At 72.5% G+C, this 56143-nt stretch carries 59 protein-coding genes, 1 tRNA gene and 1 pseudogene (1 of these 61 cut by a window edge); 34 read left to right on the top strand and 27 right to left on the bottom strand.

Going from position 1 to position 56143, the window contains the following annotated elements; genetic code table 11:
• On the bottom strand, positions 1 to 360 hold the beginning of the coding sequence (gene dnaA / locus VMN58_10720) for a chromosomal replication initiator protein DnaA (GenBank protein HUF33665.1). 1131 nt of this gene lie to the left of the window's left edge; only the first 360 of its 1491 coding nucleotides appear in the window; its start codon is at positions 358 to 360; its stop codon lies beyond the left edge, outside the window.
• A gap of 380 nt (positions 361 to 740) precedes the next feature.
• On the opposite strand from dnaA, the gene rpmH reads away from it, so the two are divergent.
• From rpmH to VMN58_10680, 8 genes are all read left to right on the top strand, one after another.
• Positions 741 to 875: a 50S ribosomal protein L34 gene (gene rpmH, locus VMN58_10715; protein ID HUF33664.1), complete on the top strand. Its 135-nt coding sequence runs from the start codon at positions 741 to 743 to the stop codon at positions 873 to 875.
• Between the two features lie 9 nt (positions 876 to 884).
• A complete protein-coding gene (gene rnpA / locus VMN58_10710; protein ID HUF33663.1) occupies positions 885 to 1253 on the top strand; it encodes a ribonuclease P protein component in 369 nt (122 codons plus the stop codon).
• A 5-nt stretch (positions 1254 to 1258) separates the two neighbouring features.
• Entirely contained in the window at positions 1259 to 1540 is a 282-nt protein-coding gene (yidD, locus tag VMN58_10705; protein ID HUF33662.1) for a membrane protein insertion efficiency factor YidD, read from the top strand.
• Positions 1540 to 2532, top strand: a complete 993-nt coding sequence (locus VMN58_10700; GenBank protein HUF33661.1) for a YidC/Oxa1 family membrane protein insertase — start codon at positions 1540 to 1542, stop codon at positions 2530 to 2532. The genes yidD and VMN58_10700 overlap by 1 nt, the downstream gene beginning before the upstream one ends.
• Positions 2533 to 2537: 5 nt before the next feature.
• On the top strand, positions 2538 to 3461 hold the full coding sequence (gene jag, locus VMN58_10695; GenBank protein HUF33660.1) for an RNA-binding cell elongation regulator Jag/EloR: 924 nt from the start codon (positions 2538 to 2540) through the stop codon (positions 3459 to 3461).
• A gap of 32 nt (positions 3462 to 3493) precedes the next feature.
• Entirely contained in the window at positions 3494 to 4129 is a 636-nt protein-coding gene (locus VMN58_10690; protein HUF33659.1) for an RsmG family class I SAM-dependent methyltransferase, read from the top strand.
• Between the two features lie 413 nt (positions 4130 to 4542).
• On the top strand, positions 4543 to 5553 hold the full coding sequence (locus tag VMN58_10685; protein ID HUF33658.1) for an AAA family ATPase: 1011 nt from the start codon (positions 4543 to 4545) through the stop codon (positions 5551 to 5553).
• A complete protein-coding gene (locus VMN58_10680) occupies positions 5528 to 6415 on the top strand; it encodes a ParB/RepB/Spo0J family partition protein (GenBank protein HUF33657.1) in 888 nt (295 codons plus the stop codon). The genes VMN58_10685 and VMN58_10680 overlap by 26 nt, the downstream gene beginning before the upstream one ends.
• 154 nt (positions 6416 to 6569) lie before the next feature.
• Here the strand turns inward: VMN58_10680 and trxA are convergent, their stop codons facing one another.
• The 3 genes from trxA to VMN58_10665 all read right to left on the bottom strand — a co-directional run bounded on the left by trxA (position 6570) and on the right by VMN58_10665 (position 8333).
• Positions 6570 to 6893, bottom strand: coding sequence for a thioredoxin (trxA, locus tag VMN58_10675; GenBank protein ID HUF33656.1), 324 nt, complete (start codon positions 6891 to 6893; stop codon positions 6570 to 6572).
• An 88-nt stretch (positions 6894 to 6981) separates the two neighbouring features.
• Positions 6982 to 7980, bottom strand: a complete 999-nt coding sequence (trxB, locus tag VMN58_10670) for a thioredoxin-disulfide reductase (protein HUF33655.1) — start codon at positions 7978 to 7980, stop codon at positions 6982 to 6984.
• A gap of 8 nt (positions 7981 to 7988) precedes the next feature.
• A complete protein-coding gene (locus VMN58_10665; GenBank protein ID HUF33654.1) occupies positions 7989 to 8333 on the bottom strand; it encodes a phage holin family protein in 345 nt (114 codons plus the stop codon).
• Positions 8334 to 8356: 23 nt separating this feature from the next.
• Between VMN58_10665 and VMN58_10660 the strand changes: the two genes are divergently transcribed.
• Positions 8357 to 8683 carry a hypothetical protein gene (locus VMN58_10660; GenBank protein HUF33653.1) on the top strand — a complete coding sequence of 109 codons (327 nt, stop codon included), beginning with the start codon at positions 8357 to 8359 and terminating at the stop codon, positions 8681 to 8683.
• Here VMN58_10660 and VMN58_10655 read toward each other — a convergent pair.
• The 7 genes from VMN58_10655 to VMN58_10625 form a co-directional block, all read right to left on the bottom strand.
• Positions 8670 to 9491: a hypothetical protein gene (locus VMN58_10655; protein ID HUF33652.1), complete on the bottom strand. Its 822-nt coding sequence runs from the start codon at positions 9489 to 9491 to the stop codon at positions 8670 to 8672. The two genes, VMN58_10660 and VMN58_10655, sit on opposite strands and share 14 nt — an antisense overlap.
• The gene (locus VMN58_10650; GenBank protein HUF33651.1) at positions 9488 to 10063 is read right to left on the bottom strand and encodes a sigma-70 family RNA polymerase sigma factor; all 576 of its coding nucleotides are present in this window, start codon (positions 10061 to 10063) and stop codon (positions 9488 to 9490) included. Before VMN58_10650 ends, VMN58_10655 begins: the two co-directional genes overlap by 4 nt.
• A gap of 69 nt (positions 10064 to 10132) precedes the next feature.
• Complete coding sequence (locus tag VMN58_10645) at positions 10133 to 11707, bottom strand: protein kinase (GenBank protein HUF33650.1); 1575 nt, start codon at positions 11705 to 11707, stop codon at positions 10133 to 10135.
• A gap of 97 nt (positions 11708 to 11804) precedes the next feature.
• Positions 11805 to 12653, bottom strand: coding sequence for a DegV family protein (locus VMN58_10640; protein HUF33649.1), 849 nt, complete (start codon positions 12651 to 12653; stop codon positions 11805 to 11807).
• Positions 12654 to 12724: 71 nt separating this feature from the next.
• Complete coding sequence (murJ, locus tag VMN58_10635) at positions 12725 to 14458, bottom strand: murein biosynthesis integral membrane protein MurJ (protein ID HUF33648.1); 1734 nt, start codon at positions 14456 to 14458, stop codon at positions 12725 to 12727.
• A complete protein-coding gene (locus tag VMN58_10630; protein ID HUF33647.1) occupies positions 14455 to 16404 on the bottom strand; it encodes a DUF6049 family protein in 1950 nt (649 codons plus the stop codon). Before VMN58_10630 ends, murJ begins: the two co-directional genes overlap by 4 nt.
• 53 nt (positions 16405 to 16457) lie before the next feature.
• Positions 16458 to 17186, bottom strand: coding sequence for a GNAT family N-acetyltransferase (locus tag VMN58_10625; GenBank protein ID HUF33646.1), 729 nt, complete (start codon positions 17184 to 17186; stop codon positions 16458 to 16460).
• Positions 17187 to 17261: 75 nt separating this feature from the next.
• Between VMN58_10625 and VMN58_10620 the strand changes: the two genes are divergently transcribed.
• From VMN58_10620 to VMN58_10610, 3 genes are read left to right on the top strand one after another with little or no spacing between them, the layout of a single operon-like run.
• The gene (locus tag VMN58_10620) at positions 17262 to 18266 is read left to right on the top strand and encodes a histone deacetylase (GenBank protein HUF33645.1); all 1005 of its coding nucleotides are present in this window, start codon (positions 17262 to 17264) and stop codon (positions 18264 to 18266) included.
• Between the two features lie 45 nt (positions 18267 to 18311).
• Positions 18312 to 19436, top strand: coding sequence for a PilT/PilU family type 4a pilus ATPase (locus tag VMN58_10615; GenBank protein ID HUF33644.1), 1125 nt, complete (start codon positions 18312 to 18314; stop codon positions 19434 to 19436).
• A 43-nt stretch (positions 19437 to 19479) separates the two neighbouring features.
• Positions 19480 to 20877, top strand: coding sequence for a CCA tRNA nucleotidyltransferase (locus VMN58_10610; GenBank protein ID HUF33643.1), 1398 nt, complete (start codon positions 19480 to 19482; stop codon positions 20875 to 20877).
• Positions 20878 to 20889: 12 nt separating this feature from the next.
• Here VMN58_10610 and VMN58_10605 read toward each other — a convergent pair whose 3' ends face one another.
• The 3 genes from VMN58_10605 to VMN58_10595 all read right to left on the bottom strand — a co-directional run bounded on the left by VMN58_10605 (position 20890) and on the right by VMN58_10595 (position 23482).
• The gene (locus VMN58_10605; protein ID HUF33642.1) at positions 20890 to 21627 is read right to left on the bottom strand and encodes a class I SAM-dependent methyltransferase; all 738 of its coding nucleotides are present in this window, start codon (positions 21625 to 21627) and stop codon (positions 20890 to 20892) included.
• Positions 21628 to 21722: 95 nt separating this feature from the next.
• The gene (locus VMN58_10600) at positions 21723 to 22805 is read right to left on the bottom strand and encodes an inositol-3-phosphate synthase (GenBank protein ID HUF33641.1); all 1083 of its coding nucleotides are present in this window, start codon (positions 22803 to 22805) and stop codon (positions 21723 to 21725) included.
• Positions 22802 to 23482 (bottom strand): PadR family transcriptional regulator, encoded by a 681-nt coding sequence (locus tag VMN58_10595; GenBank protein HUF33640.1) that lies wholly within the window; start codon positions 23480 to 23482, stop codon positions 22802 to 22804. Before VMN58_10595 ends, VMN58_10600 begins: the two co-directional genes overlap by 4 nt.
• A 98-nt stretch (positions 23483 to 23580) precedes the next feature.
• Between VMN58_10595 and VMN58_10590 the strand changes: the two genes are divergently transcribed.
• From VMN58_10590 to VMN58_10575, 4 genes are all read left to right on the top strand, one after another.
• Entirely contained in the window at positions 23581 to 24003 is a 423-nt protein-coding gene (locus VMN58_10590) for a DUF5318 family protein (protein HUF33639.1), read from the top strand.
• A 23-nt stretch (positions 24004 to 24026) separates the two neighbouring features.
• The gene (locus VMN58_10585; protein HUF33638.1) at positions 24027 to 24716 is read left to right on the top strand and encodes a hypothetical protein; all 690 of its coding nucleotides are present in this window, start codon (positions 24027 to 24029) and stop codon (positions 24714 to 24716) included.
• Positions 24713 to 26050: a hypothetical protein gene (locus VMN58_10580; protein HUF33637.1), complete on the top strand. Its 1338-nt coding sequence runs from the start codon at positions 24713 to 24715 to the stop codon at positions 26048 to 26050. The genes VMN58_10585 and VMN58_10580 overlap by 4 nt, the downstream gene beginning before the upstream one ends.
• A gap of 210 nt (positions 26051 to 26260) precedes the next feature.
• Positions 26261 to 28402, top strand: coding sequence for a transglycosylase domain-containing protein (locus tag VMN58_10575; protein ID HUF33636.1), 2142 nt, complete (start codon positions 26261 to 26263; stop codon positions 28400 to 28402).
• A gap of 49 nt (positions 28403 to 28451) precedes the next feature.
• Here VMN58_10575 and VMN58_10570 read toward each other — a convergent pair whose 3' ends face one another.
• The 5 genes from VMN58_10570 to VMN58_10550 form a co-directional block, all read right to left on the bottom strand.
• The gene (locus VMN58_10570) at positions 28452 to 29909 is read right to left on the bottom strand and encodes a hypothetical protein (GenBank protein ID HUF33635.1); all 1458 of its coding nucleotides are present in this window, start codon (positions 29907 to 29909) and stop codon (positions 28452 to 28454) included.
• A complete protein-coding gene (locus tag VMN58_10565; protein HUF33634.1) occupies positions 29906 to 30643 on the bottom strand; it encodes a cupin domain-containing protein in 738 nt (245 codons plus the stop codon). The genes VMN58_10570 and VMN58_10565 overlap by 4 nt, the downstream gene beginning before the upstream one ends.
• Positions 30636 to 31424: a PmoA family protein gene (locus tag VMN58_10560; GenBank protein HUF33633.1), complete on the bottom strand. Its 789-nt coding sequence runs from the start codon at positions 31422 to 31424 to the stop codon at positions 30636 to 30638. Before VMN58_10560 ends, VMN58_10565 begins: the two co-directional genes overlap by 8 nt.
• 80 nt (positions 31425 to 31504) lie before the next feature.
• Positions 31505 to 32551, bottom strand: coding sequence for a Gfo/Idh/MocA family oxidoreductase (locus tag VMN58_10555; GenBank protein ID HUF33632.1), 1047 nt, complete (start codon positions 32549 to 32551; stop codon positions 31505 to 31507).
• A 10-nt stretch (positions 32552 to 32561) separates the two neighbouring features.
• Positions 32562 to 32753, bottom strand: coding sequence for a hypothetical protein (locus VMN58_10550; protein HUF33631.1), 192 nt, complete (start codon positions 32751 to 32753; stop codon positions 32562 to 32564).
• 100 nt (positions 32754 to 32853) lie between these two features.
• Between VMN58_10550 and panB the strand changes: the two genes are divergently transcribed.
• From panB to VMN58_10500, 10 genes and pseudogenes are all read left to right on the top strand, one after another.
• A complete protein-coding gene (panB, locus tag VMN58_10545) occupies positions 32854 to 33762 on the top strand; it encodes a 3-methyl-2-oxobutanoate hydroxymethyltransferase (protein HUF33630.1) in 909 nt (302 codons plus the stop codon).
• Entirely contained in the window at positions 33759 to 33962 is a 204-nt protein-coding gene (locus VMN58_10540) for a hypothetical protein (GenBank protein HUF33629.1), read from the top strand. Before panB ends, VMN58_10540 begins: the two co-directional genes overlap by 4 nt.
• Positions 33959 to 34555, top strand: a complete 597-nt coding sequence (locus VMN58_10535) for a DUF192 domain-containing protein (protein ID HUF33628.1) — start codon at positions 33959 to 33961, stop codon at positions 34553 to 34555. The genes VMN58_10540 and VMN58_10535 overlap by 4 nt, the downstream gene beginning before the upstream one ends.
• A gap of 154 nt (positions 34556 to 34709) precedes the next feature.
• Positions 34710 to 35069, top strand: coding sequence for a 30S ribosomal protein S6 (gene rpsF / locus VMN58_10530; protein HUF33627.1), 360 nt, complete (start codon positions 34710 to 34712; stop codon positions 35067 to 35069).
• A 14-nt stretch (positions 35070 to 35083) separates the two neighbouring features.
• On the top strand, positions 35084 to 35539 hold the full coding sequence (gene ssb, locus VMN58_10525; protein HUF33626.1) for a single-stranded DNA-binding protein: 456 nt from the start codon (positions 35084 to 35086) through the stop codon (positions 35537 to 35539).
• A pseudogene (gene rpsR / locus VMN58_10520) lies at positions 35540 to 35806 on the top strand (30S ribosomal protein S18).
• A gap of 218 nt (positions 35807 to 36024) precedes the next feature.
• Complete coding sequence (gene rplI, locus VMN58_10515; protein ID HUF33625.1) at positions 36025 to 36477, top strand: 50S ribosomal protein L9; 453 nt, start codon at positions 36025 to 36027, stop codon at positions 36475 to 36477.
• Between the two features lie 181 nt (positions 36478 to 36658).
• On the top strand, positions 36659 to 38950 hold the full coding sequence (dnaB, locus tag VMN58_10510) for a replicative DNA helicase (protein ID HUF33624.1): 2292 nt from the start codon (positions 36659 to 36661) through the stop codon (positions 38948 to 38950).
• Positions 38951 to 38958: 8 nt separating this feature from the next.
• Positions 38959 to 40524 (top strand): gamma-glutamyltransferase, encoded by a 1566-nt coding sequence (locus VMN58_10505; GenBank protein ID HUF33623.1) that lies wholly within the window; start codon positions 38959 to 38961, stop codon positions 40522 to 40524.
• A gap of 49 nt (positions 40525 to 40573) precedes the next feature.
• Positions 40574 to 40786, top strand: coding sequence for a hypothetical protein (locus VMN58_10500; GenBank protein ID HUF33622.1), 213 nt, complete (start codon positions 40574 to 40576; stop codon positions 40784 to 40786).
• A gap of 7 nt (positions 40787 to 40793) precedes the next feature.
• Here the strand turns inward: VMN58_10500 and VMN58_10495 are convergent, their stop codons facing one another.
• Positions 40794 to 42056, bottom strand: a complete 1263-nt coding sequence (locus tag VMN58_10495; protein HUF33621.1) for a peptidoglycan DD-metalloendopeptidase family protein — start codon at positions 42054 to 42056, stop codon at positions 40794 to 40796.
• Positions 42057 to 42233: 177 nt separating this feature from the next.
• On the opposite strand from VMN58_10495, the gene VMN58_10490 reads away from it, so the two are divergent.
• Positions 42234 to 43826: an FAD-binding oxidoreductase gene (locus VMN58_10490; protein HUF33620.1), complete on the top strand. Its 1593-nt coding sequence runs from the start codon at positions 42234 to 42236 to the stop codon at positions 43824 to 43826.
• Here the strand turns inward: VMN58_10490 and VMN58_10485 are convergent.
• From VMN58_10485 to VMN58_10470, 4 genes are all read right to left on the bottom strand, one after another.
• Complete coding sequence (locus tag VMN58_10485; protein HUF33619.1) at positions 43813 to 45060, bottom strand: MFS transporter; 1248 nt, start codon at positions 45058 to 45060, stop codon at positions 43813 to 43815. The two genes, VMN58_10490 and VMN58_10485, sit on opposite strands and share 14 nt — an antisense overlap.
• A 43-nt stretch (positions 45061 to 45103) precedes the next feature.
• On the bottom strand, positions 45104 to 45721 hold the full coding sequence (locus VMN58_10480) for a cytidylate kinase-like family protein (GenBank protein ID HUF33618.1): 618 nt from the start codon (positions 45719 to 45721) through the stop codon (positions 45104 to 45106).
• 90 nt (positions 45722 to 45811) lie between these two features.
• On the bottom strand, positions 45812 to 47038 hold the full coding sequence (rocD, locus tag VMN58_10475; GenBank protein ID HUF33617.1) for an ornithine--oxo-acid transaminase: 1227 nt from the start codon (positions 47036 to 47038) through the stop codon (positions 45812 to 45814).
• A 6-nt stretch (positions 47039 to 47044) separates the two neighbouring features.
• Entirely contained in the window at positions 47045 to 47701 is a 657-nt protein-coding gene (locus VMN58_10470; GenBank protein HUF33616.1) for a 4a-hydroxytetrahydrobiopterin dehydratase, read from the bottom strand.
• A 204-nt stretch (positions 47702 to 47905) separates the two neighbouring features.
• Here VMN58_10470 and VMN58_10465 point away from each other — a divergent pair, with 204 nt between their 5' ends.
• The gene (locus tag VMN58_10465) at positions 47906 to 49075 is read left to right on the top strand and encodes a PP2C family protein-serine/threonine phosphatase (protein ID HUF33615.1); all 1170 of its coding nucleotides are present in this window, start codon (positions 47906 to 47908) and stop codon (positions 49073 to 49075) included.
• 291 nt (positions 49076 to 49366) lie between these two features.
• Here the strand turns inward: VMN58_10465 and VMN58_10460 are convergent, their stop codons facing one another.
• Positions 49367 to 49807, bottom strand: coding sequence for a GNAT family N-acetyltransferase (locus VMN58_10460; GenBank protein ID HUF33614.1), 441 nt, complete (start codon positions 49805 to 49807; stop codon positions 49367 to 49369).
• Between the two features lie 109 nt (positions 49808 to 49916).
• Here VMN58_10460 and VMN58_10455 point away from each other — a divergent pair, with 109 nt between their 5' ends.
• From VMN58_10455 to VMN58_10445, 3 genes are all read left to right on the top strand, one after another.
• On the top strand, positions 49917 to 50759 hold the full coding sequence (locus VMN58_10455) for a class I SAM-dependent methyltransferase (GenBank protein ID HUF33613.1): 843 nt from the start codon (positions 49917 to 49919) through the stop codon (positions 50757 to 50759).
• Positions 50760 to 51136: 377 nt separating this feature from the next.
• Positions 51137 to 51307, top strand: coding sequence for a hypothetical protein (locus tag VMN58_10450; protein ID HUF33612.1), 171 nt, complete (start codon positions 51137 to 51139; stop codon positions 51305 to 51307).
• A gap of 5 nt (positions 51308 to 51312) precedes the next feature.
• On the top strand, positions 51313 to 51585 hold the full coding sequence (locus VMN58_10445; GenBank protein ID HUF33611.1) for a hypothetical protein: 273 nt from the start codon (positions 51313 to 51315) through the stop codon (positions 51583 to 51585).
• Positions 51586 to 51707: 122 nt separating this feature from the next.
• Here the strand turns inward: VMN58_10445 and VMN58_10440 are convergent.
• Positions 51708 to 51781, bottom strand: a tRNA-Gly gene (locus VMN58_10440).
• A gap of 94 nt (positions 51782 to 51875) precedes the next feature.
• Here VMN58_10440 and VMN58_10435 point away from each other — a divergent pair.
• The 3 genes from VMN58_10435 (at position 51876) to dcd (ending at position 53787) form a co-directional block, all read left to right on the top strand.
• Entirely contained in the window at positions 51876 to 52364 is a 489-nt protein-coding gene (locus tag VMN58_10435; protein ID HUF33610.1) for a nucleoside 2-deoxyribosyltransferase, read from the top strand.
• 5 nt (positions 52365 to 52369) lie between these two features.
• The gene (locus VMN58_10430; protein ID HUF33609.1) at positions 52370 to 53101 is read left to right on the top strand and encodes a maleylpyruvate isomerase family mycothiol-dependent enzyme; all 732 of its coding nucleotides are present in this window, start codon (positions 52370 to 52372) and stop codon (positions 53099 to 53101) included.
• 113 nt (positions 53102 to 53214) lie between these two features.
• Positions 53215 to 53787, top strand: a complete 573-nt coding sequence (gene dcd / locus VMN58_10425) for a dCTP deaminase (protein ID HUF33608.1) — start codon at positions 53215 to 53217, stop codon at positions 53785 to 53787.
• Positions 53788 to 53800: 13 nt separating this feature from the next.
• Here dcd and VMN58_10420 read toward each other — a convergent pair whose 3' ends face one another.
• Complete coding sequence (locus VMN58_10420; GenBank protein ID HUF33607.1) at positions 53801 to 56122, bottom strand: heterodisulfide reductase-related iron-sulfur binding cluster; 2322 nt, start codon at positions 56120 to 56122, stop codon at positions 53801 to 53803.
• Positions 56123 to 56143 lie beyond the last annotated feature (21 nt).

The raw sequence follows: 56143 nt of genomic DNA, 5'->3' as shown, positions 1-56143 counted from the left end.
GTCGAACGCGGTGCTGATCGCTTCCGCGACGGGATCGGCGGTGCCCGCTCCCGGGAAGAGCTCCTCGGCGGCGGCGTCGGTGCGGACCTCGAGGGCCAGCCGCAGCTCGGGGGCACCGACCTCGGCGAGGGTCTGGTTCACGGCGTCGACCCAGCGGGCCTCGATGCGCTCCTTGACCAGGGTGGACGGCACGGCGACGGTGATCCGCTCGGCCGAGAGCCCCACCGGGGCCGACGAGGAGAAGCAGCTCTTCCACACCGCGTCGGGCACCCGGGTGCGCAAGGCATCGGTGCAGGCGCTCCACAACCGCTCCGCCTCGTCCACCAGCCTGAACGCCTCCCAGATGCTTCGACGGTCCACAACGTCATCCACAGCTGTGGATGGACGGATAGGTCGTCCGAACCCGGCGCCGCCACGCGGTCCGTTGGCTCTCCTGTGCCACCGCCGGAGTCGCTGCGCCGACGGCGGGCCGAACCCCTGTGGAGGACGACTGATGGGGGACGGTAGCACTGCCCCGTGGGGCCGGCGCAAGGGGCCTGTTCGGACGATCGCCGCGGCTGGCTTCGCTCCGGTGCCCGCGCGCGGTGTTGCCCGCCGGGGGGACCAGGTCGTAGCCTTCCCGACCAGGTGCGAGCACCGGGTCCGGCATCACGTCGCGCCCTGGGCCCCCACCGCCGTCCGCATGGACCCGGCCCACCCCTCGATCGCCCGGCGCCGAGGTCCATCCCGAGGAGGAACGCGTGAAGCGCACGTACCAGCCCAACGTCCGGAAGCGAGCGAAGAACCACGGGTTCCGCCACCGCATGTCCACCCGCGCAGGTCGGGCCATCGTCAAGGCCCGTCGCCGCAAGGGCCGCCACAAGCTCACGGCCTGAGACCGCCGGGTGACCCCTCGGGTGGCCACGACCTGGCGCGTCCGCGACCGGTCGGGCTTCGCCGATCTGCGCCGTCACGGCCGACGGTCTCGTGGGGGGCCGCTCACGGTAACGTGGGCACCCGGCCCGACCGGCGAGCCGCCCCGGGTGGCCTATGCCATCGGGAAACCGGTGGGGTCGGCCGTGACCAGGAACCGGGTCCGCCGGCGCCTTCGGGCGATCGTCAGCGAGCTGGCGACCGACCTGGAGCCGGGGACCTACCTGATCGCCGCTGCCCCTGCAGCAGCGGACCTGACCTTCGACGAGATGAGAGCGAGCGTGTCCACCGCCATCGCCGCCCTGCGGCCAGCGCCGACCGAGCCCCCGGGGGCACCGTGACCGCCGTGGCTGCCCTCCCCCGCCGACCGAGCATCGCAGCACGTGCCCTGGTGGCGGTGTTCCGGGTGTGGCAGCTGGTCCGTGCCGGCCGGCTCTCCCCCTGCCGCTTCCAGCCGACCTGCTCCGCCTACGGCATCGAGGCGGTCACCAGCCACGGCGCGCTGCGGGGCGGGGCCCTCACGCTCCGTCGTCTCGGTCGCTGCCACCCGTGGGGGCGCTACGGCTACGACCCCGTCCCCGTCCCCGAACCCCTCACCCCCGCCGACAAGTCGAAGGGCGCCCCCTAGTGTTCGAGTTCCTGGCCCAGATGCTGGCCTTCTTCTATGACCTGTGGCCTGGTTCCGGGTCCTACGGCGGGGCGATCGCCCTGTTCACGCTGGTGATCATGCTGGTGCTGACGCCGCTGTCGATCAAGACCACGAGGTCGATGATCGCCATGCAGCGGGTGGGCCCCGAGCTCAAGAAGCTCCAGGCCGAGTACAAGGACGATCGCGACGCGCTCAACCGCGAGATGATGGCGTTCTACAAGGAGAACAACATCAACCCGTTCGCCTCGTGCCTGCCGCTCCTGCTGCAGATGCCGGTGTTCTTCGTCCTCTACCAGGTGCTCATCGGCCTCACCCGCCGGGCCGCCGACGGCAACTTCAACCCGAAGTACCTCGAGGACGACACCGGTCCGCTGGCGATGGCCCTCCGCGGCACCGACCGGATGATGTCGATGGGCATGGACCTCTCGCAGAGCGCCTGGCGGGAGCTGACGGTCGAGGGCCTGCTCACGGCCCTGCCGTTCATCGTGCTGGTGGTGCTGGTGGTGCTGACCGCCTTCATCCAGCAGCGCCAGATCATGGGCCGCAACCCCGCGGCCGCCTCCAACCCGCAGCAGCAGATGATCGGCAAGATCATGCCCTTCATCTTCATCCCCATCTCGGTGACGCTCCCTGCTGGCGTGGTCGTCTACTTCTTCGTCTCCAACGCGGTCCGCATCGGCCAGCAGGCGCTGGTCACTCGCCTCGAGTACCGGGGCGACAAGGCGCCCGGCGCCACCGCCGCCAACGGCACGAACGGGGCCATCGACGCAGCGTCGACCGAAAAGGCCGACAAGGACAAGAAGGCGCAGCCCGACACCAAGGACGCCAAGGGGTCGAAAGACACGAAGGGTGCTGCTAGCCCCACGAAGGGTGCGGGCAAGGCCCGCGCCAACGGCAGCGGCCGGCCCGGCGGCACCTCCCGCACCGGCGGCGGGCATCCCCGCAGTCGCAAGAAGAAGAAGAGGAAGTAGCTCCCATGGAATGGGTCGAGACCACCGGACGCACGCTCGAGGAGGCCAAGGACGCCGCCCTCGACCAGCTCGGCGTCGACGAGGCCGAGGCCGAGTTCGACGTCGTCGAGGAGGCGAAGAGCGGCCTGTTCGGCCGTGTTCGCTCGGAGGCGCGCGTCCGAGCCCGGGTGCAGCCCACCACGCCCCGGCCGAAGGTCGAGCGGCGTGACCGGCGGCGGACGTCTTCGAAGGACGCCGCCCCGAAGACCGCCTCCCCAAAGGACGCAGCGACCACCGACGAGGCGCCGCCGCCGCCCGACGACGCCCCGGCGCCACGCGGGCGCGGCCGTGCAGCGGCGGGCCGCGCGCGCGGTGGGCGCGGTGGGCGTGGGGATGACAAGGTGGAGAAGGCCGAGACGCCGCGAGCCAGCAGGGCCGTGCGCGATGACGAAGGGACCGACGTGGACACCGACATCGACGAGGCGACGCTCGAGGAGCAGAGCGAGGCGCTCCGCACCTTCCTGGACGGCCTGGTGGAGGCCTTCGGCCTCGACGGGGCCACCGAGGTCGACGAGGTCGACGACGACACCCTCGAAGTCCGCGTGGTGGGCGACGATCTCGGCCTCCTCATCGGGCCGAAGGGTCAGACCCTCAATGCCGTCCAGGAGCTCGCCCGCACGATCGTCATGAAGGGGCCGGGCCGTGGTGCTCGCGTCCGGGTCGATGTGGGTGGCTACCGGGAGCGCCGCCGTGAGGCCCTGGAGCGCTTCACCCTCCAGGTCGCCGAGCAGGTCAAGGAGTCGGGCACGCCGACCTCGCTCGAGCCGATGAGCCCTCCCGACCGCAAGGTCGTGCACGACACCGTGAACACCATCGAGGGCGTCAGCACGATCTCCGAGGGCGAGGACGACCGTCGGCGGGTCGTGATCCTGCCTGACGACGAGGGCTGACCACGGCCCCCTCCCCCAGCGGGCCCGGCGAGGTGGTCGACCGCGAGCTCCTCGCGGTGCTCGAGGAGTCGCGGCGGCTGGGGTTCCTCGGGCCCGGCCCGGTGGAGGCTCATGTGGCCCACGCCGCGGCCTTCCTCCCCTTGTTGCCCGCTGAGGGGCGCCTCGTCGACCTGGGCAGCGGTGGCGGGTTGCCCGGCCTGGTCCTGGCCCGAGCCCGTCCGGCGCTCGAGGTGGTCCTCCTCGATGCCCACCAGCGGCGCACCGCCTTCCTGGTCGACGCCCTGGACCGGCTCGACCTGGCCACCCGCGCCGTCGTGGTCGCCGATCGTGCAGAGGTCGTAGGCCGATCGGTCGACCATCGCGGGGCAGCCGCGTGCGTGGTGGCACGAAGTTTCGGCCCCCCGCCGGTGACCGCCGAGTGCGCCGCTCCCCTGCTGGCGCTCGGCGGCCGCCTGATCGTCAGCGAACCTCCGGCGAGCGAGGTCGGCGACCGCTGGCCCCCCGACGGGCTGGCAGAGGTGGGGATGACCGTGGCCCAGGTGGTCGACGGACCGCCCCGCCTCGTGGTCCTGACCCAGGAGCAACCTTGCCCAGATCGCTTTCCCCGCCGCACCGGCATCCCCGCCAAACGGCCGCTCTGGACCACCGCTGCCGCATCGTCTGGTTGACCGGTTCGCGTCGCTGGTGACCGTTGCAGGGGTTCCACGTGAAACGCGCGTCTCGCGCATTCCCGCCGTGGTGTGCCACGTGAAACGCGCGACCCTGATGCTGGGGCCTTGGGGCCGATACGTTCCACGTGAAACCGGTCGGCGGGAGTGCACGCCCCTCTCCGCCATGTTTCACGTGAATCCGAGTGGCGACACGGCGGCATCTCCGCCCCGATCGCGGGACGGTCCTTGCGTTGCACGTCCCCAGCCACCAAGATCCCCCGGTGGACGAAAGCCCCAGAGACCAAGCGGAACGCGGGCGAGCCATCTTCGAGCGGCTTCGCGGTGACACCCATGCAGACCAGGCCGTGAGCGGCGAGCGAGGCGGAGCGGCGACGACAGGGGAGACCAACGGCGAGCACCCTGCCGCGCCAGTGTCGGACGACCAGCCCGGGGCCGAGGCGGCCGGAGCGTCAGAGGCCTCGCCGGATGGTGCCGGGCCCACGCGCGGCGACGAGCTGGCGGCGGCGATCGCCACCACCGGGGTCGCTGCCACCCCACCCCCGGCCACCCGCCCGCCGTCGGCTCGGATCCCCGGCGGGGTCGACCTGGATGCCGAGGACGCGACGGACCAGGCCGGCGCGCCGGCCACCGGCTTCGCCCGGCCGCTCCCCCGGATCATGGCCATCGCCAACCAGAAGGGCGGCGTGGGCAAGACCACCACGGCGGTGAACCTCGGCGCCTGCCTGGCGGAGCTGGGGTACCGCGTCCTGGTGTGTGACCTGGACCCCCAGGGCAACGCCTCGACCGGTCTCGGGCTCAACCCCCGCAACCTCGAGCGCTCGATGTACGACGTGATCCTCAACGATCTCCCCATCGAGGACTGCGTGGAGCCCTCGTCGGTGAAGAACCTCTTCGTTGCCCCTGCCAGCCTCGACCTGGCGGGCGCCGAGATCGAGCTGGTGCCGGCGTTCAGCCGAGAGCTGCGGCTCAAGCGGGCACTGGCCGCCGTAGCGGATGACTACGACTTCGTGCTCATCGACTGCCCGCCCTCGCTCGGGCTCCTCACCGTCAACGGCCTCGCCGCCGCCACCGAGGTGGTGGTCCCCATCCAGTGCGAGTACTACGCCCTCGAGGGCCTGGGTCAGCTGCTCCGCAACGTCAACCTGGTGCAGCGCAACCTCAACCCGAGCCTCGAGGTCAGCGCCATCATCTGCGTCATGTACGACGCCCGCACCAAGCTGTCGGACCAGGTGGTCTCCGAGGTGCGGCAGCACTTCGGGCCAAAGGTCTGTCGCAACGTCGTCCCGCGCACGGTCCGCCTCTCCGAGGCCCCGTCGTTCGGGCAGCCGATCATCGCGTTCGATCCGACCTCGCGCGGGGCCATCGCCTACCGCGAGCTGGCCAAGGAGGTGAGCGGTGGCACGCCGCAGCGGACTCGGTAAGGGCCTGGGGGCGCTCATCCCGCCCGAGGCCATCGACGGGGGAGCGGGGACCGAAGCGTCGAGCCTCCGTGAGGTGGCCGTCGCCAATGTACGGCCCAACCCCCACCAGCCCCGGAACCACTTCGACGAGGAGTCCCTGAGCGCCCTGGCCGCCTCGGTGCGGGAGCTGGGGGTCCTCCAGCCTCCGCTGGTGCGGGTCCTGGGCGACGGGGCCTATGAGCTCATCGCCGGTGAGCGGCGGTGGCGGGCGGCCAAGCGCGCTGGACTGACCACGATCCCGGTGCTGGTCAGGGAGGCGGACGACCTTTCGTCACTCGAGCAGGCGGTGGTCGAGAACCTCCACCGTCAGGACCTCAACCCGTTGGAGGAGGCAGCGGCCTACACCCAGCTCATCGAGGACTTCTCCCTGACCCACGACCAGCTGGCCACCCGGGTGGGCAAGAGCCGCGCCGCCATCACCAACACCCTCCGGCTGTTCCAGCTGCCCCCGTCGATCCAGCGCCTGGTGGCCGAAGGACAGCTCTCCGCTGGCCACGCCCGCTCGCTGCTGGGCACGCCCGACCGGGCCTTCCAGGAGAGCCTGGCCAAGCGCGTGGTCGCCGAGGGGCTCTCCGTGCGGGCCACCGAGGAGGCCGTGCGCGCCCGGACCGGCGCGCCCGGCGCCGGCGCGCGCCCCCCACGGACGGCGCCCGGACTCCGCCAGCCCGGCATGCACGAGCTCGAGGAGCTGCTCTCGGAGCACCTCGAGACGCGCGTGAGGGTCGAGGAGGGCGCCAAGAAGGGGCGAGTGGTGATCGAGTTCGCTGACCTCGACGACCTCGAGCGCATCTACCGGGCGATGACCGAGCCGGGCGGCGGCTGAGGCCGGTCAGGGGGTCCTCGGCGGCTCATCCCCGGGGGTCATCCACAGGCTAGACCCCAGGGTGAGGGTTGCTCGACGTCGAGCGGAGGTCGAGCATCCCCACCCTGTGCCCAAAGCTGTGGATAACGTTGGGAAAAGCCTCTGACCTGGGTGTTTACAGGAACTCGGCGAGCTCCTCGAGCAGCTGCGCCTTGCCCTTTGCGCCCACGAGGCGCTTTTTGGGCTCCCCGTCCTTGAACACGATCAAGGTGGGGATGCTCATGACCTCGAAGCGGCGAGCCACGTCGGGGTTGTCATCGACGTTGAGCTTCGCGACCTTCAGCTTGCCGGCCTGCTCGGACGCGATCTCGTCGAGGACCGGGGCGATCATCTTGCACGGCCCGCACCACTCGGCCCAGAAGTCGACGAGGACGGCTTCGGAGCTGCTCTTGACCTCCTCGTCGAAGGTTGCATCGGAGACGGTCACGGTGTCAGCCATGGAAATGCCTTTCGTTGGTCGGGGGGGTCGTTGGTCGGGGGGTCGATCGGGGGGTGGTGCGGTCGGGAAGGCGAGGGCACGGCGCCGGTCACCAGTTGGTCGCGGTCTCGGCGATGTTGTCGGGGGCGTCGCCCACCGCCTCGAGCCAGCGCTCGGCGTCGATGGCCGCCATGCAGCCCGAGCCGGCGGCGGTGATCGCCTGGCGGTAGGTGTGGTCCTGCACGTCGCCGCAGGCGAAGACGCCCTCGATGTTGGTCTCGGTGCCACCGGGGCGGGTGATCAGGTACCCGTTGTCCTCCATGTCGAGGATGCCCTTGAACAGGTCGGTGTTGGGGCGGTGGCCGATGGCCACGAAGAGCCCGCCGACCTCGAGCGTGTGGCGCTCGCCGGTCTGGGTGTGCTCCACCACGGCACCCTCGAGCCGGGTCTCGCCGAGGAGGTCGACCACGGTGTGGTTCCAGAGGAACTCGATCTTGTCGTTCTTGAAGGCGCGCTCCTGCATGATCTTGGAGGCGCGCAGCTCGTCGCGGCGGTGCACGAGGGTGACCTTGTCGGCAAACTTGGTGAGGAACAGCGCCTCCTCGAGGGCGGAGTCGCCGCCACCCACCACGGCGATGTCCTGGCCGCGGAAGAAGAACCCGTCACAGGTTGCGCAGGTGGAGAGGCCGTGGCCGAGCAGGCGGTCCTCGGCCTCGAGGTTGAGCATCAGGGACTGGGCGCCGGTGGAGACGATGATGCTGCGCGCCTGGTAGGTGGGCTCGGGGGCCTCGGGGTTGCCCACCCACACCGAGAACGGGCGCCGGGAGAAGTCGACCCGGGAGACCTTCTCGGTGACGTACTCGGCGCCGAAGCGGGCGGCCTGCGACCGGAAGTTGACCATGAGCTCGGGCCCCATGATCCCCTCGACGAAGCCCGGGTAGTTCTCGACCTCGGTGGTCAGCATCAGCTGCCCGCCGGGCTGGTCGCTGGTGGACGACGGCTCACCCTCGACGACCAGCGGCGCCAGGTTGGCCCGGGCAGCGTAGATCGCGGCGGTGAGGCCGGCGGGGCCGGAACCGATGATGATGACGTTGCGTACGTCGGGCACGGGGGGGCTCACTTCTTGTCGGTGGTGCGCTTCCCCCACAGGAACAGCCCGGCGAGCGTGAAGATTCCGCCCACGATTGCGTGGGCCGACCAGACGTCGCCGGGGATGGCGATGTCGAGGGCCCGCACGGCGGCGATCGAGAGGAGCACCGCCGCGGTGATGCCGAGGAAGGCAGCCACGATCCCGTAGACGACGATGCGGGAGATCCGTTCAACGGGCTCGGTGGTCTTGGAGCGGACGCCGGTGACGACGCGCTCGATGGTGTCGGCGGTCTGGGTCACCCAGTCGTCGCCGGCGTGGGCATCCGCCGGCGCCGGGTGGGCGCGAGTCGTCGTTGATCCCGTGGCTGCCATGGCGCGCAGCCTACCCTCGCGCCGTGCGTCGAACCCTTGCCGCCGTGGCCGCCGTGGCCGCCGCCGCCCTTGCCGCGCTCATCCTTGGTGAGTACGAGTACGTCGGGTACGTGCCGATCGTGGCCGGGCTGGTCGTCGGCCTGCTGGTCGCCGAGGTCCTGGTCTCGCTCGGCCGCTGGCGGGCCTGGCCGGCCGCGGCGCTGGCCGCTGCCCTCAGCGCCGGGGCCCTTGTCTGGGGCGGCTGGATCACGTCGGGGAAGGGCCTCGAGCCCTACCCGGCCTGGGCGTGGGCCGGGGCCGCTCTGGCTGCCCTCGCCGCCGCGGTGCGAGCCCGCCCTACCGAGGGCTGAACGACGAGACCAGCCGGACCTCGCAGCCGGCGGTCTCCAGGACGACCACGCGCAGGCTCATCCGCTCGTCGCCGTCGACGTCGAAGGCGTAGATCACCGCCGCGGCGCCGTCGAAGCGGGCTCGGGCCCGGTACCTGAGGGCCCCGAGGCCGTCGTCGAGCTGCCGCGCTTCCTCGAGGCAGGTGTCGCCAGGCTCGGCGGCGCTGCGCTGCGGGGTGGTGAGCTCCCGGGACTCGGCATCATCGGAGGTCATGGCGTTCATCCCGTCGTCCGCCAGGTCTCCATCCTCGCCGGCCGCCGCAGTCTCGCCGTCTCGCAGTGCCGACTGGACCGGGATGCGCAGGTCGCTGCGGGCGTGGAGGTCGCCGAGGTCGCCGCCGTCGACCACCGAGGGGCCCGCCGTCGGCGATGCCTCCATGGTGACGCTGTCGTCGTCGCCTCCGTCCATGCCGCGGACCAGGCCGACCCCGAGGATGAGCGCGGCCAGGCACGCTGCGGACACCAGCCACACCGGTGCCGGCCGGCGTCGTCGAGGCGCCAGTGTGACCACGCCGGTGCGGCGAGCCGGCTCGGCCGGGGCGGCGGCGATGGCGGCGGCGATGGCCCGCTCCCTCGTCTCGTCGTCGGGCGCGGGCGGCGGGTCGGCCACCGCCCGGGCGGCGTGGCGCAGCGCCTCGAGCCGGCCCTCGCAGGCATCGCACGCTCCGGCGTGATCACCCGTCTGGGGCATTGCCTCGCCGTCGATGAGCGCGCTGAGGGCCTCGTCGTCGAGGTGGGGCCCGGGAGGCTGGGGGACGGTGGAGGTCATGGCTGTGAAGTGGGACGTCGCTCGGACCCGTCGTGGTTCCCGGCGAGGCGGTCCGCCAGCTGGCCGCGGCCCCTGGCGATCCGGGATCTCACGGTGCCCGCGGGGATGTCGAGGACCTCGGCCATCTCGGCGTAGTCGAGGCCGCAGAGATCGCGGAGGACCACCGCGGTACGGAACTCCAGAGGGAGGGCGGCCAGGGCGGTGTCCACGTCGATCCCGGCTGCCACGGCGTCGGCGACATCCCGTGTGGCCCGGGCGGCCAGGTCGGGGCCCTCGGCCTCGAGCCCGCTGACCGGGCGGCGGGATCGGCGACGCAGCTCGTCGAGGCACGCGTTGGTGGTCACCCGGTATGCCCACGTGCTGAACGCGGCGCGGCCGTCGAAGCGGGACAGGCCTCGGACGATGGCGATCAGTGCCTCCTGGGTGGCGTCGGCCGCGTCGGCCGCGTTGCCGCACATGCGGTGGCACAGAGCGGCGATCCGGTCGTGGTGGCGGCGCAGGAGGGCGTCCAGGGCCTCCTGGTCGCCGTCGCGAGCTCGCTCCACGAGCTCGACGTCGGTCGCGTCACCCACCCCCGCAGCGATGGGGCGGAGCATAGGCACGCCGGCGGCGCTGCGGGGTGACCGGCCGGCGTGGTCGCCTCAGCCCCGGAGCGTCACGTCAGCGATGGCGGTGGAGAACCGGGGACCGACGGAGCCGTCCCCGAGGTCGGTGATCCAGATGAGGACCGCCGAGCCCTCAGCTCCTCCGAGATCGAAGCGGACGTCGCCGGCGATGTCACCCTGGTTGGTCACCGGCTCGCCCCATCCCGCTAGGTCGGTGGCGGTCCCGTCGCCCACGTAGACCTGGGCCGACCACCCCTGGGTGGGCGAGACGACATCGAGTCGCTTCAGCGCCCTCGGCCCTTCACCCTGCAGGATCATGCCCACACCGTCCTTGAGCCTGGCCACGTCGCGGTCGTTGTAGCGCTCGGTCCGCCACGAGGTGGTGGGGTCGCCGTCGGTGATCAGGCCGACGTCGTCGTCGTTCTCCCAGCCGTCGCCGGTGGGGTCGAAGGCAGCCGGCACCACGGGCAGGGCGGTTGCGCTGCGGGAGCTGCCGGGGTTGACCGAGGATCCCGCCCGCCCCACGGCGTCGAAGAGGTCGCGCCCGATCTCGGTCTGGCCCACGAGCGACCCGACGAGGCCGAGCGTGGCCGCGACCACCAGGATCAAGACGGCGGGGACCAGCCACGAGCGCTCGCTCTGGGCGAAGCCTGGCGCGGCGGCCGGGCCGGGTCCGGAGACGGCGCCGCCGGCGAGCGCTGTTTGGTCGCGGGCGACCGCCGCGGTGGCGTCGACCCCGTCGTCGTCGGCGCGGCTCAGGTCGGCGGCGGTGATGGCGGCGCCCATTGCAGCGGCATCGGGGTGGCGCAGCCCAGGGTCGCGGGACATGGCACGGAGCACGACCTCCTCGAGGTCGCGGGGGACGCCGGCCCGGATCTGGCGAGGACGGAGCGGTTCGGTCGTGAGCCGGGCGACCGCGGTGGCGGTGGCGTTCTCGCCGGCGAAGGGCGGCCGGCCGCACAACATCTCGTAGAGCACGATCCCGAGCGCGTAGACGTCGGAGCGGGCATCGACCGGCGTCCCCTCCACCTGCTCCGGGGAGAGGTACTTGGCCGTGCCCACCACCTGGCCGACCTCGGTGAGGTCGTGGCTGGCCTCGGCGGCCTTGGCGATTCCGAAGTCGGTGACGAGCACCCGACCGTCGGCCGAGAGCAGGATGTTCCCCGGCTTGACGTCACGGTGGACGAGGCCGCCCTGATGGGCGTGGTGCAGGGCGGTGGCCACCTGGGCGGCGATGTCGGCCGCCTGCCGTGCCTGCAGCGCCCCGTGCTCGTCGAGGACCTGGCGCAAGGTGGAGCCCCGCACCAGCTCCATCACGATGGCCTCGGTCCCGTCGTCGCTGCAGGTGTCGTAGATGGAGACGATGTGGGGGTCGGAGAGCCGGGCGGCGGAGATGGCCTCCTGGCGGAACCGGGTGACGAAGGCCTCGTCGGCCGCCAGGTGGGGGAGGAGCACCTTGACCGCGACCGGGCGTGCCAGCACCTCGTCGGTGGCTTCCCAGACCTCGGCCATGCCCCCGCGCGCCAGGCGCCGGTCGAGGCGGTAGCGGCGGGCGATGGTGGCACCGGGCTCCAGGTGCGTGCCGCTGGCGGGGGGAGGGGGGTGCTCCATGGTGATGCCACTCACGGTACCCCCGCGGCTGCACCGCGATCCGCGGCGCCGGGGTCCCCGCACGTTGCGGGATCGCCGGGGATCGCCGCCGGCCGGGTCAGGTGCCGGACGGGACCTGGAACGTGACGCCCATGACACGGGCGCCGCCGTGGACGCCGATGGTGGCGCCGATCTCCCCGACGTGGATCTGGTCGCGGGGGTGGTGCTCGGCGAGCATGTCGAGCACCTGGTCGAGCTCGTCGGGGGCGTTGCCGTGCATCAGGCCGAGGCGCTCCACGCCTTGGGGCTGCTCGGCCACCTTTTCGACGAGGGCCTTGAGCGCCTTCGAGCGGGTGCGGGGCTTGCCCGCCTCCTCCACCACGCCGGTGCTGATGTCGATGAGGGGCTTGATCGAGAGCAGCGACCCGATCATGGCCTGGGCTCCCCCGATGCGCCCGCCCTTGCGGAGGTTGTCGAGGGTGTCGAGCGCGCCGTAGACCCGCGTTCGGGGAACCATGCCCTCCACCAGGGCGACGATCTCGGCGGCGTCGCGACCGTCGCGGGCGGCCTCGGCCGCCGCCACGACCTGGCTACCGAGGCCCCAGGTGATCGAGCGCGAGTCGACGAGGCGGATGTCGTGGCCCTCGAGGGCGCGGGCGGCGTTCTGCGCCGACTGCATGGTGGCCGAGAGACCCGAGGAGATGTTGATGCACACCACGGCTTCGGCTCCGCCGTCGAGGGCGGAGCGGAAGGCGGCCTCGAACGCGCCCGGCGACGGGGCCGCCGTCTCGGGTAGCACGTCGGCGGCGGCGAGCTTGGCGTAGAACTCGGCCGGGCTGAGGTCCTTGCGGTCGACGTACTCGTCCGCGCCGAAGCGGATCGTCAGCGGCACCACCTCGACCCCGAGGGCCGCGGCCTCCTCGTCGGTCAGGTCGCAGGCGCTGTCGGTCACCACTCGCACGGCCATCGGTGCTCTCCCCGGGTTCGGTCCTCGTCAGGGCGACGTTACAACGGCGATCGTCGTCCGCCCCACGGCGCTCACCGGCTCAGGCGCCGCGTGACGCCCCCGACGAGGGCGCGCGCCTCGGGTACGCCGAGGGCGGTGGTGGCCGTGAGGTACATCAGCCCGCTCGGCCCACCGACGAGGGCGAGGGCGACGACGGGGTGGAGGTGGTCGACGAGCGGACGGCCGAACAGCGCTACCGCCCCCGCCCCTGCCGTCGCGAGGAGGATCCGCCCGAGGTGGCCCCCGCCGAGCCGGACCTGGCCGACCGAGGCGGTGAGCCGACGTCGCAGCAGGGCCAGCTCGACCCAGGCCGTCATCCCCGAGGCGAGCGCCAGGCCCACGGCACCGAGCCGGAGGATGACGCCCCCGGCGACCCTGACCCCTTCTGGCAGGGGAGCCAGCGGGGCCGGGAGCTCGTCGAAGCCTGCGAGGCCCACGAGGCCGGTGCCGTCGAGCACGATCCGGTCGAGCTGGAACATCAGCACCACGCCCAGGCCCGCGGCCAGGGCGACCCGGAGCGCGGCGACCCGTGCAGGGGTCCGGGTGTCGCCGAGGGCGTAGAGCGTGCTCTGCAGGAGCCGGCTCGAGGTGGTGGCGAGGAGGCCGATGGTGAAGGCCGCCAACACGTACCAGACCAGCACCGTCTCGGCGAGCCCGAAGCGACCCGTCCGGAGCAGCGCCCCCACCACCAGGTCGCCGAGCACGAGGTACACCATCGAGACGGGCACGACGAAGAAGGCGACCCGGGCCAGGCCGGACTCGACTCGCTCCTGCCAGGTGGCGAGCGCCTCCTCCGTGGGTGCGTCGAGGCGGCTGAGCTCGGGCAGCTCGGCGGCGGCGACGCTCATGCCGAAGAGGCTGATCGGGAGGAGGTAGAAGACCTGTGCGTAGCCGAGGGCCGACACCGCGCCGACCGCCAGGAGGCTCGCCAGGAGCAGGTCGAGGTAGGCAGACAGCTGGACGACGCCCCGCCCGAGCACCACCGGCACGAAGCGGCGCACGATCGTCCGCACGCCGGGGAGGTCGGTGCGCAGGCTGGGACGCAGGTGGCGAACGAGGCGGACGACGGTGGGCACCTGCACGAGCAGCTGCAGGACCCCTCCGGCGAAGGCGCCCCACGCCAGACCGATCGCCAGGCCCTCCTGGCTGAAGCCGCGCATGCCGAGCGCGACCAGCACGCCGATCTGGGCGGCGTTCCAGAGCACCGGCGCCACATAGGAGAGGAAGAACCTGCGGTGGCTGTTGAGCACCCCGAGGCACCATGCCGAGAGCACCAGGATCCCGATGCCGGGCGTGAGGATCCGGGTGAGGGTGACGGTCAGCTCGAGGCGCTCGGGGGTCCCGGCGAAGCCGGGAGCGAGCGCGAGGGTGATGGGCCGGGCGAACACCACGCCGATCAGCACCAGGAGGCCGGCCACGGCGGCGAGGAGGCCGGCGATGGCGCCGGCGACCTTCCCGGCCTCCTCCTCGCGGCCCTCCTCGAGCAGGCGGGCGTAGACCGGGATGAACGATGCCGACAGCACCCCTTCGCCCAGCAGGTTCTGCATCAGGTTGGGGATGCGCAGTGCGGCCCGGAAGGCGTCAACGGCCATGCCCACGCCGAGCTCGGAGGCGATCACCCGCTCGCGGACCAGGCCGGCGAGGCGGCTGAGCATGATCCCGGAGGCCACGAGGGCCGACGCCCGCCGGCCCGACGGTGCGGGTTCGGCCGGCTCCCGTGAGGTCTGGTCGGCGGGCGGGTCGGGAGCGGCGTCGCCGGCGTTCACGCCGTCTCGTCGGCCGTCGGGTCCACCAACCGCTGGTCGCGCCGGGCGGTCCGCCAGTGCCGGGCCCACCAGACGAGGAGGAAGAGGCCGGCACCGACGGACAGGACCACCCCCACGCCAGAGGCGACGGTGGAGCGGATGGTGACCCGGCTGCCACCCACGTCGAGGCCGCCGTCGACCGAGCGCAGCTCGATGCGCAGCGGGAAGTCACCGGAGGTGCGGGTACGGACCTGGAGCGAGACCGCGGTGTTCCCCGGCTCGAGGGTGAGCTCGCGGTGCAGGCGGGACCGGTTGTCGCCGAGCGCGTCTCCTTCGGTGAACTCGAGCTTGTCGCTCGCCAGTCCGAGGACCACGGTCACCGGGTACGGGTTGTGGTTGCGGAGCGTCAAGGGGATGGTGCCTTCCCGTGCGGTGAGGCGGTAGCTGCCGCGGTCGAGCACCTGGATCCGGTCGAGGACGTCGCCGAGGCGGCCACGGCTGGCGGTGACGTAGGCGTGCCGTCGGTCGGCGTCGAGCCGCTGAGACTCGGCGACGAGGAGGAGCTGGTCGAGGAGCTCCACGTCGGGGTTGGCCCTCCCGGTCATCGTCACGAGCGACTCGACCGACCGACGGAGACGGTCGAGCTCGTCGCGCCCCGTACCGGGCGACGGTGCGCCACCGGTCGTGAGCTGCCGGACCACCGCGTCGCCCCCATCCTCGAGCACGGTGACGTCGGCCAGCAGCTCGTCGACGGTGACGGGTGCGAGGGTCGGGATGGAAGAGATGCTCGTCAGGACGGTGGCGAGGAACGTCGGATCGGGCTCCCAGTCCCGCGGTGGGTGCACCACGACCCCACGGACCTGCCCTGGCCGGTCACCGAAGATCACTGCGAGGTCGGCGATGAGGTGGTGGGCGGCGAGGACTTGGTCGTCGCCGTCGGAGAAGTGGGCGGCGAGGCCGGACTCGGCAGCAGCGGCGACGACGCGGCGGCCTCGGCCGGCCTCGACGAGGAAGGGGCGGGCGAGGGTCAACCCGGCTGTCACCCGAGCCGGCAGCGGTTCCAGCTCGTCTTCGGCCACGACGAGCTGGTCGACGCCCGTGCGCCGGAGGCGGGTCACGTCGTCGTCATCCAGCGAGTCGAGGGTGACGAAGGTGCGGGGGTCGGGCCGCACGCCGAGAAGGTCGTCGACGATGTCGATCCCGTGGCTGCGCTGGGCGCCGACCATGTCGGCGAGGGCGGGGTCGAGCAGGGTCCCGAGGGAGAGGTCCACGTACGACCGGGCGATCACCTGGCCGCCCTGGTCGATCGTCGTCCGGAGGTCGTCGAGGGCTTCCTCGTCGCCGAGGGTGCGCAGCGCCTCGAGCGTCTCGGGGGTCGGGGCGAGGGTGACTGCTGCCCCGCTGACCCCGGCCAGGGCGCTCGCCACGTCAGCGAGTCGCCGCCGGTCCTCGCCGGGCAGGTCGGTGGTGCCGTCGGGCTGGAGCCCCGGTTGGGCCGAGAGGGGGAGCACCCAGGCGACCGAGAGCGGCGGGAGGTCGGTGGCGGAGGGGACCCGGACGAGGTGGGTCGTGAAGGAGTCGATCGCCGGTCCACCGCGCTCGTGGAGCGACACCGCCACCGGGTAGACGCCGTGGGCGAGGTCGGGGAGGGGCTCGGCGCCGACGTTGTCGGGCGCCCCGGGGAGCGAGAAGACCACGGGGACGGCGCCAGCGGCGTCGAAGCGGAGGGGCACCGTCGACCGAGCGACCCTCCTGCCGAGGAGCGACCCATGGACCGTGCGGGCGAACTGTGATCGGGACGTGACCGCGGCGTGGACGGTGGCGGTGAGCTGGAGGTCCTGGGGGGATCGGATGCGGTCGACGTCGACCCGCAGCACGAAGGTGTTGCCGTCGCCGATCCACGACCGCTGGGAGGCGAGGGCGATCCGGCCGGACGGCGAGCGCTGGGCTTCGGCGGGAGCGGCCACGAGCCCACCAAGGGTCAGTGCGAGGAGCGCGGCCGCTCCCGCCACCTGACGCCTCACCCGGTCAGCTCCCGGTCCGGGAGCCGCCGTGCGAGGACGGCGAGGCCGGATGGTTGCAGGTCGAACCCGAGACGCTCGTAGAGGTCGAGGGCTCGGCCGTTGCCCACCTGGGTGTTGACCACCGCCCGCCGGGCGCCACGTCGGCGCATCCAGTGCAGCCCGTCGAGCACCAGGGCTCGCCCATGGCCTCGGCCCCAGGCGGCGGGGTCGACGGCGACGCGCTGGAGGTAGCCCTGCCGTCCGGCGAGGCCCGACACCGCGTAGCCGGTGAGGGGGTTTCGGCCTGCGACCCGGAACCGGGAGACGGGCGTGGCGTGCAGGGCCTCCGTCAGCCCCGAGGTGTCGAGCTGCCAGAACGGGCTGAAGGCCAGCGCGTCGACCTCGAGCGCACGGCCGCGGTCGGTTCGCCACCCGCGCCGAAGCGGCACCACCGGCCGAGGGACGAGCGATGGGAGGTCGTCGAGGTCGTGGCTCAGGAGGTGGAGCTCCTCGCGGACCTCGAAGCCGGCCGCCACGAAGCCCTCCCGCTCCGGTGCGGCCAGGGCGCCGGTCACGACCTCGGCGTAGCCGCGCCGCGCGAGCAGGGAGCAGCACCACCGCACCATGTCGGCGGTGGGCGGGGGGGTCTCGGACACGGGCGCCAGGTAGGCGACCCGGGCGTCACCACGCCAGGGCCCCACCCGGAGCCGCTCCGGCCCCCGTCGCACGACGTCGAGCCCACGCACCGCTGCGAGCGTATCGATGCGCGGGCGCCCACCGGGCGGCGGTGCGTCAGCGGCGCCCCCGGTAGCCTCGAAGCCTTGCGACTGCTGCTCTCGACCTCCGAGCGCTTCGCCGACCACGACAACGGTCGAGGCCACCCCGAGCGGCCCGCTCGCCTCGACGCGGTCCTGGCGGGCATCGCCACCGCCGGCGTCGACGACGCCCTCATCCGGGTCGTGCCCCGCCCCGCCACCCGGTCCGAGCTCGAGCTCGCCCACCCGCCGGACTTCCTGGACGCCTTGGCCCGGTTCTGCGAGGCGGGTGGCGGCGCCATCGACGCCGACACCGTGGCGGTCCCGGCGTCGTGGGACGCCGCCGTGCTCGCCGCCGGCGCCGGCCCCGACGCCGTCGAGCGCCTCGACCGGGGCGAGGCCGACGCGGCCTTCTGCGTGGTGCGCCCCCCCGGCCACCACGCCATGCCCACCCGGGCGATGGGCTTCTGCCTGGTCAACAACATCGCCGTGACCGCCGGGGTCCTCGCCGAGCGGGGCGAGCGGGTGCTGGTGCTCGACTGGGACGCTCACCACGGCAATGGGACCCAGGCGGTGTTCTACGCCGACCCGCGCGTCCTCTACGTGTCGCTGCACGAGTTCCCGCTCTTCCCCTTCACCGGCCGGCTGGGCGACACCGGGGTCGGTGAGGGCGCGGGCACGACCCTCAACCTCCCGATGCCAGCGGGCCTCACCGGCGATGTCGCGCTGGCCGCCCTCGACGAGGTGGTGGCGCCGGTGGTGGAGGGCTTCGCCCCGACCTGGCTCCTGGTGTCGGCCGGCTTCGACGGCCACCGGGCCGACCCCCTCACCGGCCTCGGGCTCTCGAGTGGCGACTTCGCCGACCTGACCCGCCGCTCGCTCTCGTTCGCCCCGCCGGGCCGACGCATCGCCTTCCTCGAGGGCGGCTACGACCTCCAGGCGCTCGCCGACTCGGCAGGCGCCTTCGCGGCGGCGTTGACCGGGGCCGACCACCGCCCGGAGGCGGCAACGTCGGGGGGCCCGGGACGCCACGTGGTCGACGCCGCCGTCACCGCGCTGGCCGCCCGCTGAGGCCGGACCCTCATGTCTGGCAGCCACCCTGCCGATGAGGTCCGGGTGAGCACCACCGCGCCCGAGGTCGTCGAGTTCGACGACGACGCCGAGATCGACGTCCTGCTGGAGCACCTGTGCCGCCTCCAGGGCTCCGACCTGCACATCAAGGCCGGCTCGCCGCCCTACGTGCGCGTCGATGGTCGCCTGCAGCAGCTGCCCTACGCCAAGCTCAAGCCGCCTGACATCGAGCGGATGGCCTTCGCCATCCTCCCTCCGGCCCGCCGCGCCGAGTTCGACCTCACCAACGAGGCCGACTTCGCCCTCGGGGTCCACCGCCTGGGCCGCTTCCGCGTCAACGTCTACCGCCAGCGGGGCTCGGTGGCCATGGTGCTGCGCCGGGTGCTCATCGGCATCCCCAGCTTCGAGGCCCTGGGCCTGCCCCCGGCGGCTCGCACGCTCGCCGAAGAGCCCCGCGGCCTGGTCCTCGTCACCGGGCCCACCGGCTCCGGCAAGACGACCTCGATCGCCTCGATGATCGACCACATCAATGCCACCAGGATGGTCAACATCGTCACCATCGAGGACCCCATCGAGGTCATCCATCAGGACAAGAGCTCTTTGGTGAGCCAGCGGGAGATCGGCTCCGACACGGAGGGCTTCGCCCAGGCCATGCGCCGGGTGCTGCGCCAGGACCCCGATGTCATCTTCGTGGGCGAGATGCGCGACCCGGAGACCGTCAGCGCAGCCCTCTCCGCCGCCGAGACCGGCCACCTCGTCCTCTCGACCCTGCACACCTCGAGCACCGTCGAGACCATCAACCGCATCGTCGACTTCTTCCCGTCGCACCAGCACCGACAGATCCGCCAGACGGTCGCCACCTCGCTGCGGGGGGTCCTCAGCCAGCGCCTGCTCGAGCGCTCCGACGGCACGGGGCGAATCCCGGCGGTGGAGGTCCTCGTCAACACCGGCCGGGTCTTCGACCGGATCATCGACCCGTCGGCCTCCGGTGACTCGATCGACGAGATCATCGCCGACGGCGAGTGGTACGGGATGCAGACCTTCGACCAGAGCCTCCTCGGCCTCATCCGCGACGGCCTGGTGGAGCAGCGGGACGCCATGGGGGTGGCCACCAACCCCCACGACCTCCGCATCGCCCTGCAGCGCGCCGGCATCGCCAACAGCACCTGACTGGCTTCGGGGAGGGTCAGGGCGCGCCGGTACGCTGTGCCCGGTGGTCCCCGACCGGCTGCAGCCGATCCTCGACGAGGTGCGCCCCCTGGCCGAGCGGTTCGGGCGGGAGGGCAAGCGCGCCTACCTGGTGGGCGGCGCCGTACGGGATCTCCTCCTCGGCCGCGAGGCGGCGGAGATCGACCTCGACCTGACCACCGACGCCCTGCCGGACGAGATCGAGGCGATCGTGCGGCCCTGGGCCGACGCCGTGTGGCTGCAGGGCAAGCGCTTCGGGACCATCGGCTGTCGCAAGGACGGCCGCGACGTGGAGATCACCACCCACCGGGCCGACGCCTACGACCCCGCCTCCCGGAAGCCCGACGTCCGCTTCTCCGACGACGTCGAGGTCGACCTCTCCCGCCGCGACTTCACCGTCAACGCCATGGCCCTTCGCCTGCCGACCGGGCCCGGCGACGTCGCCCCGGAGCTGGTGGACCCCTTCGGAGGGGCCGCCGACCTGGCGGCCCTGCGCCTGCGCACGCCCCTCTCCCCCGAAGAGTCCTTCGCCGACGACCCGCTGCGCATGCTGCGGGCCGCCCGCTTCATCGCCGGCTACGGACTGGTGCCCGATGACGACTTGGTGGCGGCCGTGCGCGACCTCCACGACCGCCTCGAGATCGTCTCCTCCGAGCGCATCCGCGACGAGCTCGACAAGCTCGTGGTCGTCGAGCGCCCCGGCCCCGGGCTGTGGTTCCTGGTTGAGACGGGCCTGGCGGAGGAGTTCCTCCCCGAGCTGCCGGGCCTCGCCCTCGAGCAGGACCCCATCCACCACCACAAGGACGTGCTGGCACATACCATCGCCGTGGTCGAGAAGACCCGGCCCGAGCGCATCGTGCGACTGGCTGCTCTCTTCCACGACGTGGGCAAGCCCAAGACCCGCTCGTTCGGTCCTCGCGGCAAGGTCACGTTCCACCACCACGAGGTCGTCGGCGCCCGCATGACCCGCGAGCGGATGCAGGCGCTTCGCTACGCCGCCGACGACATCGAGGACGTCACGCGACTCGTCGAGATGCACCTGCGGTTCCACACCTACAAGATGGGCTGGACCGACGCCGCCGTCCGCCGCTACGTCCGCGACGCCGGCCACCTCCTGGACGAGCTCAACGAGCTCACCCGCTGCGACTGCACCACCCGCAACCGGCGACGGGCAGCCGAGCTGGCGGCACGGATGGACACGCTCGAGGAGCGGATCGAGGAGCTGCGCGCCCAGGAGGAGCTGGCGGCCATGCGCCCTGAGCTCGACGGGCGCCAGGTGATGGAGCACCTCGGTGTCGACCCCGGCCCGGTCATCGGCCAGGCGCTCGACTTCCTCCTCGAGCTCCGCCTCGATGAGGGACTCATCGGCGAAGACGAGGCCCGAAGACGCCTAGAGACCTGGTGGACCGAGCAGGCGAAATGAGGATGAGGTCGCCTAGATCCCCTGTTTGCGAGCTCGCATGATCAGGGTGCGCGGCACGTAGCGGAAGGCGTCGTGCCAGTGCTGGCTCCGGGGCCCGCCCGGCAGCGGCTCCGGCTCGAGGATGGTGTCGACCCGGAAGTTGGCCCGTCCGAGCGACGTGAAGAGGTCGCCGACCGTGTGGCGATAGTCGGTGAAGGCCACGCCACCCCACTCGTAGTCGATGGGGGAGTGGTCGAAGTAGGAGCGGCGCACCAGGAGGGCCGGGTCGGACTGGTCGTCGATCATGTCGTAGGCGGGGTGGGGCAGCGAGAAGACCAGGGGTGCCTCCGGCTTCAGCACCCGGTGCACCTGCCGGAACACCCGGTCGAGGTCCTCGACGAACCCGAAGGCGTAGGCCGAGAAGGCCAGGTCGATCTGATCGCCCCGGATGAAGGCCAGGTCGGCGAGGTCGCCGTGGTGGAGCTCGACCTTCACCTCCTCCCGTTCGACGAGGCGTCGGGCGAAGGCCAGCTGCTCGGCCGAGAAGTCGACGCCCACGGCGTTGGCGCCCTGCTTGGCGAAGGCGATCGAGCACTGCGCGCCGCCGCAGCCGAGCTCGAGCACCCGCTTGCCGGACACGGTGCCGCAGAGGCGCAGCTCCGCCTCGGTGGCGATGTCGGGGCCGTAGTGCACCACGTCGGTCGCCAGGTCGGCGCCCTCCTGGTAGGCGGCGGAGTGGCGGTCCCAGGCGGCGGCGTTGTCGGTCGGCACGTTGCCAGTGTGGTCGCCGGCTCGGCCGGTGGCGCGGACGGGCCCCGCCCGCAGGCAGGGCCCGTCTCGCAGCTCGACGTCGAGAGAGGAGGGGATCAGCCCTCGAACGGCACGTCTGCGGCAAAGGCCTCGACCATGCGGTGGGCCACGTCGTCGTGGTGCTGCACGGGCGGGCTCTTCATGAAGTAGGCGCTGGCGCCCTCGACCGGGCCGCCCTGGCCTCGGTCCATGGCGATCTTGGCGCAGCGGAGGGCGTCGATGATCACGCCCGCCGAGTTGGGGGAGTCCCACACCTCGAGCTTGAGCTCGACGTTGAGCGGGGCGTCGCCGAAGTTGCGGCCCTCGAGGCGGATGTAGGCCCACTTGCGGTCATCGAGCCAGGGCACGTGGTCGGAGGGGCCGATGTGCACGTCGTCGGCGTCGATGCCGTTGTCGAGCTGACTGGTGACCGACTGGGTCTTGGAGATCTTCTTCGACTCGAGGCGGTCGCGCTCGAGCATGTTCTTGAAGTCCATGTTGCCGCCCACGTTGAGCTGGTAGGTGCGGTCGAGCACCATGCCGCGGTCTTCGAAGAGGCGGGCAAGCATGCGGTGGACGATGGTGGCGCCCACCTGGCTCTTGATGTCGTCGCCCACGATGGGGATGCCGGCGTCGGTGAAGCGCTGGGCCCACTCGGGGTCGGAGGCGATGAACACGGGGATGGCGTTCACGAAGGCGACGCCGGCATCGAGGCATGCCTGGGCGTACATCTTCTGGGCGGCTTCGGAGCCCACCGGGAGGTAGGAGACGAGCACGTCGGCGCCGGAGTCGCGCAGGGCCTGGGTCACGTCGACCGGCTCGTGCGGGCTCTCCTCGCAGGTCTCCTTGTAGTACTTGCCGAAGCCGTCGAGGGTGGGGGCGCGCTGGACGGTGACGCCCAGGTGGCCGACGGGGCTGAACTTGATGGTGTTGTTCTGGCCCGAGAAGATGGCCTTGCTGGCGTCGATGCCGACCTTGGTGGCGTCGACGTCGAAGGCGCACACCAGCTCGATGTCGCGGATGTGGTAGCCGCCGAGGTCGACGTGCATGAGGCCGGGCACCTCGTCGGCCGGGTCGGCGTCCTTGTAGTACTCCAGGCCCTGCAGCAGGGAGCTGGCGCAGTTGCCCACGCCGGCGATGGCGAGCTTGATGCTCTTCATGTGGTGGTTCCTTCCAGGTGGTCGCCCGGGTCGGGCGTGGTCGTGGGGTCGCCCGGGGCGGGCGACGTGGGTGCTGCGGTCGGGTCGTCGTGGTCGGCGACCTCACTGGCGATGAGGCGGTCGAGCCAGGCGATGTCCCGGACGGTGGACTCGGTGTCGTGTTCCAGGAGGGAGCGCACGTAGCGGTCGAGGCGCTCGCCCCGGGCGGCGGTGGTGCCCTCTCGCTCGGAGAGGCGGCCGGCGAGCGTGGCTCGACGGCGCTGGAGGAGGTCGAGGCGGGTGGTCGGGTCGCACCAGCGGCAGAAGGCGAGCTTGACGGGAAAGGTCCGCTCGTCGTCGGCGGGGTCGGCGATGCGCTCGCAGAGCTGGCGCTCGCCGACGTCGGTGATCCCGTACACCTTCTTGTTGCGGGGGCCCCGGGTGGCCTTGCGCCTGGCGGCACGGAACGCCGCCGCCTCGCCGGCGAAGGAGCCCGTCATGGGGATGGTCGGCCCCTGGGTGACCCCGGCGGCGACCGCTTTGACCGCTCCCTGGGACTCGAGCCGGGTCAGCGCCGGATACAGGGAGCCGAACGAGACCGTCGACAGGGGGCCGAGGATCTCGCGGAGGCGCTTCTTCAGCTCGTAGCCGTGGAGGTCGGCGTCCTTGAGGACCCCGAGGATGGCGAGCTCGATCACCGCCTCAACATATCGACTCGATATATCGACTGCAACCTCATGGGCTCGCCAGCGTCTGCCCCGGGCGCGCGAGCCTGGGCCTCGCTACCCTCTCTTCCGTGGCGTTCCGCCCTCAGGCCATCCAAGGTGCAGCACCCGGCACCCCGGGTGAGGTCGACTACCGCCTGGCCCGCCAGTCGGTGATCTCGGAGTTCCGCAAGGGCCGCCTGGCCAGGCACGAGGTGTGCGACGCTCACCCTGAGCTCGTGCGGGCGGCCCGCAACGTCGGAGAGGAGTCGAGCCAGGAGTGCCCGATCTGCGAGGACGCCAACGTGGTGCTCGTCTCCTACGTGTTCGGGCCGCGGATGCCGGCCCACGGTCGGTGCGTGACGACGAAGGCGGAGATGGCGCGCCTGCGCCGGAGCGCCGGCGACCTGGCCTGCTACGTGGTCGAGGTCTGTCCCGACTGTTCGTGGAACCACCTGGCCCGGACCTTCCTGGTGACCCCGGCTCGCTCGAGGCCCTCGGCCCCCTCCGCCTGACCGCGGCAGCGGCTGCTGCCGCCATGGCGCTCTCCTCGACGGGGAGCGCCGTGCTCCTCGGGGGGCTCCTGGTGGTGGTCGTCCGCCGGCCGGCCTCCGCCTTCGCGGTCGCCGGCGCCGTCCTCGCGGTCTCCGTCCGTTGGGGATCGTCCTCGCTCTCGGGCCTGGCCGGGGCCCAGGCCGTCCTCGGCCCTGCCGGCCTGGTGGGGTCCCGCCCTGCGGTCGCCTCGGCCTGGCTGGCGGCGACGGCCCTGGTCCTCGCCGTGCCCTCCGCCCGGTGGGCCCGCGCGACGTCCGAGGCGCCGCCGCCCGGCCCCGCCGCCCCGCCCGCCTCCCCTTCCCCCCCGTCAGACGTCCCGGGTCGCCGGCGGGCCCAGCCTCTGGTGGCGGCCAGCCGGGCTCCCGCCGCGACGTCCGAGACGATCGGCGACGGGCGTGCACGGGGGATCGCCCGTCGGCGGTGGCCCCGCCCGCCGGTTGCCGCCTTCGTGGGGGCGGTCGTGCTCGGGCTCTCCGCGGCGATGGTCGTCGCCGGTCCATCGGCCGCCGGCGACCCCGTCCAGCGGGGAAGCGCCTCGCTGGCCGGCATCGTGGTCGCCCTCGGCGCCACCGCCCTGCCGTGGCGCCGCCTCGTGCCCGGCCTCGCCGTGGTCGCCGGGGCGGGGGCTGTCGGTGCGGCGGCGCTGGCCGTCAGCGGATCGGGCGTCCTGTGAGCACGGTGCTGCTCGCCGTGGTCCTGGCCGTCCCGCTGCTCGCCGCCGGCGCGACGTGGTGGACGCCCGAGGGTGAAGCGGCGCGCACGACGGTGCGCGCCGGCGGTCTGTTGGCCGCCGCCGGGTGGCTGGTCGTCACCCTGCTCGGTGAGGTGGGAGGGTCGGTGCTCGCCGCTGACGGCCTGGTGGGGCCGACGGGCGTCGGCGCCTCGCTGCTCCTCGTCGCCGTGACCCGACCGGAGGAACGGTGGGCTGCCGTCGGCGGGTCGCTCGTCGTCGGGGTCGGTCTCGTCGGCCTCACCGTGGGCACCGCCGACGCCACCCCGGTCCCCGCGGTGGTCGGCCTGGGGGCGGCGGCGGCCGTGGCGGCGGCCGCCACCAGGCGGGAGGGCGACGGCGGCCTGCCGCTCGCCACAGCGGCATTGGTGGGTGCTGCCGCCGCCCTGTTGGGCGTGGCCCGTCTGGGCATGGTCGTCGACGCGTTCGTCGTGCCGGTCAGCGGCATGCCCGTGGAGGCTGGGGTGCCGGTGGTGGTCGGCGCCGCCGCGGTGGCCGTTGCCGCCGCCAGCCGTCCCCGGCGAGCCCTCGGCCCGCTCCTGCCTCTCGCCCTCGCCGTCGGGCTCCCGGCGGCCGCCACCCTCGAAGGGAGCGGCGAGGCGGTTGCCGTCGGTGCCGGCGCTCTGGCGGCGGCGGCGGTGTGGGGAGTCCGCCCGGCCCGGCGTCGCGCCCGGCCCCTCGTGCCCGTCGCCTTGGCGCTCTGGGCCCTGGCGGCGGCAACCGTGCCCGGCGACACCACGGGGGCAGCGCTGCTGCTGGCGTCAGCCGCGGTGGTGACCACCGTGGGGTTGCGACCGGCCACCGCCGTGACCGCGCTCCCGGGCGCTGCCCTCCTGGTGGCGTCGCTCACGCTCGAGCCGTCGGGGACGGCGGTGGCCCTCGGCCTCCTCGGCGTGCTGGGCGTCGCCGGCCTGGTCGCCGCCGTCGCCGCCGACGTCCCGCCCGGCGTCCGCGGTCCGCGCGCCGCTTCCGTCCCCGCCCTCGGCCTCGGGGTGTGGCTCCTGGCCGTGCCCACCACCTGGGGGTGGGTGGGCGCCGCCCACCTCGAGTGGTGGGTGCCCGGCGTCGTGGTCGCGACGGCCGGTGCCGTCGTGGGCCTCGGGGTGGCCGCCAGCGCTGGCTGGGTGACCCTCCCGGACGAGCCCGCCCTCGACGCCCCCGACCCGGCCGTCGGCCTCCCCGACGACCGGTGGGCGTGGCGGGCCGCCGTCGGCGGGGCGGTGGCGCTCGGGATCTGTGGGGCCGCGTTGGTAGCATCGACCCTGCGCCTGACCTGAGCCTCCGCCGTCGCGGCGCATCGCCCCATGGCCCCTTCCCGACCACCACGACGCCGTCCCCCCGCGCCCCCGCAGCGCGGTGGCCGGTCCGCGCCCCCGCAGCGCGGTGGCCGGTCCGCGCCCCGCACCGAGCGCCCGGCGCCCCGGCGTCCCCGCGCCGCGGCGTCGACCACCGGGAAGGCCGGTCCGCCGCGACGCCGCCGCAGCTTCTTGTGGCGCTTCCGGCGCCTGTTCTTCCTGGTGGGGTTGCTCACCGTGGCCGGCTTCGCCGGCGTGGCGTTCGTGCTGGCCAACGTCCCCCTGCCCGACGCCGAGCTGCCGGTGGAGACGACGTTCGTCTTCGACGCCGATGGCAACAAGCTGGCCGAGCTCTCCTCCGGCGAGAACCGCGTGTCGCTCGCCCTCGACGACGTGTCACCGAACCTCATCAACGCCGTGCTCGCCGCTGAGGACCGCGACTTCTTCCTGCACCCGGGGATCAGCGCCTCGGCCATCGTCCGGGCGACGGTGGCCGACCTGCGGGGCCAACCCCTCCAGGGCGGGTCCACGATCACCCAGCAGTACGTCAAGGTCGTCTACACCGACCGCGAGCGCACGATCATCCGCAAGCTCAAGGAGGCCACGCTCGCGATCAAGCTCGAGCGGCGCTTCGAGAAGGAGGAGATCCTCGAGCGCTACCTCAACATCGTCTACTTCGGGCGTGGCGCCTACGGCGCGCAGGCGGCTGCCCGGTCGTACTTCGGGGTCGACGCCACCGACCTCGACGTGGCCCAGTCCGCCTACCTGGCCGGGCTCCTGCGGGCACCCGAGCAGGCCGACGCCAACCGGGCCGACCGGCCCGAGCAGGCCGCCGAGGCCGACCGCCGGCGCGACATCGCGCTGCGGGCGATGCAGGAGGAGGGCCACATCACCGAGGCCGAGATGCGGCGGATCGCGGCCATTCCGGTCGTCGACTACGTGCTGGACCGGGCCGAGGTCGTCCACGACCGGATCGCCGGCAGCGAGGTGGGCACCGAGTACTTCCTCGAGCTCGTCCGGGCCGAGATGGCCGACCGCTACGGCGACGCCCGCCTCAACGGCGGTGGCCTGCACATCCACACGACCCTCGACATGGACCTCCAACGAGCCGCTTACGACGCCGTCTACGGCACCTTCGACCGAGAGGACGACCCGGCGGGCGCACTCGTGTCGCTCGACGCCCAGGGCCACGTCAAGGCGATGGTGGGCGGCCGCAGCTTCGCCGAGAGCTCGGTGAACCTCGCCCTCGGGAGCCGCGGCGGGGGCACCGGCCGCCAGGCGGGATCCACCTTCAAGCCGTTCGTGCTCGCCGAGCTGCTGCGCGAGGGCTACACGGTGGAATCCGCGCTCAACTCGCCGGCGCGGATCACCTTTCCCGGCGTCGGCGAGGGCGGGCGCGACTACGAGGTCCGCAACTTCAACAACGCCAACCACGGCCGACTCAACCTCATCGCCGCCACCCGCGTGTCGTCGAACACCGTCTACGCCCAGCTTGCCGAGCTGCTCGGGCCGCGGGAGATCGCCGCCACCGCCCGTGACCTTGGCGTCCGCAGCGAGATCCGCGAGGACCGCCTCGGCCTGTCGGTCGCCCTCGGTAGCGCCGAGGTGTCGGTGCTCGACATGGCCGATGCCTACCTGACCTTTGCCACCCGCGGGCTACGGGTCGAGCCCATGGTCGTCACCAGGGTGACCGACGCCGGCGGGCGCGAGATCGACTTGTTCCGCACCCAGACCGAGCGGGTCCTCGAGCCCACCATGGCCGACACCGTGAACTTCATCCTCCAGGGGGCGGTGCGGTCGGGCACCGGGACCCGCGCCGCCCTCGCCACGCCGGTGGCCGGCAAGACCGGGACCACCCAGAACAGCGCTGACGCCTGGTTCGTCGGCTACACGCCCGGGATGTCGACCGCGGTCTGGATGGGCCATCCGGGCGGTCAGATCCCGATGAAGTCGGTGCGCGGGGTGGAGGTCACCGGCGGCTCGTTCCCGGCCGACATCTTCCGCCGGTACATGTCGGTGGCGACCCGGGACGAGCGCTACGCGGGCAGCTTCGTCCGACCGACCGGCTTCGATGGCCGAACGCTCACCGGCGACCGTTCCAGCTACGTGGACCCCGACGCCACCACCACGACCACCGAGGCCGAGGTGAAGGAGACGACGACCACCACCGAAGACCCCGAGACCACCACAACCACCACCGATCCCGACGCCACCACCACGACCTCGTCCACCACCACCACCTCGTCGACGACGACCTCGTCGACCACCACCACGACCACGGAACCACCCCCGTCGTCGACCACGACCACGGTGATCGACACCGACGGGCCCTGACGGGCTGAGCCGCGCCGGGTCGCCTGGCCCTGGCTCGCCGGTGCCGGGATCAGGACGTTGGGATGAGGCGGAGCGCCACCTCCAGCGGCCCCGCCGGCCACACCACCTCGCCCCCGCTGATGATGACCCCCTCGATCGGCCCGTCGACCTCCACCGTCAGGCCGGGGAGCACCCAACGAGCCGGGTCGAGGCCCTCCAGCGGGGCGCCGCCGATCTCCACGACGGTGGGCGTGGGCCCCTTGTGGCGGTGGTCCTCGGCCCGCACCCGTAGCTCGCCGGGGGCCGCCGTGGCCCGCAGGGGCCCGCGGTGCACGACGCGGATGGTGCCCACCCCGCCACCGGGGAGGCGCCAGTGCACGGTGGCGGGGTGGTACTGGCCGACGCCGCTGAAGCCCTCTACGGCGTCCTCGCCCCCGGCCATCACGGCGGGAGCGAGCCACCCGGTGGCCACCCGCCGGGGCTCGTCGGTGATGGTGGTCGCCACCGTCCGCTCGCCCTGGAAGCGCCGCAGGTGCCCGATCGCATCCTCGGGCACCCGGGGCCCCAGGAGCGCTGCCATCGGGGCCATCGAGAGGTCGTGGGCGTGCTCGAAGGGCTCCTCGATGGCGGGGAAGGGGGCGCCGGGGCCGAGCACCGGCCACAGCCAGAGCCCGAGGAGGCCGGCGTAGCGCGCCATGTCCATGCCGTAGGCCCGGGTGTAGGGGCCGCACAGGTTCCCGAGGTCGGCGTGGTACCAGCGGGTGACGTCGTGCCAGAGCGCCGCCTCGACCTCCTCGGCCCACTCGGCGAACCGAGGGGTGGGCGGCAGGTCGCGCCACAGGGCGAGGGCGTAGAGGTCGATCCCGTAGTAGGTGGGGGAGCCGTACTCGTCGAAGGCGTGGTGGCGCGAGTAGCGCTCGACCACCTCGGCGGCGAAGCGCTCGCCGGTGGCCACCAGGGCGGCGTCGCCGTGGCGGCGGCCCACGTCGGCGTCGAGCCACGCCTTCATCAGGGCGATGTTGGCGTAGCCGGCCGAGATGCGACCCTCGGGCTCGCCCCGCTGGGCCAGGGCGATCGACGCCTCGAGCAGGGCCACCACGTCGAGGGGCAGGGCAGCGGCAAGGCGGTGGAGGACGACGGCGAAGGTGGTGCCGGCGAACTCCCGCCAGTTGGGGTCGTAGTCGACCCACTCCACCGCTCCCTCGAGGGGAGGGCGGGGCCAGTCACCGAAGCGGGCGAAGGTGCCGTGCCACACGGTGCCGGGCTCGTCGTACTGGGTGGCCACCACCGCCCGCAGGGTGCGGCACGCCCGGTCGAGGTCGCCGTCGCCGTCGCGGAGCAGGAGCCCCGCCGCGTACCAGGCGCTCTGGGGCACCAGGTGCAGCGACCGGGGCGGGGCCACCCCGTCGAGCGACCCGGGCGGGTTCCACAGGAGGGCAGCGTCCGGGTCCCACCAGCCGTCGAGCACCGCCATCGACCGGTCGGCCAGCGTCCGGGCGTGGGGAGCGAGGTCGTCGAGGCGGGTCATCGCGCCACCCGGTCGGGCAGGTAGGTGCCGAGGGTGCCGCAGCAGCCCATCCGTCGCTCGCCGGGCGGTGGGGGCAGGGCGTGGAGGGTCGCGGCCGAGAGGTGCGACGCGTCGCCGGCGGCGAGGGCATCGAGGTGGGCGCCGGTGGCCTCGGCGGACGCGAGGGGGCCGTCCCGCCACACCTGTCGCCACCGGTCGAGCTGGGGAGCGACCAGGCTCGCGGCCCGGCGGTGGAAGCGGTGGAGGGCCTCGGAGCCGTCGCGATCGAGGTCGGCCAGCAGCTGCTCGAGGCCCTCCACCCCGAGGTCGCGCCGGCGGCGGGCGGCGCTGCCGTCGCCGGCGGTGGTTGCCGCGTCGGGTGGCAGCGTGGCGGCCTCGGCGTAGGCGGCGGGGTCGTCGAGGAGCTCGGGCGGAAGGGTGATCACCATGTCGCCGGCCTCGGGGAGCCCGGCGTTCTGCATGAGCACCAGGATCTCGAGGTCGCCGTGGTTGACCAGGCGGTGGATGGTCCCGGGGGTGAACCACACGACCGACCCCGTCTCGAGCGGCGTCTCGGCCGGGCCGTCGAGGGTGAGGGTCCGCACCGCCCCCCGGCCGGCGACCACCGCGTAGGCCTCGCTGCAGGCGAGGTGCACGTGGGGGGTGCCGCCCCGGAGCCCGTCGGGGGCTTCGGAGTCGTAGACGCGGAGGTGGGAGAGCGCCACCGCGCCGGGGAGAGGTGCGGGCTCAGCCACCGCCGTCGACCCAGGCCGACCACCAGCGCTCGACGGCGCCGGCGTCGGCGTCGCCGTCGTGGACCACCACCCGGTAACGGAAGCGCAGGGGCTCACCGCCGGCGACCTCCATCGCCTCGTGGAACAGGAAGGCGGCGTTGACGAAGTTGGCCCAGCCCTCGTCGCCGTAGGTGGCGGCTCGGGTGCTGGCGTACCAGGGGACGGGGTGGCGGGGGTTGGTGGGGTGGTCGAGGAAGGCGACCCCGGCGGTGCCGCCCTCGACGGTGCCGGTGAGGTCGAGCCAGCGCCCGGGGACGCCGATCTGGCGCTCGTGGGTGCTGCCGTCGTCGGCGAGGAGCCGGGTGTCGGTCCAGTCGGCCCGGCCCCGCAGGGACAGGCCGCCGTAGCCGCCCCAGGTGGTGAACTCGGTGCGGTCGAGCACCACGTCGGTGGCCGGCACCAGGGTGGTGTCCCAGTCGAGGGCGTAGGCGCCGTCGCCCAGGTCGGTGGAGGTGAGGCGGCGGGTCTCGGTGATGCCGACCGTCTCGCGGTCGGGGCGGATCCAGTGGATCGTCTCGTCGTCGACGTGGCGGAGCACCCCGTAGGGCGGGGCCTCCTCCCAGAAGTTCTCCTCGTTGACGTACTTGATGGTGAACCACAGGGCTCGGTGCCAGGGGTGGTCCTCGGGCTCCGACCGGGTGAGCACCTTCCCCGACGGCGTGGCCAGGGGGTGGACGTGGGGCTTCTTGCGGTGGTTGCCGACGTAGGTCCAGTGCTGCCCGGTCGGGTCGCTCGTGCTCATCGGATCGCTCGCGTTCTCGGTCCTGCTCTTCGAATCGCTCGCAGGCTCGCTCATGCTCTTCGAATCGCTCGCAGGCTCGCTCATGGGGTCCAACCTCCGTAGGCGGGGTCGTGGGGGTCGAGGGGGAGGGACACGTCGCGGCCCTCCCGGGCCGAGACGTACAGGGCGGTGATCAGCTCGAGCGAGGCCCGGGCGTCGGCCAGCGTGACCGGGAGCTCGGTGCCGTCGGAGAGGGCAGCGTCGAAGCGGTGGAGCTGGCCGATGTAGCCCTCGGGGGGCAGGTCGAGGCCGTCGAGGGCCCGGTGGATCTCCTCGTCGACCTCGGGGGAGTCGGCGGTGAGGGTCCACGGGTCGGCGGAGCTGGTGTAGGGCTCGGTGCCGCTCTCGGCCGAGAGGTTGGCGTAGGTGAAGCGGTGGCGGGTGATCTCGGCGGGGGAGCCGAGGGTGGCCGAGATCGACGCCAGCGACCCGTCGGCGAGCTCGAGGGAGGCCACCGCGCAGTCCTCCACCTCGATGGGGTTCACCCGGGTTGCGGTGCGGGCGAACACCTGGGCCACCGGGGCGCCGACGTAGGTGAGCATGTCGAGGGCGTGCACGGCGTGGCTGAGCAGCACGCCGCCGAGCTCGGTCTGCCACCGGCCGCGCCACGGCACGGCGTAGTAGTCGGCTCGCCGTCGCCACGAGACCTCCACGTTGGCGGTGTGGGCGTCGCCGGCCACCCCGGCGTCGACGAGGTGCTTGAGCTTCTGCAAGCCGTGGCCCCAGCGGTACTGGAAGATGGGCATCACCCGCCGGCCGCTGGCGGCCTCGGCCGCCACCACCCGGTCCAGGGCGGCGAGGGAGCCCACCAGGGGCTTCTCGCAGATGACGTGCTTGCCGGCGGCCAGCACGGCCTCGAGGTGCTCGAGGTGCAGGTTGGGAGGAGTGCAGAGGTCGACGACGTCGACGTCGTCGCGCCCGCACACCTCGGCCAGGTCGCCGTGGGCGCTGACCCCCCGCAGGCGCCCGGCCAGCTCCTCGGCCTTGGCCCGATCGAGGTCGCACACGCCCACGATCTCGAAGCGGTCGCGCAGCTTGGCGTAGGCGGCGACGTGCTCGCGGCCCACGTTGAGGCCGACCACGGCCACCCGCCGACGCTCAGCCAACCTCGGGCACCACGTGGGGGTAGTGGGTGCGGCACGGGAAGCACCAGCGCTCGGTGCCGGGCGCCAGCTCGGTTCGCCCTTCGGTGTCCCAGGCCTCCGGCGTCACGTACGCCCGCCGGACCTCCACGAGGTCTCCCTCCTCGGCGCCGCAGCTGTCACAGGTGCCGGTCGAGCCCGTGGTCATGGCCGGAACCTACCTCGCCCTGGTCGGGCGCCGCCGGGGCCGGTACGCTCCGAGGTGCTGCCGGCAGCCATTGGGGCGCTGGACGGCTTGGAGGTCCACCATGGTTGCTCGCGTCACCGCTCCGTCGGTCCGTGCCCGCAAGGTCGCGCACGGCGACGACCCGCTCGTGATGGTCACCGCCTACGACGCGCCCGGCGCGCGCATGGCCGACGAGGCGGGCGTCGACCTGATCCTCGTCGGCGACTCGGTGGCCATGGTCGTCCTGGGCTACGACGACACGCTCCAGGTCACCGTCGACGACCTGGCTCACCACACCGCGGCGGTCACCCGCACCGGCCCTCGCGCCATGGTGGTGGCCGACCTCCCGTGGCTGAGCTACCACGTGTCGGTGGAGGACACGGTCCGCAACGCTGCCACGCTCGTGCGCGCCGGCGCCGCCGCCGTCAAGCTCGAGGGGGGCGCCAAGCGGGTGCCGATGGTCGAGGCCATCGTCGCCGCTGAGATCCCGGTGATGGGTCACATCGGCCTCACCCCCCAGTCGGTCAACGCCATGGGGGGCTTCAAGGTGCAGGGCAAGGAGGCCGGGGCGGCGCGGGCCCTCGTCGACGACGCCCTCGCCCTGGTAGAGGCCGGCGTGTTCGCCATCGTGCTCGAAGGCGTGCCCGATGCCGTCGCCCGCATGGTCACCGAGGCCGTGCCGGTGCCCACCATCGGCATCGGCGCCGGGCGCCACTGCGACGGCCAGGTGCTGGTGCTCCACGACGTGCTCGGTCTCGAGGACCGCATCGCCCCCAAGTTCGTGCGCCGCTACGCCACGCTCAAGGCCGACGGCGTCGCCGCCCTGTCCCACTTCGCCGACGACGTGCGCAGCGGCGCCTTCCCCTCGGAGGCGGAGACCTACCACCTGGCGCCCGATGTGGCCGCCGCCCTCGGCGTGGATGGCGCCGACGGTCCCGCCGAGGCCGTTGAGGTCGCCGGGCTCTACGGCGGTGGCACGATGTCTGCGTGACCGACCGACCCGAAGCCAGCGGGCGGCTCGCCGACCTGGCCGACGAAGCCCGGGAGGCGGCAGAGTCGATCGAGGTCTGGATCGCCCGGGCGGTGTGGGTGGTGCTGCTCGCCGGGGTGGCCGCCTTCTTGGTGGCGGGCGCCGACCGGCCGGCGGACCCCTTCCTCGTCCGTCCCGACGGGACGGTCATCGAGCGTTGAGCACCCGGTGTCGTCTGCTGCTCGTGGTCGTCGTCGCCCTGGTGGGCGCCGCGTGCGCGGGCGACGGAGGCGGGAGCGAAGCGGCGCCCACCACCACCACGACCACCCCCACCACCACCACGACCACCCCCACCACGACCACCACGACCGAGGCCGAGGGGCCCCAGGCCGGCCGCAGGCCGCTGGAGGGCGTCTCCGAGGTGGCCATCCGGATCAGCCCGGAGGGGGCGGCCGCCGCTGTGTGGTGCGCCATGCTCGCCGAGGACCAGGCCGCCCGCAGCCGGGGGCTGATGGAGCAGCTCGACCTCCGGGGCTACGACGGGATGGTGTTCCGGTTCCCCGAGCCGTCCGAGGGTCGGTTCTTCATGCGCAACACCCGCATCCCGCTCTCCATCGCCTTCTTCGCCCCAGACGGGGCCTTCGTCTCGGCCACCGACATGGAGCCGTGCCCCGACGACGTCGAGCGCTGCCCCACCTACGGTGCCGACGCCCCCTACCTCCACGCCCTCGAGGTGGCCCAGGGCGACCTGCCCGCCATGGGGGTGGGTCCCGGCGCCGTGCTCAGCTTCCCCGGTGGGGGCTGCCCCGCCTGAGCGGGCCGGCCGGTTCACTGTCACACCCTCTCCGTAGGTTTGTGGCTGTGGACAGCGGCCCGTACCATGACGAGTTCCAATCAGTGCCCTGCCCCCGACCGTCGGGGGCCCCGAGTGCTCCGCGCCGGGTCCAGAGGGAGGTGTCGGCTCGCACATGCGGCCTTACGAAGTCATGATCATCCTCGAGGGGAGCCTCGACGAGTCAGCGGTCCAGTCGCTGATCAACCGCTCCACCGAGCTGCTCGAGTCGCGCGACGGCGTCGTGAACCGGGTCGACAAGTGGGGGACGCGCCGCTTCGCCTACGAGATCGACAAGAAGCAGGAGGGCATCTACGTCCTGCTCGAGATCACCGCCGGCAACGAGGCCGTCGAGCCGTTCGACAACTTCCTCCGCCTGGCGGACGAGACCGTGCGCCACAAGATCGTCCGGGTGCCCGAGCACGCTGCCGGCCGCACCCGACCCACCGTGTCCGACGAGGCCCTCGAGGCCGCCGTCGGCGGTCGTGACGAGTAGAGCGAGGATGCGCAATGGCTGACAACACCGTGACCGTGATCGGGAACCTGACCCGAGACCCCGAGCTGCGCTACACCGGCGGCGGGCAGGCGATGGCCAAGTTCGGCCTCGCCGTCAACCGTCGCTGGCAGAACCGCCAGACCAGCGAGTGGGAGGAGCAGGTCTCCTTCTTCAACGTGGTCGCCTGGGCCGAGATGGCCGAGAACGCGGCCGAGTCCCTGCCGAAGGGGGCCCGCGTGATCGTCACCGGCCGCCTCGAGCAGCGCTCGTGGGAGACACCCGAGGGCGAGAAGCGCTCGGTGGTCGAGATCCGAGCGGACGAGATCGCGCCGAGCCTGCGTTGGGCGACGGCGAAGGTGGAGCGCACCGAGCGGAAGGGTGGCGACGGCTCCGGCAGTGCCCCCTCCGGCGGTGGTGGCCGGTCCGTGAGCAACGAGCCGCCGGCCTATGACGACGAGGAGCCTTTCTAGATGGGACGCAAGTCGAAGCCCACACCGCGCGCCGAGCGCAAGGGCAAGGGCAAGGACAACGGCAAGAAGTTCAAGAAGAAGCCGTGCATCTTCTGCAAGGACCGGATCGAGTGGGTCGACTACAAAGACGTCAACCTCCTCCGCCGGTTCATGTCCGACCGCGCCAAGATCCGGGCCCGTCGGGTCACGGGCAACTGCGCCCAGCACCAGCGCGACGTGGCCATGGCCATCAAGCTGTCGCGCGAGCTGGCCCTGCTGCCCTACGCCGTGCGCGTGACCTCCAGCCGCGGTGGTGGCCGAGGCGGCCGTCGTGACGACCGCGGCGGCGACCGTCCGCCGCGCGACGAGCGCCCGCCCCGTCCCGGCCCCAACGACGCCCCGCCGCCCCCCGGCGGTGCCGAAGGCGTCGAGGGTGGCGAGGGCTTCGAGGATGTGGGCGACGACGGGTCGATGGCCGAGGTCGGCGTCACCACCGAGGAGGCGTGATGAAGGTCATCCTCCGCGCCGATGTCGCCGAGCTGGGCAAGCGTGGCGACGTCCTCGACGTGGCCGACGGCTACGCCCGCAACTTCCTGGTCCCGAAGGGCCTGGCCATGAAGGCGTCCGAAGGCGCCATCGCGCAGGCGTCGCTCATGCGCCGGTCTCGCGACACCAAGGACGCCGCCGACCGCGGCGTCGCCGAGGAGGTCGCCCGCCAGCTGGTGCCCCGGGTCATCCAGCTCGAGGCCAAGGCCGGGGCCGAGGGCAAGCTGTTCGGCTCGGTCACCGCCATCGACATCGCCGAGGCCGTGCAGGCCCAGACCGGCATCGAGCTCGACCGGCGCAAGCTGGTCATCGAGGAGCCGATCCGCGAGCTCGGCACGCACCGGGCGATCGCCAAGCTCCACTCCGACGTCGAGTTCCCGGTGACCGTCGAGGTCACCGCCTCGACCTCCTAGGTGATGCGGGCCCCGGGCGCACGTCGCCCGGGGCTCCCGCACCTTGGTCCGGCGGCAGGCCCCCGGACGCGCGCGCCCCGGGGCCAGGTGGCTTCTCCACAGGGATCCGCGTCTTCTCCCCCGACAACTCACAGGCTTGTTCCCCTAGCGACCCACAGGCTCGACCAAGAAGGGTGGTGACATGGCACTCGCCGAAGTCCCCCAGCCGCGGTCGTCGCGGCCCGCCGGTCGCGTGCCTCCCCACAACATCGAGGCCGAGGAGTCCCTCCTCGGTGCCATGCTCCTCAGCAAGGACGCCATCGTCGCCGCCACCGAGGTGGGCGTCACCGCCGGCGAGTTCTACAAGCCGGCCCACGGCCACATCTTCGAGGCCATCACCTCGCTGTACGGCGCCGGTGAGCCGGCCGACCCGGTCACCGTCGCTGAGGAGCTGAACCGGGCCGGCCTGCTCGAGCCCATGGGCGGCCCCGCCCTCCTCGTCACCCTGCAGGCCAACACCCCCGCCACGTCGAGCGCGGCCCGCTACGCCCGGATCGTGAGCGAGCACGCCCTCCTGCGCCGCCTCATCGGCGTCGCCAACGAGGTCGCCGAGATCGGCTACGGCCTGCCAGACGACGTCGTCGCCGCCGTCGACCTGGCCGAGTCGATGGTCTTCGACGTCGCCCAGCGGCGCCAGAGCGACACCATGGCCCCCATCCGGGAGCTCCTCGACGCCAGCCTCACCCGCCTCGAGATGCTCTACGAGAAGGGCGACGCCATCACCGGCCTGCCCACCGGCTACCACGGCCTCGACGAGCTCATGTCGGGCCTCCAGCCCTCCAGCCTCGTGATCGTCGGCGCCAGGCCCGCAACTGGCAAGGCGTTGGCCCTTGACACCCCGGTCCCCACGCCCACCGGCTGGAGCACGATGGGTGAGCTGCAGGTCGGCGACCAGGTGATCGACGAGCGCGGCCAGCCGTGCCACGTGCTCTACACCTCGCCGGTGTTCCCCGACCATCGCTGCTTCGAGGTCCGCTTCGACGATGGGAGCACGATCGTCGCCGATGCCGGCCACCGGTGGCTGGCTTACGACCTGCCAGCCTGGAAGTCGCACCGTGCCCGCACCGACCGCATGGCCGCTGGCCCTCCCGCCAAACCGTCGTTGGCACGCGACCAGTCGGCGCGGATGCGCCACCCTCGAGTCGTCACCACCCAGCAGATGGTCGACGAAGGGGTGCGGACCGGTGGCGACCGCCCGAACTGGTACCTGCCGCTCGCCGCCCTCGACCTCCCCGATGCCGACCTTCCCGTCGACCCTTACGTGCTCGGCTGCTGGTTGGGCGACGGGGGGGAGGAGCACATCCCCCGGGCCTACTTGCGGGCGTCGCAGAAGCAGCGGCTCGCGCTGCTCCAGGGGATCATGGACACCGACGGCACCGTTGCCCGCTCGGGTGGCGGTGTCGAGCTGTGCCTGGCCAACCGGGAGCTGCTCGAGCAGGTGTGGGAGCTGGTGGCGTCGGTGGGGCACAAGCCCAACCCGATCTCCCACAAGCAGATCCCGCTCGGCGATGGCCGGTTCGCCGAGGCCTGGCGCTTCCGCTGGACACCACTCGACCCGGTGTTCCGCCTCCCCCGCAAGGTGGCGGGGCTGGCCGAGGTGGTCAGCACCCGTCGCAACGGGCGGCACACCCGCCGGGCGATCACCGAGATCGTCGAGGTGCCGTCGGTGCCGACACGCTGCATCGCCGTCAGCTCGCCTAGTCATCTCTTCTTGGCCGGCCGGGCCATGATCCCCACCCACAACACCGCTTTTGCGCTGGGCATGGCGGCGCACGCTGCGCTCGAGGTGAACCGGCCGGTGCTGTTCTTCTCGCTCGAGATGAGCCACCTCGAGATCACCCAGCGCATCCTCTCGGCCGAGGCACGGGTCGACGCCACCCGCATGCGCAACGGTCGCCTCGCCGAGGCCGACTGGACCAAGATCAGCCACGCCATCGGCCGCCTCGCCGAGGCGCCGCTCTACATCGACGACAACCCCCAGGCCACGGTCATGGAGATCCGCTCCAAGGCGCGGCGCCTCAAATCCCGCGTGGGCGACCTCGGCCTCGTCGTGGTCGACTACCTCCAGCTCATGACCGGGCGCGGCCGGGCCGAGAACCGTCAGGTCGAGGTGTCGGAGATCAGCCGGGGGCTCAAGGTGCTCGCCCGCGAGCTCGAGTGCCCGGTGGTGGCGCTGTCGCAGCTCTCCCGTGGCCTCGAGATGCGTGCCGACAAGCGCCCGATGCTCGCCGACCTCCGTGAGTCGGGCAGCCTCGAGCAGGACGCCGACGTGGTGATGTTCCTGTACCGCGACGAGCTGTACAACACCGAGTCCGCCGACCGGGGCACGTGCGAGGTCCTGGTGGCCAAGCACCGCTCCGGGCCCACCGGCATGGACCGCCTCGCCTTCCTCGACCACTACACCCGCTTCGCCAACATGGCCAAGGGGGTCTGAACGACCCGATGGCGGCCCTCCGCACCGTCCACGCCCCCGGCGGCATGGTGTGCTCGGTCGACCACCTGGCCTCGTCGGCCGGCGTCGCCCTGCTGCGTGCCGGTGGGACCGCCGCGGATGCCGCCGTGGCGGCCAGCGCCGTCCTTGCCGTCACCACCCAGCACATGTGTGGGATGGGCGGCGACCTCTTCGCCTTGGTGGGCGACGGCAGCGGCCCGCCGACGGCCCTGGCGGCAGCCGGGCGCGCCGGGTCCGGGGCCGACGCCGAGGCAATGCGGGCCGAGGGCCTCGCGGCGATGCCCTTCCGTGACGACGTGCGCTCGGTCACCGTCCCCGGCTGCGTCGACGGGTGGCTCGCCCTGCACGCCCGACACGGCCGCCTCCCCCTCGCCGACGTCCTCGAGCCGGCCCGCCGCTACGCCGAGGACGGCTTCCCGGCTTCACCGCTCCTCGCCTCCTCCTCCGCCCTCATCGCCGAGGTGGCCGGCGCCGGCGACTTCCTCCGACCCGGTGGGCTCCGCGCCGGTGACCGGGTCCGCCGTCCGCTGGTGGCCGCCGCCCTCGCCGGCATCGCCGCGGGCGGCCGGGAGGCCTTCTACGGCGGCGACTTCGGGGTCGGGCTGCGGGCGCTCGGCGAGGGGCTGTTCGCCGTCGACGACCTCGCTCGCGACCAGGCGGTGTGGGAGGAGCCGCTGTCGGTGCGGGCGTGGGGCCACGACGTCTGGACGGTGCCGCCCCCCTCGCAGGGCTACCTGGCGCTCGCGGGTGCCGCCATCGCTTCGGGCCTCGATCTGCCCGACGACCCCGACGACCCGGCGTGGGCCCACCTGCTGTCGGAGGCGGCCCGGGTGGCCGGCGCCGACCGGCTCGAGGTCCTCTTCGACGGCGCCAACGGTCACGCGCTCCTCGACGGCGAGCAGATGGCACGCCGGCGCGCCACGATCGACCCTGCCCGCCGGTCCGCCCCCGGGGCCCCCACGGCTGGTGGCGGCACCATCTACCTCTGCGCCGTCGACGGCGAGGGGATGGGGGTGTCTCTGATCCAGTCCAACGCTGCCGGGTGGGGCGCGCACCTGGTGGTGCCGGGCACCGGGATCTTCCTGCAGAACCGCGGCATCGGCTTCAGCCTCGCCGCCGGCCACCCGGCCGAGCTCGCCCCCGGCCGGCGCCCGCCGCACACCCTGTTGCCGGTGCTGGTCACCGGGGACGACGGGTCGCTCGTCGCCGTGCTCGGCACCATGGGCGGCGACATCCAGCCCCAGGTGGTGCTGCAGCTGCTGGCCCGGATCCTCCACCACGGCGAGTCACCCGGCCGGGCGGTCGGCGGTTCCCGCTGGTCCCTCGGCGACGGCGGCTTCACCACGTGGGAGGGCGCCGGCCCGCAGCCCACCACCATCGAGGCGTCCGCACCCGACAGCTGGGAGCAGGGCCTGGCCTCCCTCGGCCACGACGTGGTGCGCGCCCGACCTGGTGCCAACCTGGGCCACGCCCACGCCATCGTGGTGGGCCCCGACGGCATGCTCGCCGGCGCTGCCGACCCCCGCGCCCTCACCGGCGCCGCCGTCGGGCTCTGAGGCCACCCCTGCGGCCGCCCACGGCGCGGTCGCGCTCTACGCTCGGCCCGTGTCCCCCCTCGGCGACGACCTGCTGGTGCTCCTGGTCCTGGCCCTCGGCGCGGCCATGGTGGTGGGCAGCGCCATGGCCCTGGTCCGCCCGCCCCCCGAGGGCCGGGACGACACCGACCTGGCCCGCGCGCCGGTGGGTCGCTCGGTGGTGATGATCGTGGTGGGTGCCGTGGCCGCCCTCTGGGCCATCGCCAGCCTGCTGACCGGCTGACCTGGTCCTAGGGCAGGTAGTTGCGCGGGTTGCGGGCGGCGCCGTTGACCCGGGTCTCGAGGTGGAGGTGGGGTCCGGTCGACCGGCCGGTGTTGCCCACGTAGCCGATGAGCTGGCCTTGGCTGACCCGTGTGCCGTTGCGGGCGACGATCGAGCTCTGGTGGGCGTAGAGGGTGGTGAAGCCCCCGCCGTGGTCGATGATCACGGTGTGGCCGTAGCCGCTCATCCAGCCGGTGAAGAACACGGTGCCGTCGGCGCCGGCCCGGATGGCGGTGCCGGTTGGAGCGCCGATGTCGATGCCGGCGTGCTGGCGGCCCCAGCGGGTGCCGAACTCGGAGGTGACCCGGCCCGAGGTGGGCCAGATGAGGCGGGCGCCGGACGAGGAGGGGGCCGACTCCTGGCGGGGGGTGGGCGCCGGCGCGGGAGCCGGCTCGCCACCTCGGGCGGGAGGTGCGCTCCGGCGGCGCTCGGCGGCGGCCCGGTCGGCGGCGGACTTGGCAGCTGTCCGCTGCGCAGCCAGGCGCTCCTCCTCGAGGCGGCGCTGCTCGGCGGCGCGCTCCGCGATGATCCGGGTGAGCTCCTCCTCCTGGGCGGAGAGCTGGTCGGCCTCGCGCCGGAAGTCCTGGATCCGCTCGTCGAGGGCGGCCTTCACCTCCGCCTGCTGGGCACGGGAGTCCTCGAGGTCGGTGAGCGTGGTCGCGACCTCGTCCCTTCGGGCGGCGGCCGCGGCCGCGGCCCGCTCGGTCTGGGCCCGCTGGGCGACGAGGTCCTCCTCGGCCTCCCGGAGCTGGGCCACCACGTCGGCGTCGTTGCCGGACACCGCACCGAGGAGCGAGCGGTTGCGGGCCACTTGGGCGATGTCGCTCGAGCGGAGGAAGGCATCGAGGTCGAACGACGGGGGGTTCTTGAACTCCGAGACAGCCCGCTCCACGACGAGCGCCTTGAGCTCGGCGATGGCGGCCACCCCGGCGGCCAGCTCGGCCTCTGCCGCCACGACCTGCTCCTCGGCGGCAGCGACCGCGCTGCGGGCCGCGCCGAGCTCGCCCTGCTGGGCGGCGATGGAGGCGCGCAGGGCACGGTCGGCCTGGGCGAGCTCGGCCTCGGTGGCGGTCAGGGTGTCGAGCTCGGCGCTCACGGCAGCACGGCGCTGCTGGGCCTCGCGGCGCTCGGCCTCGGGGTCGCTCTGGGCTCCGGCCACCGGAGGCACCCCGGCGACGACCGCCACCAGGACGAACAGCGCGAACCAACCCCGACGTACGACGACCAACATGCTCCTCACCACGGTTGGCGTCGGGGCGCGAGCCGTCCCGGAGCCGTGCGCTGTGTGTCGATGAGGTTACGGAACGTTGACGGTTCGGGCAAGGCACCCCGCTCGCGCCGTGCCCGCGCCCGGCGCCCGGCGCCCGACACCGGGGGTAGCGTCAGCGGATCGACGGAGGGGGTAGGCATGGCAGAGGTCCGGCGTCGCTCGTGGTGGGGCTGGGGGTGGGCCGACGAGGCCCTCACCAGTGAGCAGGTGGCCAAGATCGGGGCGTCCATCGCCACCCGTCCCGGCTTCGGCGACGTCGAGCAGCGCGACGCACCCGATGCAGCCGACCTCGACCTGCGACCTCCGCGCGTCGACGCGCCCGACGCCCTGGCCGCCCGCTGCTCGGCCGACCCCGATGACCGCGCCGGGCACACCTACGGCAAGTCGTTCGTCGACACCGTGCGGGGCTTCCGGGGCGAGCTGCCCCACCCACCCGACCTCGTGGCCCGCCCGGCCGACGAGGCCGACGTGGTGGCCATCCTCGACTGGTGCGCGGGGGCGGGCATCGCCGCCATCCCCTACGGCGGTGGCTCGTCGGTGGTCGGTGGTGTGGGGTGCGACGTGGGCGAGGGCTACCGCGGCGTGGTGTCGGTCGACCTCACCGCCCTCGACCGGGTGGTGGAGATCGACCGCACCTCGCGCGCGGCGCGGGTCCAGGGCGGCACGCTCGGCCCGGTGCTGGAGGACCAGCTGCGGCCCCACGGGCTGACCCTGCGGCACTTCCCGCAGTCGTTCGAGTTCTCGACCGTCGGCGGGTGGATCGCCACCCGGTCGGGAGGCCACTACGCCACCAACCACACCCACATCGACGACTTCGTGGAGTCGGTGCGGGCGGTGACCCCCGCCGGGGTGCTCGAGTCGCGCCGGCTGCCGGGCTCGGGTGCCGGCCCGTCCCCCGACCGGCTGCTCCTCGGCTCGGAGGGGATCCTCGGGGTCATCACCGAGGCGTGGCTGCGGCTCCAGGACCGTCCACGGTTCAAGGCCACCGCCGGGGTGCACTTCGCCACCTTCGCCGAGGGCGCCGCCGCCGCCCGGGCGGTGGTTCAGGCAGGGCTGTGGCCGTCGAACCTCCGGCTCCTCGACCCGGCCGAGGCGGCCGGATCGGCCGGCGTGACCGACGGCTCGGCGCTGCTGGTCGTGGGCTTCGAGTCGGCCGACCACCCCCTCGACGCCTGGGTGGCGAGGGCAGTCGAGCTGTGCGCCGACCACGGAGGCACCGTTCCCGAGGGCATCAGGTCGTCGTCCGACGAGGGGGCCGCTGGCACCTGGCGCGGCTCGTTCCTCCGGGCCCCCTACGGGCGCGATGCCGTGGTGGCGCTCGGCTGCATCGCCGAGACCTTCGAGACGGCGTGCACGTGGGACGCCTTCGACGAGCTGCACGGCGCCATCACCGAGGGGGTCGAGCTGGCCCTGCGCGAGGTGTGCGGCGGGGGCACGCTCACCTGCCGGTTCACCCACGTCTACCCCGACGGCCCGGCGCCCTACTTCACCGTGCTGGCCCCCAGCCGCCACGGGTCACAGGTCGAGCATTGGGCGGAGGTCAAGGCGGCGGCAGGGGAGGCCATCCTCGCCGCCGGCGGCACCATCACCCACCACCACGCCGTGGGACGCGACCACCGTCCCTGGTACGACCGTCAGCGGCCCGACCTCTTCGCCGACGCCCTCCGCTCGGCCAAGGCCACGCTCGACCCCGCTGCCACCCTCAACCCCGGGGTGCTCATCGATCCGTGAGCGGCGCTGCGCTCCGCGGCCGTGGTGGGTGGACGAACAGCGTGGCCGCGGCCAGCAGCAGTGAGGTGCCGCAGAGGACGTTGAGCACCGGGGTGTACGACCCGAACACGTCCAGACCGAGCGACACGATGAGCGGCCCCACCGCGCTGGCTCCCACCCCGGCGGCCATGACCACCCCCCGGATCTGGCCGATGCTGGCGATGCCGAACCAGCGGGGGAGGGCGGTGGCCTCGATGGTGCGGATCGACGACGCGGCGATCCCGAGGACGGCCCCGTAGAGGGCGGCGGTGGCCGTGCCGCCGATCACCTGGACCAGCGCTGCCGACGCCCCGAGCAGGACCAGGCCGATGGCGGTCAGCAGCCGCGGTGACACCCGGTCGGCGTAGCGGCCGGCGGTCAGGGCGCCGGCGGCGCTGGCGATGGTGAGCGGGAGGAACGTGGCCGCCGCCTGGGTGGCGGAGAGGCCTCGCCCGGTGAGCAGGTCGATGTGGTGGAACATGAGCCCGGTGCCGATGAGGGCCGCGAGCGCGGTGGCGCCGGTCATGGCCCAGAAGGCAGGGTGGCGGAGCACCTCGGCGACCGGCCAGGAGGGCAGCACGATGGGCGAGCCGGTGCCGGTGCCGTGGTGATCGGGCTCCACCTCGTTCGTCCGCGGGTCGCGGATGAGCCAGACCCCGAGCGGGAGGACGACGGCCCACGCGGCCAGACCGAGCACCACCCAGGCCGTGCGCCACCCGACGGCCCGGATGAGCACCGCCGAGGCGATCGGCACCAGGGCCATGAGCGCCCCTCCGGCGGCCGCCTTGATGCCGTTGGCCAGCCCCCGTCGCTCGTCGAACCACACCGCGACGGTGGTGGTGGCGGTGAGGGTGAGGGCCCCCTGGCCGAGGATGCGGGTGCCCGCGAAGCCCAGCGCCAAGGTGACGAACCCGGTGACGCCGGACATGGCGATGAGCACCGCTCCGAAGCCGCCGCCGAAGGCGAGGGTGGCGAAGCGGACCCCCCGACGGTCGATGAGCCGCCCCGCCGCGGGCATGGTCAGTGCCCCGCAGAGGGTCCCCACGAGGTAGGCCGACGAGACCCCCGACCGCGACAGGTCGAGATCGGTGGCGAGGTGGTCGACGAAGACCGATACGCCGACCGTCTGGCCGGGTCCCGTGGCTCCCTGGATGACCACCGCACCGGCCAGCACCAGCCACGGCAGCCGCTGAGCCCGGCGGTCGGCGCCCGCCACTGGGGCGGGCCTGGTCGTCAAGGTCGGTCGGGCCCCGACCCGGTCACCGGGTCGAGGCGGCGGTGGCAGCCCGCACGATCAGGTCGGCGACGGTGTCGAGATCGAGCGCCGTGGAGTCGATGAAGAGGTGGAAGAGCGCCGGGTCGCGCCAGTCGCGCTGGTACAGCCGGCGCCAGTACAGCGCCCGGACCTCGTCGGTCTTCTCCAGCCGGCGCCGGGCGGTGTCCTCGTCGAGGTCCTCGATCTCCATGCCCTGGAGCAAGCGTCGCTCGGCGGGGCCGTCGAGGCGGACGCGGTAGGCCTCGGGCAGGACCGCCGACGCCGCCCATCCGAGCACCACCCCACCGGCGCCGCTCGAGGCGAAGGCGTGGAGGCGCGCCTCGGCCTCTCGCCGGACCGTCCGGTCGGGGTGCTCGACGGTCTCGGTGACGGGGCTCAGCTCGCTCGGGGTCGCGGCGAGGGCGCTGATGATCCGCTGCCAGAGCCCGCGCTCGAGCTCCTCTTCGGAGACGGCGGCCTCGCGGACCTCCTCCTCCATGCGCTGGCTGTCTCGGGCGGCGACGGCCCGGTCGAGGTAGGCGACCCCGAGGCGCTCGGCCACCAGGGGGGCGATGACGCTGCCTCCCGCCCCGTAGCTCGCAGACACCGCGATGACCCGCACACCGCCTCCTGATCGTCGACCTCCACACACGATGCCAGGGATCGTGCCCGGGGGGTGACGCGCCAGTGGCCGGGCAAGGGGCACGGCTCCTCAGCGTGCCGAGCGCTCGGCCAGCGCGTCGAGGGCCTCGATCAGCCGGTCGCAGGCCCAGTCGAGGTCGTGGCGTTGGATGTTCAGCGGTGGGGCGATGCGGATCGTCGAGCCGTGGGTGTCCTTGACGAGGACCCGGCGGCGCATCAGCTCCTCGCACAGGGCCCGGGCGGGGCCGAGGGAGGGAGCCAGGTCGACACCGGCCCACAGTCCTCGCGCCCGAACGGCGGTGACGTGGTGGCGGGGGAGTGCCGCCAGCCGGCATGCGAGGACCTCACCCATCGCCGTCGCCTGTCGCTGGGGTTCGTCCGACTCGAGGAGGTCGAGCACCGCGAGCCCGACCGCGCACGACAGCGGGTTTCCACCGAAGGTCGACCCGTGCCGGCCCGCGGTCAGGACCCCGAGCATGTCGGCGCTGCCCACCACGGCGGAGACGGCCACGATGCCCCCACCGAGCGCCTTGCCGAGGAGGTAGGCGTCGGGGCGCACCCCCTCGTGGTCGCAGGCGAACGTGCGGCCGGTCCGGCCGAGGCCGGACTGGATCTCGTCGGCGACGAGGAGGATGCCGGCGTCGTCGCACAGTTCGCGCACCGCCCGCAGGTAGCCGTCCGGCGGGATCCGCACCCCTGCCTCACCCTGGATCGGTTCGACGAGCACCGCCACCGTCCGGGGCGTGACCGCCGCCGCCATGGCGGCGGCGTCGCCGAAGGGCACGACCGTGAACCCGGGGCCGAACGGCCCGAAGCCCTCCCTCGCCTCGGGATCGGTGGAGAAGCCGACGATGGTGGTGGTGCGACCGTGGAAGTTCCCGTCGCACACGATGATCTCCGCCTCCCCGTCGGGGACCCCCCGCCGGAGCATGCCCCAGCGGCGGGCCGCCTTGATGGCCGTCTCCACCGCTTCGGCGCCGGTGTTCATCGGCAGCACCATCTCCTGGCCGCACAGCGCCGCCAGCCGCTCGCAGAACAGCGGCAGCCGGTCGTTGCCGAACGCCCGGGAGGTCAGTGTCACCAGGTCGAGCTGCGCCTTGGCGGCCGCCACGAGCGCCGGATGGCGGTGACCGAAGTTCAACGCCGAGTAGGCGGACAGCAGGTCGAGGAGGCGCCGCCCCTCGTCGTCGGTGACCCACGACCCTTCGGCGGCGGTGAGCGTCACCGGTAGGGGGTTGTAGTTCGGGGCGGCCCACCGCCCGTCGGGGCTCTCCTGCGGTGCGGTCGGTGTGCCCACGCCCGTTCAGTCCCGGCCCTGCCACGTGCTGATGCACGCTTCATTGCCCTCGGGATCCGCGAGGACCCAGAACGCGGGTGCTGCGTCGTCGGACACCAGGGTGCCGCCGGCCGCCAGCGCTGCGGCGATCCGCGCCTCGGCGACGTCGTGAGGGACGGTCACGTCGATGTGGATCCGGTTGCGCTGGGGGCGGGGGGCGTCCATCTGCTGGAACCAGACGGCTGGGCCGCGACCGTAGGGATCCACGCACTCGTCGTCACCCGCACCCTCGTAGCCGAGGACCGCCTCCCAGAAGGGCTTCACGGCGGAGATGTCGAGAGCGTCGACGGCGATCTCCATCTGGGCCACCGCCGTCGGCTCTGCGGGGATGCCGAGCTCGGCGGCGATCGTCGAGATCGTGCGGGCGAGGTCGACATCGCGGGTGGTCAGGCCGCCTGTCTCGTGGGTGGTGAGGAGGACGTGGACGCGCGGGTAGGTGATGGTCAGGTCGGGGTGGTGGTCGGCGTCGTCGGCCGCGGCGCCGATGCGGGCGGCGAGCTCGACGCCGGCAGCGAACGAGCCGGTGCGGAACGACGCCTGGAGCGTCTTCAGCAGCACTCGCCAGTCATCCAGCTGCTCGCTTCCGCTGACCTGGTCCGCCGTGAGCCTCTGGGTCGCGTCCATCTACCAAGGTTGCCAGGGCGGGGCTCTGCGTGAGCGGCGTGCACGCTCACGCGGTGAGCGGTCGCTCCGAGCGCCGAGACGACCTCGCGCGTTTCCGGTTCTGTCTATCGTGTGGCGGTGGCGGATCAAATGCCGGTCGTGGATGCAGATGGTTGTCGACTCGACCTCCGGCGGCTGCTCGCGTCCGTCGAGACTGCCCCGCCGGTGGGGGCCGTCGACGCCCTGGCGGCCGAGCTCGTCCGGATGCTCGACGCCACCGAGGTGAGTCTCCTGGTCGCAAACTTCTCGGGGACGGCCGCCGTGCGGATGTCGCACGTCACCAGGAGCGAGGGTGGCATGGCCGACGGACGCAACGAGCGCAAGGAGTCGTTCCCGCTCAACGGGTCGCCACGCCATCGAGTCCTCACGAGCCAGGAACAGGTGGTCGAGTCCCACGGAGACGGCTGGCGGGTCCTCGTCCCGGTCACCGAGCGCGGCGACGCCATCGGCATCCTCGAGCTCACGCTCCCGCACCGCCCTGACACCGAGACCCTCCGGTACCTCACGTCTGCCGCGCACGCCCTGGCGTACACGGTGGTCGCGGCCCGCCGGCACACGGACCTGTTCGAGTGGGCGCAGCGCGATGTGCCGTTCTCGCTCCCGGCCGAGATCCAGCGTCGCCTGCTGCCCGACTCCTACACCGTCGAGGGCGGCCCGTTCACGCTCGCCGGCTGGCTGGAGCCGGCAGCGAGCGTCGGTGGCGACACCTTCGACTACTCCGTCGATCGTGAGTACCTGTACGCCTCCGTCAGCGACGCGGTTGGTCATGCCATTGGCGCCGCGCTGCTCGCCACCCTTGCGGTGGGGAGCCTCCGCAACACCCGTCGGTCAGGGGCGTCTCCACGCGAACAGGCCAACGCGGCGAACGCCGCGCTGATCGACAGTTCCGCTTCTGACGAGTTCGTCACGGCCCAGATCCTGCGGATCAGGATCGCCGACGGCGCCGTCGACATCGTCAATGCCGGCCATCCCCTGCCGTACCTCCTCCGAGACGGCGCAGCGGCAGCAGTCGACCTGACTCCGGGCCTGCCACTCGGCATCTCTCGCGACTCGTACGAGACCCACAGACTGACGCTCGAGCCCGGCGACCGCCTGCTGATCGTGACCGACGGGTTCCTCGAGCGGAACGCCGACATCGCCATCGGCGACATCCTCGTGCACTCCGCTGACCGGCACCCCCGCGAGGTCGTCCGTGAGCTCGCGCGAGACGTGCTCGACGCGACCGGTGGCGACCTCCGCGATGACGCGACCGTCCTCTGCATCGACTGGTACGGACCGCGTGGTGTCCGCAACGCCACCGGAGGAGCCAGCCTCGATCGGGCCACGTCCGGCTGACCTCAGGTCAGAGACCGGGAAGCGCAGTGGGTTGGATTGGAGCGGGTGACGGGAATCGAACCCGCGTTCTCAGCTTGGGAAGCTGATCGGAGGGGGTTCCTGACCAGCCGGTTCAGCGCGAACTCCCTGGTCACAGCGTTTTAGCGTGTCCGTCCGTGACCGCCAGAAGCCGCCCGTGACCGTCCGTCAGGTCACGCCAAGGTCACGCCGGAGCCGAGATGAGCGCGGGATCGGACTCTGCGGAACCCCGCGGCCACCTACGAGCTCGGTCCGGTGCCGGGAGGCACAAGCTCAGTCGAGGGTCCACCAGTAGTTGACATCGCCGAGAGGCTTCCGATCCCCGCCGAGAGACTCGTAGAGCGCTTGGGCCGTCTCGTTGTGCGCACCCGTCGAGAGCCAGAACTTGGTTGAGCCGTGCCTGCGCGCGAGCACCATGGCCTCGGTGATGAGCGCCGTCGCGATGCCTTGTCGCCGCCACGCCTCGCGCACGTCCAACTCGTGCACGTAGGTGGTCAACCGTCCGCTGGGCGAGCGCATGTGCAGACCCCACGCCAGGCCAGCCGGAGTTCGGCCGACGTACGCGCCGAGCGCAAAGGATGTTGGGTCCTCGAGGAACGCTTGCGGCCCGGCACCGTCGGTTGAGAGGGAGGGATCGAAGTCTGGGAGCACCGCCGCGAACAGCTCGACCAGCACATCCGGCTGTCCCACCTGCAATTCGCGGATCTCGACCACAGTCGCTCCTTCCGAGAGTGTGGCGACGGATGCCGGGATCGTCATCAACCACCCAGAGCCTGTCACCCACCGGCGCTTGCCGCGGGGCGGTTCCGTAGATATCCGGTGTGTGGACTGCGTCCAGATCCGGCGACTGCCCGAGCGTCCGCGTCGTTATCGCGACGCAGCCCGCCTGAGCGGGCGCGAGACTGCCGAGAGTGTGGAGCCGGCATCGTTCTACACGGGCATCGTCGCCGAGCTCTACGCGCCCCTGAAGTCGGCGTCGCAAGACCCTGAGTCGTACGCCCGCTTCATCGAAGCCTCGGGCCAGCCTGCCCTCGAGCTCGGCTGCGGCAACGGCGATCCGCTTCTCGAGCTGCGTCGACGCGGCCTCGACGTCGATGGCGTCGACTCGTCAGCCGACATGCTCGCGATCTGTCGCCGACGCGCCGCCGACGACGGTCTCGACGTCACGGTGCATCACCAGGCGATGGAATCACTCGACCTTCCCAGGCGCTACCGGTCGATCTTCCTTGCGGGCCCCACCTTCAACCTGCTGCCGGACGACACCACGGCGACGCGAGCGCTGGAACGAATCCGTGACCACCTCGACGAGGGCGGCTCCGCCCTCGTTCCCCTGTTCGTCCCGACGCCGACGGCCGAAGATGCGCTCGGCCAACCACGCTCTGCGACTGAGCCGGACGGGTCCACCATCAGCGTCACTGCCATCGCCGAGGAGCGCGACGACGAGGCGCGGACGCAACGCACGACCCTCCGCTACGAACGGGTCACCGCGGGACGGCGAACGACGGTCGATCGACCATGGGTGCTCCACTGGCACACGCAGGACGGCTTTCGCAGGCTCGCGTCATCGGTGGGACTCGCAACGGTCGCAGTCCTCGACGCAGCCGGCCGTCCCGCGAAGGAAGACGCCACCGTGTTCGTCTTCTGGCTGCAATCGGAATCCCAATGAACGACCAGAGTGCGGCCTCATTCTGAGCGCATAAGTGCCGATCGCGCGGGCCGTCGATCGCGGATAACACCTGGCTGCGACACCTGGGGTGGGTCTCCGAAGCCGGCGGGGCGCCCAGAACGTCGTACCGAGTCGCGGGCGCCAGGTCGGTGGCCGAGGCGGGAAACCCTGAGGGCCCTCGGTCGCGCTGACCGCTAGGAACCGTCACTGACCGTTCCCAGATTCCCTCGCGAGATCCCGGGCCGCTCAGCGGCCTAGTGGAGTATCGACACCTTTTTCGAGCCGACAGGCCCCGCGGACCACGAACAAGGTAACTTGACGTAGTGGAACCCGTCGTCCTGGCAAGCGCCCGGAGGCACGGGATACACGATGACGACATGCTCCATGCCTACCGCCACCCGATCCGAGTCTTCGAGAGCGACGACCTCACCATGGTCATCGGCGGGGATCGCGCCGGCCGACCCCTCGAGGTGGGCGTGGTCACGTCCGAGGATGGCGTCGAGTTCGTCGTCCACGCCATGGCAGCCCGCCCGAAGTTCCTGAGGTGACACCGATGCCCCGATCGATCCAGGACATCCTCGACCACGCCGACGAGCTGGCCCAGCGCTTCGAGGACTACGAGCCCTCGCCCGACGACGAGGTGGACGTCGCCGAGCACCTGTTGCGGCGCGCCGCCCTGGCGCGCGCTCGCACCGAGCACCAGATCGCCGAAGCCGTCGTCGCCGCCCGCGCCGCCGGGCTGTCGTGGAAGCGCATCGGCGACCAGCTCGGCACCTCGGCCCAGGCGGCCCAGCAGCGCTACGGCAGCTTCGTCGAGACCCCGTGACGCGCCGCCGTGGCTCCCCAGGAGCCGCCCCGTTAGGTCACGCCAAGGTCACGCCGCCCCTCCCGGCGCGACGAAGGCCCCGGTCGGAGGGGCGCCGCAGCGCCCTGACCAGGGCCTTCGAGTGGAGCGGGTGACGGGAATCGAACCCGCGTTCTCAGCTTGGGAAGCTGATGTTCTGCCTCTGAACTACACCCGCGGCGTCGCGCACTCTACTGCTCGGCGAGGAGGACACCCGTCGGGGCCCAAGGCGTGACCCGCCGGCAGGAGCTCCGGTGGGCCACCATGGGCCCATGCGCGATCGCCCCTTGGTGTACCTCGCCGGGCCGCTGGGGTTCACCGAGCCCGGCCGCCGCTTCCACGACGAGGTGGTGGTCCCCGCGGTGCGGGCCGCCGGCTTCGACGTCGCCGACCCGTGGACCGGCGGAGGCGACATCGAGACCGCCCTCGGCATCGTCGACCACGACGAGCGGCGCCGGGCGCTGGTCCGGGCCAACCGGGCCGCGGGGGCGGCCAACGCCTCGATGATCGACCGCGCCGACGGTGTGCTGGCGGTGCTCGACGGTTCCGACGTCGACTCGGGCACCGCGGCCGAGATCGGCTACGCCGCCGCGCTCGAGGTCCCCGTCGTGGGCTGGCGCAGCGACCTGCGCGACAGCGGCGACAACGAGGCCACCGTGGTGAACCTCCAGGTCGAGCACTTCATCGAGCGCTCCGGTGGGGTGATCGAGTCCAGCCTCGACGGCGCCATCGCCGCCCTCTCGGCCGCCGTGGCAGGCTGACGTCCGTGGAGCGCGACGACTACCTCACCCACCTGCGCCGGGACGGGCACCGGATGGCCGACCTGGCCGAGGGCGACCTGTCGGCCCCGGTGCCGACGTGTCCTGACTGGACCCTCGCCGAGCTCGTCCGGCACACGGGCAACGTCCACCGATGGCAGACGGCCGCCGTCCGGGACGATCCCGCCGAGTTTCCGGATCCGGCCACCTGGCGCCTTCCTCCCGCCGAGGGCCAACCGCTCGCCGACTGGTTCCGGGCCGGTGTCGACGAGGCCGTTGCCGTCCTGTCAGCCGCGACGCCGGGCGAGCGCCGGTGGACGTGGGCCGGCCCCGGCACCACCGACTTCTACTTCCGGCGGATCGCCCAGGAAACCCTGGTGCACCGGATCGATGCCGAGCTGGCCGCAGGGGTCGAGCCGGAGCCGGTCGATCCCGGCTTCGCGGTCGACGGCATCGACGAGATGTGCGACGTCTTCATCCCCCATGCCGAGGGCCAGCCCGTCGGCGGCAGCGGCGAGACCCTCCACCTGCACGCCACCGACGCCACGGGAGAGTGGCTCTTCACCATGCACGGCGACCACGTGGAGGTTGCACGCGGCCATGCCAAGGGCGACGCGGCCGTGAGGGCGACGGCGCGGGACCTGCTCCTCATCTCGTGGGGCCGAGACCCCCTCGGCGAGCTGGAGGTCTTCGGTGACGAGTCGGTCGTGGCGCGCTTCCGGACCGCCGCCGCCCTCTGATGTCGATGCGGAACCTGACCCTCGACCGGTGATGTTCTGCCCCTGAACCACCCCCGCGAGGGGCCACGTCCCACCTCCGTCGCCGTCACCGGTCGGCGCTAGGGTCGGCAGCCGTGATCCTCTCCGACCGGACCATCCGCGAGCAGCTGGCTGCGGGCCGCATCGTCATCGAGCCCTTCGACGAGGCCGACATCCAGCCGTCGTCGGTCGATCTGCACATCGACCGCTTCTTCCGGGTGTTCCGCAACCACACGATGGCCCACATCGACGTGAAGCAGGACCTCGAGGAGCTCACCGAGCTGGTCGAGGTGGGCGAGGACGACGTCTTCATCCTCCACCCCGGCGAGTTCGTCCTCGGCTCAACCGCCGAGCGGGTGGCGCTGCCCGACGACCTGGTCGCCCGCCTCGAGGGCAAGAGCTCCCTCGGCCGCCTCGGTCTGCTCATCCACAGCACCGCGGGATTCGTCGATGCAGGTTGGGACGGCCACCTCACGCTCGAGCTCTCCAACGTGGCCACGTTGCCGATCACGCTCTACCCGGGCATGAAGATCGGCCAGATCAGCTTCCTGCAGATGACCACTGCTGCCGACCAGCCCTACGGCACCGGCAAGCTCGGCTCGAAGTACCACGGCCAGCGGGGTCCCACCCCCAGCCGCTACTTCGAGAACTTCCGCCCCCGCCGCTAGCGAGGGTGGGCCGCTACTCGGCCGGCTCGACCTCGGGGTCGGTGTCCTCGCCGGCGCCGCCACCCACCTTGATGTCCTCGGCGGGGTTGCGGCGCGCGCCGTTGGCGACGGTGGGGTGCTCGAGGGCTTCGAGGAGGTGGATGGAGATGTCGGCCACGCGCACCTCATCCTCCTCCTTGCCGGCCCCCTTCACGCCGTCGTCGAGCATGATGTAGCAGAACGGGCAGGCGGTGGCGACGCGCGTGGCCCCGGTGGCGATGGCCTCCTGGGAACGCTCGTCGTTGACCTTCTTGCCGACCGTCTCCTCCATCCACATGCGGGCACCACCGGCGCCGCAGCACATGCCCTTGGTGCCGGTGCGGCCCATCTCGACCACCTCGACGCCGGCGATGGCGCCCACCACCTTGCGGGGCCCCATGTAGATGTCGTTGTGGCGGCCGAGGTAGCACGAGTCGTGGTAGGTGATCCGCTCGTCGAGGCGGGCACCGGACACATCGAGCTGGCCGGAGTCGATGAGGTGGCTCAGCAGCTGGGAGTGGTGGATGACCTCGTAGTGGCCGCCGAGCTGCGGGTACTCGTTCAGCAGGGTGTTGAAGCAGTGCGGGCACTGGGTGACGATCTTCTTGACCGCCATGCCGTCGAGCGTCTCGATGTTCTGCATGGCCAGCATCTGGAAGATGTACTCGTTGCCCGAGCGGCGGGCGGGGTCGCCGGTGCACATCTCCGAGGGGCCGAGGATGGCGAAGTCGAGCCCGGCGCGCTGCATGAGCTTGGCGGTGGCCTGGGTGACCTTCTGGTTCTTGTCGTCGAAGCTGCCGGCGCAGCCGACCCAGTAGAGGTACTCGTGGTCGAGCTCGCTACCGGGCTCGACCACGTCGATGCCCTCGAGGTCCTTGGCCCACGCGGCGCGGTCGTCCTGCGCCATCCCCCACGGGTTGCCGGAGTTCTCCATGGAGCGGTAGGCGCTGCCGAGCTCGGAGGGGAAGTTGGACTCCATGAGCGACAGGTAGCGGCGCATGTCGAGGATCTTGTCGAGGATCTCGATGTTGACCGGGCAGATCTCGTCGCACGCCTTGCACGAGGTGCACTGCCAGATCTCCTCGGCGGTGATCCGCTCGAACATGGCGTTGGACGAGATGGTGATGTCGCGGTCGACGCCGAGGGGAGGCGACACCGGCGAGCCCGCAGCGGTGGCGGCCATGACCTCTCCGGTCTTGAGCACGATCTCGCGGGGGTCGAGGGCCTTGCCGGTGGCATGCGCCGGGCACACGCTGGTGCAGCGGCCGCACATGGTGCAGGCGTCAGTGTCGAGCAGCTGCTTCCAGGTGAAATCCTCGATGACGCTGGCACCGAAGGTCTCGAGCTCGGTCTCCATGAGGTTGGGCATGGCCTTCATGGCGCCCTTGGGGCGCTCGCGGTCGCGCAGGTACATGTTCAGCGGGCTGGTGAACATGTGACGGAGCATGGTGATCGGGAGGATCACGAGGAAGGTGAAGAAGGCCACCACGTGGGTGATCCACTGCGAGCGGTGCCAGCTCGAGAGGGCCTCGGCGCTGAGCCCATCGACCAGACCCGAGAGCGGGTACCCGATGAACGACCAGACCTCGTGGTCGGGCCGGCCCTCGAGGGCGATGCGGAACATCTCGGTGGTGAACCCGGTGATGCCGAGCACCAGGAAGGTGGCGAGGATCAGGGCGTGCTCGGGCTTGGACTTGATGCGGATCCGGTAGACGCGCTGGATGTAGCGGCGGTAGATGGCCCATGCCACCCCGATGGTGAACACCACCCCGGCGAGGTCGCCTACGAAGGCGTAGCCCCGGTAGACGTCGCCGTGGAGGAACTTCAGCACCGGCGGCATCTGGTGGTCGATCTCGAGCACCGTGGTGACCGCCAGCAGTGTCAGGAACCCGAAGTAGATCATCGAGTGCATGAGCCCGGCGCCGCGGTCGCGCAGCAGGGTCTGCATGTAGACGCCTGCCCGGAAGTCCTTCAGGCGTCGGCCCACGTTGGCCTTGGTGGTGGCCCGCCGGTCGGGGGCGCCCCGCTCCCAGTTCCGGACCCGGAGCGAGAAGTGCCAGGCTCCCCAGATCAGCAGCACCGGGGTGACCGAGTAGAAGGCCAGCACCCACGCGTCGGGGATGTTGCCGAAGACCGTGCGGTGGACTGGGTCGTCGGTCTCGAAGTGGAACAGCGTCGCCGCCACCCACGATCCGATGGTGACGATCGAGAAGCCGATGCCCACCGCCAGGGCGACCGAGCTCGCCTTCACCTTGGGTCGCTTGGACGTGGGCGCCTCGTCGGACGATGGCGCCGGCTGCTCCGTGGTGGTTGCCATAGCGCCGGTCAGGCTAGACGC

The organism is Acidimicrobiales bacterium (assembly GCA_035512495.1).
Taxonomy (GTDB): Bacteria; Actinomycetota; Acidimicrobiia; order Acidimicrobiales; family CADCSY01; genus DATKDW01.
Note: the sequence above shows the minus strand (reverse complement) of the source record. Positions and strands in the feature narration are given on the sequence as shown.

Excerpts from the sequence above, each read along its gene's own strand:
- jag (HUF33660.1), top strand. The coding sequence starts at position 2,538 with ATGGAATGGGTCGAGACCACCGGACGCACGCTCGAGGAGGCCAAGGAC.
- trxA (HUF33656.1), bottom strand. The coding sequence starts at position 6,893 with ATGGCTGACACCGTGACCGTCTCCGATGCAACCTTCGACGAGGAGGTC.
- VMN58_10665 (HUF33654.1), bottom strand. The coding sequence starts at position 8,333 with ATGGCAGCCACGGGATCAACGACGACTCGCGCCCACCCGGCGCCGGCG.
- VMN58_10655 (HUF33652.1), bottom strand. The coding sequence starts at position 9,491 with ATGACCTCCACCGTCCCCCAGCCTCCCGGGCCCCACCTCGACGACGAG.
- VMN58_10645 (HUF33650.1), bottom strand. The coding sequence starts at position 11,707 with ATGGAGCACCCCCCTCCCCCCGCCAGCGGCACGCACCTGGAGCCCGGT.
- VMN58_10640 (HUF33649.1), bottom strand. The coding sequence starts at position 12,653 with ATGGCCGTGCGAGTGGTGACCGACAGCGCCTGCGACCTGACCGACGAG.
- VMN58_10600 (HUF33641.1), bottom strand. The coding sequence starts at position 22,805 with ATGAAGAGCATCAAGCTCGCCATCGCCGGCGTGGGCAACTGCGCCAGC.
- VMN58_10585 (HUF33638.1), top strand. The coding sequence starts at position 24,027 with ATGGCGCTCTCCTCGACGGGGAGCGCCGTGCTCCTCGGGGGGCTCCTG.
- VMN58_10570 (HUF33635.1), bottom strand. The coding sequence starts at position 29,909 with ATGACCCGCCTCGACGACCTCGCTCCCCACGCCCGGACGCTGGCCGAC.
- VMN58_10560 (HUF33633.1), bottom strand. The coding sequence starts at position 31,424 with ATGAGCACGAGCGACCCGACCGGGCAGCACTGGACCTACGTCGGCAAC.
- VMN58_10550 (HUF33631.1), bottom strand. The coding sequence starts at position 32,753 with ATGACCACGGGCTCGACCGGCACCTGTGACAGCTGCGGCGCCGAGGAG.
- panB (HUF33630.1), top strand. The coding sequence starts at position 32,854 with ATGGTTGCTCGCGTCACCGCTCCGTCGGTCCGTGCCCGCAAGGTCGCG.
- rpsF (HUF33627.1), top strand. The coding sequence starts at position 34,710 with ATGCGGCCTTACGAAGTCATGATCATCCTCGAGGGGAGCCTCGACGAG.
- ssb (HUF33626.1), top strand. The coding sequence starts at position 35,084 with ATGGCTGACAACACCGTGACCGTGATCGGGAACCTGACCCGAGACCCC.
- rplI (HUF33625.1), top strand. The coding sequence starts at position 36,025 with ATGAAGGTCATCCTCCGCGCCGATGTCGCCGAGCTGGGCAAGCGTGGC.
- dnaB (HUF33624.1), top strand. The coding sequence starts at position 36,659 with ATGGCACTCGCCGAAGTCCCCCAGCCGCGGTCGTCGCGGCCCGCCGGT.
- VMN58_10505 (HUF33623.1), top strand. The coding sequence starts at position 38,959 with ATGGCGGCCCTCCGCACCGTCCACGCCCCCGGCGGCATGGTGTGCTCG.
- VMN58_10495 (HUF33621.1), bottom strand. The coding sequence starts at position 42,056 with ATGTTGGTCGTCGTACGTCGGGGTTGGTTCGCGCTGTTCGTCCTGGTG.
- VMN58_10490 (HUF33620.1), top strand. The coding sequence starts at position 42,234 with ATGGCAGAGGTCCGGCGTCGCTCGTGGTGGGGCTGGGGGTGGGCCGAC.
- VMN58_10470 (HUF33616.1), bottom strand. The coding sequence starts at position 47,701 with ATGGACGCGACCCAGAGGCTCACGGCGGACCAGGTCAGCGGAAGCGAG.
- VMN58_10450 (HUF33612.1), top strand. The coding sequence starts at position 51,137 with ATGCTCCATGCCTACCGCCACCCGATCCGAGTCTTCGAGAGCGACGAC.
- VMN58_10445 (HUF33611.1), top strand. The coding sequence starts at position 51,313 with ATGCCCCGATCGATCCAGGACATCCTCGACCACGCCGACGAGCTGGCC.
- VMN58_10435 (HUF33610.1), top strand. The coding sequence starts at position 51,876 with ATGCGCGATCGCCCCTTGGTGTACCTCGCCGGGCCGCTGGGGTTCACC.
- VMN58_10420 (HUF33607.1), bottom strand. The coding sequence starts at position 56,122 with ATGGCAACCACCACGGAGCAGCCGGCGCCATCGTCCGACGAGGCGCCC.